The organism is Bradyrhizobium sp. LTSPM299 (assembly GCF_000938235.1).
Lineage (GTDB): Bacteria > Pseudomonadota > Alphaproteobacteria > Rhizobiales > Xanthobacteraceae > Bradyrhizobium.
The window spans coordinates 115344-172454 of the sequence record NZ_JYMU01000071.1 but is presented as its reverse complement, the minus strand read 5'-3'; the positions used below and the strand labels follow the sequence as shown (position 1 = coordinate 172454).

55 protein-coding genes and 1 pseudogene (1 of these 56 cut by a window edge) are annotated in these 57111 nt (G+C 62.8%); 22 read left to right on the top strand and 34 right to left on the bottom strand.

Annotated elements, in window-relative coordinates:
- Nucleotides 1-886, bottom strand: partial view of a histidine kinase gene (locus tag UP10_RS32905; RefSeq protein WP_044591327.1) — the 5' portion only. It extends 479 nt beyond the left edge of the window; 886 of the gene's 1365 nt are visible here — the first part of the coding sequence; the start codon lies at nt 884-886; its stop codon lies off the left edge, out of view.
- A 116-nt stretch (nt 887-1002) separates the two neighbouring features.
- On the opposite strand from UP10_RS32905, the gene UP10_RS32900 reads away from it, so the two are divergent.
- Entirely contained in the window at nt 1003-1623 is a 621-nt protein-coding gene (locus UP10_RS32900; RefSeq protein ID WP_044591326.1) for a response regulator, read from the top strand.
- A gap of 22 nt (nt 1624-1645) precedes the next feature.
- Nucleotides 1646-2491, top strand: a complete 846-nt coding sequence (fghA, locus tag UP10_RS32895; protein WP_044591325.1) for an S-formylglutathione hydrolase — start codon at nt 1646-1648, stop codon at nt 2489-2491.
- Nucleotides 2492-2500: 9 nt separating this feature from the next.
- Here fghA and UP10_RS32890 read toward each other — a convergent pair whose 3' ends face one another.
- On the bottom strand, nt 2501-3016 hold the full coding sequence (locus UP10_RS32890; protein WP_044591324.1) for a DUF3280 domain-containing protein: 516 nt from the start codon (nt 3014-3016) through the stop codon (nt 2501-2503).
- Nucleotides 3017-3127: 111 nt separating this feature from the next.
- Between UP10_RS32890 and UP10_RS32885 the strand changes: the two genes are divergently transcribed.
- From UP10_RS32885 to UP10_RS32860, 6 genes are all read left to right on the top strand, one after another.
- Entirely contained in the window at nt 3128-4309 is a 1182-nt protein-coding gene (locus UP10_RS32885) for a lanthanide ABC transporter ABC transporter substrate-binding protein PedA1 (RefSeq protein WP_044591323.1), read from the top strand.
- A gap of 14 nt (nt 4310-4323) precedes the next feature.
- A complete protein-coding gene (locus UP10_RS32880) occupies nt 4324-5295 on the top strand; it encodes a YVTN family beta-propeller repeat protein (RefSeq protein WP_044591322.1) in 972 nt (323 codons plus the stop codon).
- Nucleotides 5292-6113, top strand: coding sequence for a lanthanide ABC transporter ATP-binding protein PedB/LutE (locus UP10_RS32875; RefSeq protein ID WP_245322026.1), 822 nt, complete (start codon nt 5292-5294; stop codon nt 6111-6113). The genes UP10_RS32880 and UP10_RS32875 overlap by 4 nt, the downstream gene beginning before the upstream one ends.
- The gene (locus tag UP10_RS32870; protein ID WP_044591321.1) at nt 6110-6958 is read left to right on the top strand and encodes a lanthanide ABC transporter permease protein PedC; all 849 of its coding nucleotides are present in this window, start codon (nt 6110-6112) and stop codon (nt 6956-6958) included. The genes UP10_RS32875 and UP10_RS32870 overlap by 4 nt, the downstream gene beginning before the upstream one ends.
- Nucleotides 6959-7014: 56 nt before the next feature.
- On the top strand, nt 7015-7590 hold the full coding sequence (locus UP10_RS32865; protein ID WP_156180468.1) for a hypothetical protein: 576 nt from the start codon (nt 7015-7017) through the stop codon (nt 7588-7590).
- Between the two features lie 116 nt (nt 7591-7706).
- Nucleotides 7707-8000: a copper-binding protein gene (locus UP10_RS32860; protein WP_044591319.1), complete on the top strand. Its 294-nt coding sequence runs from the start codon at nt 7707-7709 to the stop codon at nt 7998-8000.
- A gap of 30 nt (nt 8001-8030) precedes the next feature.
- Here UP10_RS32860 and UP10_RS32855 read toward each other — a convergent pair whose 3' ends face one another.
- Nucleotides 8031-8594: a PQQ-dependent catabolism-associated CXXCW motif protein gene (locus UP10_RS32855; protein ID WP_044591318.1), complete on the bottom strand. Its 564-nt coding sequence runs from the start codon at nt 8592-8594 to the stop codon at nt 8031-8033.
- Nucleotides 8591-9472, bottom strand: a complete 882-nt coding sequence (locus tag UP10_RS32850; RefSeq protein ID WP_044591317.1) for a substrate-binding domain-containing protein — start codon at nt 9470-9472, stop codon at nt 8591-8593. The genes UP10_RS32855 and UP10_RS32850 overlap by 4 nt, the downstream gene beginning before the upstream one ends.
- A 167-nt stretch (nt 9473-9639) precedes the next feature.
- Between UP10_RS32850 and UP10_RS32845 the strand changes: the two genes are divergently transcribed.
- The gene (locus tag UP10_RS32845) at nt 9640-10566 is read left to right on the top strand and encodes a quinoprotein relay system zinc metallohydrolase 2 (protein WP_044591316.1); all 927 of its coding nucleotides are present in this window, start codon (nt 9640-9642) and stop codon (nt 10564-10566) included.
- Nucleotides 10567-10672: 106 nt separating this feature from the next.
- On the top strand, nt 10673-11437 hold the full coding sequence (locus tag UP10_RS32840; RefSeq protein WP_245322039.1) for a quinoprotein dehydrogenase-associated SoxYZ-like carrier: 765 nt from the start codon (nt 10673-10675) through the stop codon (nt 11435-11437).
- Nucleotides 11438-11453: 16 nt separating this feature from the next.
- On the opposite strand, the gene UP10_RS32835 is transcribed toward UP10_RS32840, so the two are convergent.
- On the bottom strand, nt 11454-11813 hold the full coding sequence (locus UP10_RS32835) for a hypothetical protein (protein WP_044540397.1): 360 nt from the start codon (nt 11811-11813) through the stop codon (nt 11454-11456).
- 86 nt (nt 11814-11899) lie between these two features.
- Here UP10_RS32835 and UP10_RS32830 point away from each other — a divergent pair, with 86 nt between their 5' ends.
- From UP10_RS32830 to UP10_RS32815, 4 genes are read left to right on the top strand one after another with little or no spacing between them, the layout of a single operon-like run.
- The gene (locus UP10_RS32830) at nt 11900-12880 is read left to right on the top strand and encodes an ABC transporter substrate-binding protein (RefSeq protein ID WP_044591314.1); all 981 of its coding nucleotides are present in this window, start codon (nt 11900-11902) and stop codon (nt 12878-12880) included.
- A gap of 1 nt (nt 12881) precedes the next feature.
- Complete coding sequence (locus UP10_RS32825; protein ID WP_044540399.1) at nt 12882-13619, top strand: ABC transporter permease; 738 nt, start codon at nt 12882-12884, stop codon at nt 13617-13619.
- Entirely contained in the window at nt 13609-14319 is a 711-nt protein-coding gene (locus UP10_RS32820) for an ABC transporter ATP-binding protein (protein ID WP_044591313.1), read from the top strand. The genes UP10_RS32825 and UP10_RS32820 overlap by 11 nt, the downstream gene beginning before the upstream one ends.
- 39 nt (nt 14320-14358) lie before the next feature.
- Nucleotides 14359-14712, top strand: a complete 354-nt coding sequence (locus UP10_RS32815; RefSeq protein ID WP_044591312.1) for a hypothetical protein — start codon at nt 14359-14361, stop codon at nt 14710-14712.
- Between the two features lie 3 nt (nt 14713-14715).
- Here UP10_RS32815 and UP10_RS32810 read toward each other — a convergent pair whose 3' ends face one another.
- The 4 genes from UP10_RS32810 to lanM all read right to left on the bottom strand — a co-directional run bounded on the left by UP10_RS32810 (nt 14716) and on the right by lanM (nt 16927).
- Complete coding sequence (locus UP10_RS32810) at nt 14716-14952, bottom strand: hypothetical protein (protein WP_044591311.1); 237 nt, start codon at nt 14950-14952, stop codon at nt 14716-14718.
- A gap of 95 nt (nt 14953-15047) precedes the next feature.
- Nucleotides 15048-15932 (bottom strand): DUF6662 family protein, encoded by an 885-nt coding sequence (locus UP10_RS32805; protein WP_502692309.1) that lies wholly within the window; start codon nt 15930-15932, stop codon nt 15048-15050.
- Nucleotides 15933-16107: 175 nt separating this feature from the next.
- Nucleotides 16108-16188 carry a pyrroloquinoline quinone precursor peptide PqqA gene (gene pqqA / locus UP10_RS32800; RefSeq protein ID WP_035721241.1) on the bottom strand — a complete coding sequence of 27 codons (81 nt, stop codon included), beginning with the start codon at nt 16186-16188 and terminating at the stop codon, nt 16108-16110.
- Nucleotides 16189-16528: 340 nt separating this feature from the next.
- Nucleotides 16529-16927 carry a lanmodulin LanM gene (lanM, locus tag UP10_RS32795; RefSeq protein ID WP_044591401.1) on the bottom strand — a complete coding sequence of 133 codons (399 nt, stop codon included), beginning with the start codon at nt 16925-16927 and terminating at the stop codon, nt 16529-16531.
- Between the two features lie 414 nt (nt 16928-17341).
- Here lanM and UP10_RS32790 point away from each other — a divergent pair, with 414 nt between their 5' ends.
- From UP10_RS32790 to UP10_RS32780, 3 genes are read left to right on the top strand one after another with little or no spacing between them, the layout of a single operon-like run.
- Nucleotides 17342-19006, top strand: coding sequence for a methanol/ethanol family PQQ-dependent dehydrogenase (locus tag UP10_RS32790; protein WP_044591310.1), 1665 nt, complete (start codon nt 17342-17344; stop codon nt 19004-19006).
- Nucleotides 19007-19019: 13 nt separating this feature from the next.
- Nucleotides 19020-19370, top strand: a complete 351-nt coding sequence (locus UP10_RS32785) for a c-type cytochrome (protein ID WP_044591309.1) — start codon at nt 19020-19022, stop codon at nt 19368-19370.
- Nucleotides 19367-20299 (top strand): substrate-binding periplasmic protein, encoded by a 933-nt coding sequence (locus UP10_RS32780; RefSeq protein WP_044591308.1) that lies wholly within the window; start codon nt 19367-19369, stop codon nt 20297-20299. Before UP10_RS32785 ends, UP10_RS32780 begins: the two co-directional genes overlap by 4 nt.
- 19 nt (nt 20300-20318) lie before the next feature.
- Here UP10_RS32780 and UP10_RS32775 read toward each other — a convergent pair whose 3' ends face one another.
- The 11 genes from UP10_RS32775 to UP10_RS32725 all read right to left on the bottom strand — a co-directional run bounded on the left by UP10_RS32775 (nt 20319) and on the right by UP10_RS32725 (nt 30417).
- Nucleotides 20319-21227, bottom strand: a complete 909-nt coding sequence (locus UP10_RS32775) for a flagellin (RefSeq protein WP_044591307.1) — start codon at nt 21225-21227, stop codon at nt 20319-20321.
- 16 nt (nt 21228-21243) lie between these two features.
- The gene (gene flgK / locus UP10_RS32770; RefSeq protein ID WP_044591306.1) at nt 21244-23013 is read right to left on the bottom strand and encodes a flagellar hook-associated protein FlgK; all 1770 of its coding nucleotides are present in this window, start codon (nt 23011-23013) and stop codon (nt 21244-21246) included.
- A gap of 27 nt (nt 23014-23040) precedes the next feature.
- Nucleotides 23041-23496: a hypothetical protein gene (locus tag UP10_RS32765; RefSeq protein ID WP_044591400.1), complete on the bottom strand. Its 456-nt coding sequence runs from the start codon at nt 23494-23496 to the stop codon at nt 23041-23043.
- Between the two features lie 19 nt (nt 23497-23515).
- Nucleotides 23516-23743, bottom strand: coding sequence for a hypothetical protein (locus UP10_RS32760; protein WP_349643997.1), 228 nt, complete (start codon nt 23741-23743; stop codon nt 23516-23518).
- Nucleotides 23744-23766: 23 nt separating this feature from the next.
- The gene (flgE, locus tag UP10_RS32755; protein WP_044591304.1) at nt 23767-25047 is read right to left on the bottom strand and encodes a flagellar hook protein FlgE; all 1281 of its coding nucleotides are present in this window, start codon (nt 25045-25047) and stop codon (nt 23767-23769) included.
- Between the two features lie 19 nt (nt 25048-25066).
- Nucleotides 25067-25729 (bottom strand): flagellar hook assembly protein FlgD, encoded by a 663-nt coding sequence (locus tag UP10_RS32750; protein ID WP_044591303.1) that lies wholly within the window; start codon nt 25727-25729, stop codon nt 25067-25069.
- A gap of 243 nt (nt 25730-25972) precedes the next feature.
- Nucleotides 25973-26467: a hypothetical protein gene (locus UP10_RS46540; protein ID WP_349643996.1), complete on the bottom strand. Its 495-nt coding sequence runs from the start codon at nt 26465-26467 to the stop codon at nt 25973-25975.
- Nucleotides 26468-26570: 103 nt separating this feature from the next.
- Nucleotides 26571-26993 carry a flagellar export chaperone FliS gene (locus tag UP10_RS32740; RefSeq protein ID WP_044591302.1) on the bottom strand — a complete coding sequence of 141 codons (423 nt, stop codon included), beginning with the start codon at nt 26991-26993 and terminating at the stop codon, nt 26571-26573.
- Nucleotides 26993-28684, bottom strand: coding sequence for a flagellar filament capping protein FliD (gene fliD, locus UP10_RS32735; RefSeq protein WP_044591301.1), 1692 nt, complete (start codon nt 28682-28684; stop codon nt 26993-26995). The genes UP10_RS32740 and fliD overlap by 1 nt, the downstream gene beginning before the upstream one ends.
- 61 nt (nt 28685-28745) lie before the next feature.
- Complete coding sequence (locus tag UP10_RS32730) at nt 28746-29570, bottom strand: flagellin (protein ID WP_044591300.1); 825 nt, start codon at nt 29568-29570, stop codon at nt 28746-28748.
- 145 nt (nt 29571-29715) lie between these two features.
- The gene (locus tag UP10_RS32725; RefSeq protein ID WP_044540414.1) at nt 29716-30417 is read right to left on the bottom strand and encodes an RNA polymerase sigma factor; all 702 of its coding nucleotides are present in this window, start codon (nt 30415-30417) and stop codon (nt 29716-29718) included.
- 508 nt (nt 30418-30925) lie between these two features.
- On the opposite strand from UP10_RS32725, the gene UP10_RS32720 reads away from it, so the two are divergent.
- Genes UP10_RS32720 through UP10_RS32710 form a run of 3 tightly spaced genes read left to right on the top strand, consistent with a single transcriptional unit; the run spans nt 30926 to nt 35582 of the window.
- Nucleotides 30926-33418 carry a hypothetical protein gene (locus UP10_RS32720; protein WP_044591299.1) on the top strand — a complete coding sequence of 831 codons (2493 nt, stop codon included), beginning with the start codon at nt 30926-30928 and terminating at the stop codon, nt 33416-33418.
- A gap of 57 nt (nt 33419-33475) precedes the next feature.
- Nucleotides 33476-34834, top strand: coding sequence for a hypothetical protein (locus UP10_RS32715; protein WP_050043906.1), 1359 nt, complete (start codon nt 33476-33478; stop codon nt 34832-34834).
- A 22-nt stretch (nt 34835-34856) separates the two neighbouring features.
- Nucleotides 34857-35582, top strand: coding sequence for a formyltransferase family protein (locus tag UP10_RS32710; RefSeq protein ID WP_044591397.1), 726 nt, complete (start codon nt 34857-34859; stop codon nt 35580-35582).
- 58 nt (nt 35583-35640) lie between these two features.
- Here UP10_RS32710 and bioB read toward each other — a convergent pair whose 3' ends face one another.
- From bioB to UP10_RS32695, 3 genes are all read right to left on the bottom strand, one after another.
- The gene (gene bioB / locus UP10_RS32705; RefSeq protein WP_044591396.1) at nt 35641-36690 is read right to left on the bottom strand and encodes a biotin synthase BioB; all 1050 of its coding nucleotides are present in this window, start codon (nt 36688-36690) and stop codon (nt 35641-35643) included.
- 213 nt (nt 36691-36903) lie between these two features.
- Entirely contained in the window at nt 36904-38298 is a 1395-nt protein-coding gene (locus UP10_RS32700) for a short-chain fatty acid transporter (protein WP_245322023.1), read from the bottom strand.
- A gap of 110 nt (nt 38299-38408) precedes the next feature.
- Nucleotides 38409-41846, bottom strand: coding sequence for a molybdopterin-dependent oxidoreductase (locus UP10_RS32695; protein WP_044591297.1), 3438 nt, complete (start codon nt 41844-41846; stop codon nt 38409-38411).
- 107 nt (nt 41847-41953) lie between these two features.
- Here UP10_RS32695 and UP10_RS32690 point away from each other — a divergent pair, with 107 nt between their 5' ends.
- A complete protein-coding gene (locus UP10_RS32690) occupies nt 41954-42634 on the top strand; it encodes a GntR family transcriptional regulator (protein ID WP_044591296.1) in 681 nt (226 codons plus the stop codon).
- Nucleotides 42635-42684: 50 nt separating this feature from the next.
- Here the strand turns inward: UP10_RS32690 and UP10_RS46410 are convergent, their stop codons facing one another.
- From UP10_RS46410 to UP10_RS32650, 9 genes and pseudogenes are all read right to left on the bottom strand, one after another.
- On the bottom strand, nt 42685-42807 hold the full coding sequence (locus tag UP10_RS46410; protein ID WP_283807694.1) for a hypothetical protein: 123 nt from the start codon (nt 42805-42807) through the stop codon (nt 42685-42687).
- Between the two features lie 75 nt (nt 42808-42882).
- A complete protein-coding gene (locus UP10_RS32685) occupies nt 42883-43608 on the bottom strand; it encodes an acyltransferase family protein (RefSeq protein WP_044591295.1) in 726 nt (241 codons plus the stop codon).
- A 379-nt stretch (nt 43609-43987) separates the two neighbouring features.
- Nucleotides 43988-44111: pseudogene (locus UP10_RS46770) on the bottom strand (lycopene cyclase family protein); the annotation flags it as partial.
- The gene (locus tag UP10_RS32675) at nt 44107-44649 is read right to left on the bottom strand and encodes an SCO family protein (protein ID WP_044591293.1); all 543 of its coding nucleotides are present in this window, start codon (nt 44647-44649) and stop codon (nt 44107-44109) included. The gene UP10_RS32675 and the pseudogene UP10_RS46770, both read right to left, overlap by 5 nt.
- Before the next feature lie 4 nt (nt 44650-44653).
- Nucleotides 44654-46303 carry a linalool dehydratase/isomerase domain-containing protein gene (locus tag UP10_RS32670; RefSeq protein ID WP_156180448.1) on the bottom strand — a complete coding sequence of 550 codons (1650 nt, stop codon included), beginning with the start codon at nt 46301-46303 and terminating at the stop codon, nt 44654-44656.
- A 645-nt stretch (nt 46304-46948) separates the two neighbouring features.
- Nucleotides 46949-47647: a hypothetical protein gene (locus UP10_RS32665; protein ID WP_050043896.1), complete on the bottom strand. Its 699-nt coding sequence runs from the start codon at nt 47645-47647 to the stop codon at nt 46949-46951.
- 87 nt (nt 47648-47734) lie between these two features.
- Complete coding sequence (locus UP10_RS32660) at nt 47735-49780, bottom strand: alkaline phosphatase family protein (RefSeq protein WP_044591292.1); 2046 nt, start codon at nt 49778-49780, stop codon at nt 47735-47737.
- Nucleotides 49781-49999: 219 nt separating this feature from the next.
- A complete protein-coding gene (locus UP10_RS32655; protein WP_044591291.1) occupies nt 50000-51379 on the bottom strand; it encodes a cytochrome c peroxidase in 1380 nt (459 codons plus the stop codon).
- Complete coding sequence (locus tag UP10_RS32650; protein ID WP_245322021.1) at nt 51376-52107, bottom strand: EfeM/EfeO family lipoprotein; 732 nt, start codon at nt 52105-52107, stop codon at nt 51376-51378. The genes UP10_RS32655 and UP10_RS32650 overlap by 4 nt, the downstream gene beginning before the upstream one ends.
- Nucleotides 52108-52440: 333 nt before the next feature.
- On the opposite strand from UP10_RS32650, the gene UP10_RS32645 reads away from it, so the two are divergent.
- A complete protein-coding gene (locus UP10_RS32645; protein ID WP_044591289.1) occupies nt 52441-52932 on the top strand; it encodes a prepilin peptidase in 492 nt (163 codons plus the stop codon).
- A 51-nt stretch (nt 52933-52983) separates the two neighbouring features.
- Here UP10_RS32645 and UP10_RS32640 read toward each other — a convergent pair whose 3' ends face one another.
- Together UP10_RS32640 and UP10_RS32635 are read right to left on the bottom strand one after the other, a co-directional pair.
- Nucleotides 52984-55161, bottom strand: coding sequence for an alkaline phosphatase family protein (locus UP10_RS32640; RefSeq protein ID WP_044591288.1), 2178 nt, complete (start codon nt 55159-55161; stop codon nt 52984-52986).
- Nucleotides 55161-56903 carry a multicopper oxidase family protein gene (locus UP10_RS32635; protein ID WP_044591287.1) on the bottom strand — a complete coding sequence of 581 codons (1743 nt, stop codon included), beginning with the start codon at nt 56901-56903 and terminating at the stop codon, nt 55161-55163. The genes UP10_RS32640 and UP10_RS32635 overlap by 1 nt, the downstream gene beginning before the upstream one ends.
- Nucleotides 56904-57111 lie beyond the last annotated feature (208 nt).

Genomic DNA, 57111 nt, shown 5'->3' with positions numbered 1-57111 from the left:
TGACCTGTTCGAGGATTGCGTTGCCGTGCTTGCGGAATGCGACCGGATCAGACTTGTCGGCCTCCGACAGCCGCGTCAAGGCACCGGCATGCGCGCGCAGCGCAAACAGATAGGGTCCGAACTCGTCATGCAGTTCGCGCGCGATTTCCTTGCGCTCCGAATCCTGCAGCGAGACCGCGCGCTCGGCGAGCAGACGTTTGCCCTCCACCGCCTCGCCCAGGGTTGCCGCGAGATGGTTCAGTTTGGCACAGATCGCGGCCAGTTCAGGCGATCCGCCGGGTTCGACGCGCACATCGTAAAACCCGGCCTCGATGTTGGTCATGGCCTCCGACAACGCCTGCAGCGGCGCAAGCGCGCGACCGACGACCAGCATGGTCACCAGCAACAGCGCAATCGCGATCGCCGAGCCGACTTCGAGCTGGGTGACGATGCCGTCCCAGATCTCGGCCATTTCATCGTCGGGATGCGAGGTGATGAGCAGCGATTGCGACTTGCCGTGAACGGAAATCGGCACCCGCACCGAGGTCTGCTCGGGATGCACCAGCGCGACGAACCATGCCGGCGGGGCGCGCAGGTCGCCCTCTTCCTCCGGACGCTCGCGCGTCTTGCCAGCCGCATCCCCCTCCCGTGTGATGCTGACATGACGCAGCCGGCTGAGATCGTCGACGATCTGATCGAGCTGCGCGTCGGGATCCGGCGCCACGTTGAGACCGGCAACGATCGTCTCGACGAATTCACGTGCCAGCCGGATCACGCTCTGGTCTTCGGCCTGGACGCGGGGGCCCGCTTCAAGCACAAGCCGCGCGATGTTGATGCCCAGCCCGAGCATCAATATCAGCGCCAGCAGCAGGTTGATCCGCCCGCGCAAGGATAGTTTTCGCCACATTGCCTTGCCCCCGACCGTGAGGTCCTCCTCCCAGAGGATCGTTGACAGCCAAACTTGCCCGGCTATCTAATCGCAGCCTACTGCAATCCTGCAAAGCAGGTCGATGGGACAACGCTATGCGCATTCTGATCGTTGATGACCACCCCATCGTGGCGTCGGGTTGCCGCACGATATTCGCCGACGATCCCGAGATCGCCTTGCTCGAGGCGCCGGATGCCGAGAGCGGCGAGCGGGCTTTCGTTGCCGAAAAGCCCGACATCTGCGTGATCGACATCAACCTGCCGACCGTTTCGGGCTTCGAGCTGGCACGTCGCATCCTGGTGCGCGATGCGGACGCACGCATCATCATGTTCAGCATGAACGACGATCCGGTGTTTGCCGCCCGCGCCATCGACATCGGCGCCAAGGGGTACGTCTCCAAGACCGGCGACCCCAATGATCTGGCGGAAGCGGTCCGCGAGGTCGGCAATGGCGGTGTCTACCTGCCGCCCGCGATCGCGCGCAGCGTCGCCTTCGCGCGGCCGACTTTCGCGCAAAATCCACTGTCGAAGCTGACGTCGCGCGAGATGGAAATCCTGCGACTGCTCAGTTCCGGCAAGAGCCTGTCGGAGATCGCCTGGCTGGTGCATTCTTCGTACAAGACGGTCGCCAACACGTCCTCGATCATGCGGCAAAAGCTCGGCGTGCGCTCGTCGGCAGAGCTCGTGCGATTGGCGATCGAGAGTGGCGTCGCCTGAAGCTGCGCTCCTACCAAGGAACATGACGATGCAGACGGTTTCCCAGAACAAATCTCATGGCGGCACGCAAGGCGTGTACCGGCATCCCAGCCGCGAGACCAAGACCGACATGACTTTCTCGGTCTTTGTCCCGGACCATTCGGCCGGCGCAAAGCTGCCGGTGGTCACCTATCTGTCGGGCCTGACCTGCACCCATGCCAATGTCACCGACAAAGGCGAGTTCCGAGCGGCATGTGCCGAGCTTGGCCTGATCTTTGTCGCCCCCGACACCAGCCCACGCGGCGAAGGCGTCCCCGGTGATCCCGCGAATGCGTATGATTTCGGGCTTGGGGCGGGCTTCTATGTCGATGCGACCGAGGATCCGTTTGCGCGCAACTACCGCATGTGGAGCTATGTCACCGAGGAGTTGCCGCAGCTGATCGCCGAGCAATTTCCCGTCGATGCCAAACGGCAATCGATCCTCGGCCATTCGATGGGCGGCCACGGCGCGCTGACGGTGGCGCTGCGCCATCCCGATCGCTATCGCGCGGCGAGCGCCTTTGCGCCGATCGTGGCGCCTTCGCAGGTGCCATGGGGCAACAAGGCGCTGGGCGGTTATCTCGGCGGCAACAAGACTACATGGCGAAAGCACGATGCGGTCGCGCTGATCGAGGATGGCGCGCGATTCTCTGAGCTGCTCGTCGATTATGGCGACGCCGACCAGTTCCTCACCGAGCAGCTTCGGCCCGAGCTGCTGAAGGCCGCTTGCGAGAAGGCCAATATCCCCCTCACCTTGCGGCGCCAACCGGGCTACGATCACAGCTACTACTTCATCTCGACCTTCATGGCCGATCATCTGCGCTGGCATGCCGCGCGTTTGAGGGGTTGATCGTTTCCCCTATTTCGCCTGCGGCGCGCCGTAGCCCGGCGCGAGCAGGCGATTGCGAACGAGATAGTCGATCGCACGCGACCAGGATTCATCGGTGTTGCCCCGCATGTCGACACTCATGGCGGCGAGCAATTGTCCCGTCGGCACGTCGCGCAGATAGAGATTGACGTTGAGGATAAGGTTGGAAACCTTCTGCACCACGCCGGTGATCGAGACATCGGCGCCGAGCTCACGAGCCAGCTTCACATCGCATCCGCCGCAGGCCTGAAGATTGCTGCCGTGCGCCGCAGCATTCACAGGCGCGATGTCGAGCAGGCGGAACTTGCCAGAGTCCGCCAGCTCCTTGCGCACCTGATCAGCGATGCGGTCGAGTCGTGCCTGCTCGTCGCTCCGCGGTCCGTTCACTTCTCCCTGCAGGCTGGTGTCGATCAACTCGAAATCGAACACCGCGATCTTCGGCGGTTCGGCATGCGCCGCCGCCGATATCACGAGCATGGGTATGACCAGGATGAACCACGATCTCATGATTGTGAACCAATCGAAATTTGTGACCTCGCAACGACCAAAGGCAGGGGTTGCAAGCTAGGACAATTCGGTCATGTTGCAAATCAAGAGAAAAACGTGACGGGAGGATTTATGTTCCGGTGGCTGATCGGCACGATCGCGCTCAGCATGATGGCAACTCAGGCGCTTGCGGCCGATCCGGTCGAGATCCATGTCGGCTATCTCGGCCATGCCGGCATCAAATCAACGCTCTCGCTGGTCGAACAGCCTGCCGACAATGACGGCATCGCCGGCGCGCGCCTTGCGATCGAGGACAACAATACGACCGGAAAATTTCTCAATCAGCGCTTTATTCTCGATGAAATCAGGGTCAAGGACAGCGACGACGTCGCCAAGGCCGCGACCGATCTCGCCGGTCACGACGACTATATCATCACTGATCTGCCGGCCGACGCCCTGCTCAAGGTCGCCGACGCGTTGCGTGATCGCGGCACCGTGCTCTTGAACGCGGGCGCGATCGACGACCGGCTGCGCGAGCAGGATTGTCGCGCCAATGTCATCCATGTCGCCCCGACCCGCACCATGCTGGCGGATGCGCTCGCCCAATATCTGGTGTGGAAGCAGTGGAAGCGCTGGCTGCTGGTCTCGGGCTCGCATGATCAGGACAAGCTTTACGCCGATGCGCTGCGCCGCGCCGCGACACGCTTCGGCGCCAAGATCGTCCAGGAGCGCACCTTCGAGGACACCGGCGGCGCGCGCCGCACCGACTCTGGCGTGACGCTGATCCAGCGTCAGATGCCGGTGTTCACGCAGCAGGCGCCGGCCTATGACGTCCTCGTCGCCGCCGACGAGAGCGAGGTGTTTGCGGACTATCTGCCCTACCGGACCTGGGATCCGCGGCCGGTAGCCGGCTCGGCGGGCCTGGTGCCGACGAGCTGGAGCGCGGCCCATGATCAATGGGGCGCAGTGCAGATCCAGAACCGCTTCATGAAGCTGAACATGCGGCACATGACCGCGCTCGACATGCAGGCCTGGACCGCGGCGCGCATGATCGGGGAGGCAACCGCGCGCACCAATTCCGGCGACCCGAAGAAGGTCACGGCCTTCCTCAAGGGGCCGGATTTCTCGGTTGCCGCGTTCAAAGGCACGCGGCTGACCTTAAGGGACTGGAATTGGCAGCTCCGCCAGCCGATCCTTCTGGCCGACGGGCGCATGGTCGTCTCGGTCTCGCCGCAGGAAGGCTTCCTGCACCAGGTCTCCGAGCTCGATACGCTCGGTGTTGACCGGCCCGAGACGAAGTGCAAGCTGCAGTGAGGGAGATATAACGCATGTGGCGCTGCTGTCTGTTGACCGGGATGTTCGCCTGGCTTGCCGCCGCCGCGCCGGCGTCCGCATTCGTTGCCTACGTCTCCAACGAGAAGGGCAACACTGTTACGGTGATCGACACCGACAGCTGGACGGTGACAAAAACCATCAAGGTCGGCCAGCGGCCGCGCGGCATCGAATTCTCGCGCGACGGCAAGTTCGTGATGGTCGCGGTCGGCGACGACGACACGATCCAGATGATCGATACCAAGACTCAGGAGATCGTCGACACCCTGCCCTCCGGCCCCGACCCTGAACTGTTCACCCAGGATGCCGCCGGTAAGACCATGTATGTCGCCAACGAGAACGACAACACGGTCACGGTGATCGACCTCGAGAAGCGCGCCCGGCTCGGCGACATCCAGGTCGGTGTCGAACCGGAAGGCATGGCCGTCAGCCCCGACGGCAGGATCCTGATCAACACGTCCGAGACCACCAGCATGGCGCACTTCATCGACACCGCGACGCGCCAGATCGTGGCCAATGTGCTGGTCGACTCGCGGCCGCGCTTCGCCGCTTTCAAGCGTGACGGCTCCGAATTGTGGGTCTCCTCCGAGATCGGCGGCACGGTGTCGATCGTCGATCCCGTCAAACACGAGGTGACGGGCAAGGTCACTTTCGAGATTCCCGGCTTGCGCAGCGAGGCGATCCAGCCCGTCGGCATCGGCATGACCAAGGACGGCAAGACCGCGTTCGTCGCGCTCGGCCCGGCCAACCGCGTCGCGGTCGTCGATGGCGCCACCCACAAGGTCACCAAATATCTGCTGGTGGGCCAGCGGGTCTGGCACATGGACTTCACCCCGGACGAGAAATATCTGCTGGTCACCAATGGCGTCTCCAACGACGTCTCGGTGATCGACGTCGCCGCCCAGAAGGTGATCAAGACCATTCAGGTCGGCGAGTTGCCCTGGGGAATCACGATCGCGCAGCCATGACAGCAACCGACGCGCACATCGCGAGCCAGCCTCTGCCGGACGCCGCCTCCGAACCAGGCGCAGCCGTGCAGCCCGCGCTGTCGATCGACCATGTCAGCCACAGCTATGGTCCGCGCCGTGCCCTGATCGACATCAATTTCACCGTCGCGCCGGCCAGTTTCACCGCGCTGCTTGGCCTCAACGGCGCCGGAAAGAGCACGCTGTTCTCGCTGGTGACGCGGCTGTTCGGCATCCAGACCGGCCGGATCGGCATCTTCGGCCACGACATCAGCCGCACGCCGGGCGATGCGCTGCGACTCCTGGGCGTGGTGTTCCAGCCGCGAACGATCGACCTCGATCTCTCGCTGACGCAGAACCTGCTCTATCACGCCGCGCTGCACGGGATCTCGCGGCGCGAGGCGCGATTGCGCAGTGCCGAGGTGCTTGATCGTATCGGCCTCACTGAACGCGCCGGCAACAAGGTGCGCGACCTCTCGGGCGGCCAGATGCGACGGCTCGAGATCGCCCGCGCGTTGCTGCACCGGCCGCGCCTGCTGCTGCTCGACGAGGCAACCGTCGGACTCGACGTCAAGGCGCGCGCCGACATCCTCGATCATGTCCGCCAACTCGTCACCGAGCAAGGCATCGGCGTACTCTGGGCGACGCATCTGTTCGACGAGATCATGCCTGATGACGATCTCGTCGTGCTGCATCAGGGCAAGATGCTGGCGCATGGCCAGGTGTCGCGTGTGATTGCCGATGCCGGCGCACAGGACGTCAACACCGCGTTCATGCGCCTGACCGGGACAACGACGCTGTCAGGGAGACCGCCGTCATGAGCGACTCGACCGTGTCCTCTGCGCGAACCGGCTTCTCGCTGTCGGAATACATCGTTTGCCTGAACGGCATCGTGTGGCGCGAGGCGCTGCGTTTCCTGCATCAGCGCGAACGCTTCATCTCGGCGCTGGTCAGGCCGCTGGTGTGGCTGTTTATTTTCGCCGCCGGCTTCCGTCAGGTGCTCGGCATCTCCATCATCCCGCCCTACGAGACCTACATCCCCTACGAGGTCTATATCGCGCCCGGCCTGATGGCGATGATCCAGCTCTTCAACGGCATGCAATCCTCGTTGTCGATGGTCTATGACCGCGAGATGGGCAACATGCGCACGCTGCTGGTGAGCCCACTGCCGCGCGGCTATTTGCTGTTCTGCAAGCTGCTCGCCGGCACCGCGGTCTCGCTGCTCCAGGTCTACGCGTTCCTGGTGATCGCATGGTTCTGGGACATCGCGCCGCCGACGATCGGCTATCTCACGGTGTTGCCCGCGCTGGTGCTGTCCGGCTTGATGCTCGGCGCGTTGGGCATGCTGATCTCGTCCGGAATCAAGCAACTCGAAAATTTCGCCGGCGTGATGAACTTTGTCATCTTCCCGATGTTCTTTGCATCGTCAGCGCTCTACCCGCTCTGGCGCGTGCAGGAAGGCAGCCCGATGCTGTATTATGTCTGCCTGTGCAATCCGTTCACCCATGCGGTGGAGCTGATCCGGTTCGCCTTGTATGGCAAGATGAACTGGGTTTCGCTCGCGGTGGTCGGCGGCTGCACGGTGGTCTTCATGATCGGCGCGATCATCGCTTACGATCCATCGCGCGGCCTGGTGCGCCGCGGGCCCGGCGGAGGCGAGGCATGAGCACAGCTTGGCGGATCAAAGATTGGCGGATCGGACTCGGCGCGCTGCTCGCCGTCATGTTGTCGGGCCAGACGGCGCTGGCTGCGGACCCGCGCTACCCGGACTGGCCATGCGCGCAGGCCAAGGTACCTGAGATCTCGCTCGCCGCGGTCTGGGCCGGGCCGCCACTGGACGACGCTGCGACCAAATGGAAGGGCGATCCGAAGATAAGCGCGCTCGCGGCAAGGCTTTCAGCGCGCCGCGTTCCGCTCGAAGAGGCGCAGAAGGAGATCACCGAATTCCTGTCGGGTTCGGCGGCCGACAAGGCCAATGCGGGAAAGCTGCTGTTTGCCGGCCTGTTCGATACGCTCAACGCGCAACGTGCATCGGTCATGAACGGGCTCGAGCGCGTGATGCGCAAGCAACGCGAGGCCGCGGACAAGGTCCGCTCCGATACGCTTGCGCTTCAGGCGCTGCAGGACGCCTCGCCGCCAGACCAGGCCAAAGTCGATGCGCTCGGCAATCAACTGGTCTGGGAGACGCGGATCTTCGAAGACCGCCGGCGCGTGGTCAAATTTGTCTGCGAGGTTCCAACGGCCATCGACCAGCGCCTGTTCGCACTCGGGCGCACGATCCAGCAAGAGATGGACTAACGCCTGCGGCAATGGAACCCGGACATCGGGAAGGTGTGGCTCGGACGGCGCTTCCTCGGAACCAACTGCGCCACCTGCTCGTTGTCTCCTACTATCTCTGAAATTGGGAGGCCTCGATGAGAGCAGCTAAGATCGCACTGACCAGCCTTGCGGCCGCAAGCCTGGTCATATCAGCGGCTTTTGCCCAGCAATCCATGTCAGGAATGGTCACCAAGATTGACCGATTGAATGGAACCGTCGCCATCCAGCAGATCCAAACCGGCACCGTCGGCGCGGCCGGCGGCGCAGTTCAGGAGTACAAGGTCCCGAAGGGGCAGTCGCTCGAAGAGTTGCACGCCGGCGACAAGGTGACGTTCACCACCACAGACAGCAGCGGCGGCAAGACGATCGACAAGCTTGAGCGACAGTAGCGGTTCGCAATTCGGGCGCGGACGCGGGGATCATTTCGCCTCGTCCGCGTGCGGCTCGGGCTCCGCGTTCGCAAGCGGCAGGTTGGCACGCTCCCAGCCGTCGGTTCCGTCGGGATACCACGCGACATTGCGATAGCCATAGGACAGAACGCGCTTGGCAGCGTTCCACGACATCCAGCAATTCTCCTGACAGTAGATCACGAGCAGCATCGCCTCGTTGCCGTTTGACGCGTGCGCCAACCCTTGCCGCAGATAGTCCTCTGTCGAAGCCGCCAGCTTGCCGTAGCCGGTATCGGGCAGCCAGGTACTGCCGGGGATATCAAGGCGCGGCTTGTCTCGCCACACCGTGCCAGTCGGCAGGTTTGCGGGCTTCGGCGCACGCGGCAGCACGTCGATGAACACGCCGGACTTGTCTCGCCAGATCGTCTCGGCCTCTGCGGTCGTGAGCACGCGCGCACCGGCCAATGTCGCGGGCACCGGCGAACGGTAATCCCCGCTGCGGTAATCCTCGGGCTCAGCGGGCCGGTCCTGTGCGCGGCCGGGCGCTGCAGCGACCAGCATCGCAGCAAGTACGGCTGCGAACAGCCTGATCATGGCGATTTGGTTGCGGTCTCCGCACCGAGCGGCCGGTCATTCTCGTCGAGCAGCGGAACACCGAAGTCGAGCAGGATCTTGTTGATCGCAGGCTGGTTCTCCTGGATCAGGCGATTGAGTTGCCGCTTCCAGTTCTGGTCGGCCCCGCGCACCCCCATGCCGATGCGATAGACGAGCTTCGGGCCCGTCGTCTCCTTGACCAGCGGCGTGACATGCAGCGGCGGATTGAATTTCTTGGCGTAAAAGCCCGCCATCGGCCCCCACAGGATGGCGACATCGATCTCGCCCTTGGTCAAGTCGGTGATCATCGCCTCCGCCGAGGAATCATAGCGCGTGTCGATCATCAGCGGATACGGCTTCGCATTCGCCATGAGACCTGCGATAGCCATGTTGGTCGCCGGCGGCGTTCCTGCGACGATGCCGATATGCTTGCCCTTCAGCCGCTCATCCTCCAGCGTCGCGACGTCGTCGAGCCCACTGCCCGGCTTGGTGACCATGGCATAGGCCGTGCGGTAATAGGGATTGGTGCCTTGCACGAGGTCATCGCCTTGCGGGAATCCCATGATCACGTCGCAGCGATGCGATCCGAGCGTCATCCGCACGAAGCCGGTCGCTTGCGGGAAATACATGTAGTCGAGCTTCTTCTGCAGCTTCTCGGCGAACAGTTCGCCGAGCTTGTTCTCGAAGCCCTCGCCCTTGTCGTTCGAAAACGGCAGGTTGCGCGGATCGGCGCAGACGCGCAGCACCTTGGGGTCGACGAGTTCGATCGACAATTCGCCGCTGTCGTTGACCTGCGCGCGCGCGACATCCCGCCCGGCGAGACAGGCAACGACACCGACCAGCGCCAACAGCATGGCGCGGCGTCCGACACTTTTCATCACGTGGTCTCCTCCAGATCCGATCGGTCGCCGCCAGCCATGGATTGCCCGGCGCACCATGACGTGCAACAGGAACAACCCTCGCGACAGCGTCGCGTTGCTTGCTGCAATGCAAACAGGAACGCGAGGCGATCAATCACGCAGGCCGGTGAAACTGGGGCGGAAACATGGCTCATGGCGTTTCGGTGATTGCACTGTTCCTGATGCTCGGGGCGTCGACCATAGCGCGGGCGCAAGAGCCGGAATTGCCTGTAAGCGAAGTCGCTCCCGGAATATTCGTGCACATCGGGGCGACCTCGCTGATGACGCGCGACAATGACGGCGCCATCGCCAATGTCGGATTCATCGTCGGCGACGCTGCGGTTGCGGTTATTGACACCGGCGGCAGCGTCCGCGAGGGGCGGCAATTGATGGCTTCCGTCCGCAGCCATACCGATAAGCCGATCCGCTACGTGATCAACACCCACGCCCATCCGGACCACAGCTTTGGCAATGCAGCTTTCGTCGGCGACGGAACCAGCTTCGTCGGCCACAAGAACCTGCCCCGCGCACTGGCCATGCGCGGGCAATTCTACCTCGACGGCTTTCGCCGCACGATGGGCGATACGCTGATCGATGAGGTGCGCATCATTCCGCCAACCGTGCTGGTCGCGGATACGCTGAAGCTCGACCTTGGCGGACGGATCCTCATGCTCAAGGCGTGGCCGCCGGCCCACAGCGACAATGATCTGACCGTGCTCGATGAGCGGACCAGTACCCTGTTCGCCGGCGACATGGTGTTTCTCAGCCATATTCCCGTGGTCGACGGCAGCCTCAAGGGCTGGCTGCGTGCGCTTGACGACCTCGCTGCGATTCCCGCGCAGCGTGTTGTTCCCGGTCACGGAGCCGTGAGCGAATGGCCCGCGGCGCTCGCCGGCGAACGACGTTATCTCGACACGCTGGCGGCGGATGTTCGCGCCCTGATCGCGAGCGGCAAGCCGATCACAGCGGCGGCCGAGCACGCGGCCGAGTCCGAACGGCCCCGCTGGGAGCTGTTCGACGACTACAACGCACGCAACGCAACTGCAGCATTTTCGGAAATGGAATGGGAATAACCGTTGCGGTGTCCTATAGTGAAGCTGCTGCATAGGATTTGCGACCATGCCTCGACATCGCATCAAGCTATTTTACGCCGCTGGTCTTCTTGCGATCGCGCTGGGCATGCATGCCGCGCGCGCCACGGAGGCCTATGACCCCTGGCCCGGCCTCGTCCAGGACATCTTCAACAACCGTCCGATGAACGATGGCAGCGACGTCATCGGCATCGAGATGCCGATGCGTGCGGAGGACGCCGCAATCGTCCCGGTGACGCTGCGCACAAAATTGTCACCCGGCGACGGCCGCCGCGTCGTGGCGATCACGCTGGTGATCGACCAGAACCCCGCGCCGATGGCCGCGAAGTTCGAACTAGGGCCGGACGCCAATGTCACGGAGATCTCGAGCCGCGTCCGCGTCAACAACTACACCGACGTGCACGCCGTCGCCGAACTCAGCGACGGCAAGCTCTATGTGACCAAGACCTATGTGAAGGCGTCCGGCGGCTGCTCGGCGCCGGCAGCCAAGAATGCCGAAGAAGCGAAAAACCGGATTGGCCAGATGCGCTACCGGCAATTCGCAAGGCCGGGCGAGGGTCCGGCGACCAGCATGCGCGAGGCCCAGATCATGGTCGGTCATCCGAACAATTCCGGCCTTCAGATGGACCAGCTCACCCAGCTCTACATTCCGGCCTTCTTCGTCGACAAATTGCAGATCTGGCAGGACGACAGCCTGGTGCTCGCGATCGAAGGCGGGATCTCCATCTCGGAAGATCCCAATATCCGCTTCACCTATGTTTCGAACGGTGCAAAACACGTCCGTGCCGAAGCCAGGGATACCGACGGGCACGTCTTCGCGCACGAATGGAAAGCCGATGATTCTGGGACCTGACGGCGGGGTGTAGCCGCTAGAAGCACCTGACTTCGGCTTCCGCCTGCGCCCGGCGCAAGTCATTGAGGGCGTTTGAAGCCTGCTCGGACGAGCGGAACTGACCGCCCAGATTTCCCTGCACCTGCGACATGCTCAAGACGGTTTCGGCCGTGACATAGCGCTCATAGGGGACCAGCGACGCCACGACATCGATCGAACAGGAGCATTGCTCGATCGCCTGCCGGCTCTCGCCATTGGCCTTCATGCAACCGAACACATATTCCGCCCGTGCCGACGTCGGATAATCGTTGATGTCGTCAGCCCGTACGCCCGACCCCATCGCGGCAAACGCGACCAGGGCGGCGACAATCGGTCGTAGCATACCAGCTCGTGCCATGGTCCTGCTTCCTCTTCTCTTGCCGGAAGCTATGCTATGAGTCGAAAACAGAAAAGAAAACATTTGGGGAAGTGGCTCACGAGACGATGATTGGTTCAATTCGCACGCTGCTGGCTGCGGCCATCCTGACGCTCACGCAGGTCGCCGCCCCCTGCAGCGCGGAGACCATCCGCGTTGCATCGCAGAAAACCGGAACACTGGCCTGGGAGCTGGCCGTCATCCGTTCGCATGGCCTCGACAAGAAGGCCGACCTCGCCATCGACATTGTCGAACTCGCCAGCCCCGAGGCCGGCAAGATCGCGCTGCGTGCGGGCAGTGCCGATGTGATGGTGTCCGACTGGCCGTGGGTGTCGCGCGAGCGCACGCTCGGCGCCAAGCTGCAGTTCTATCCCTATTCGAGCGCGCTCGGCGCCGTGATGGTGCCGGCGGCATCCCCGATCAGGACGCTTGCCGATCTCAAAGGGCGCAAGCTCGCGATTGCCGGCGGGGCGATCGACAAGAACTGGCTGCTGCTGCAGGCCGCTTTGAAGCAGGACGGCATCGATCTGAAGTCACAGTCGACCATCGTCTATGGTGCACCGCCGCTGCTCGCAGCCAAGACGCTCGACGGCGAGATGGACGCGGCGCTCAACTACTGGAATTTCTGCGCCGCGCTCGAAGCCAAGGGCTTTCGTCGCCTTGCCGGCATGGAGGACATCCTGCAAAAGCTCGGCACTAAGGGACGCATCGCGATGATCGGCTACGTCTTCGACGAAGCCTGGGCCAATGCCAACAAGGACACGGTGGCCCGCTTCATCGCGGTGACGCGCGCGGCCAAGGAGATCCTCGCCACGTCGGACGCCGAATGGGATGCGATCGCCCCACTGACCGGCGCCCCCGATGCCACCACCCTGCATGCCTATCGTGACCGCTATCGCGAAGGCATTCCGCGCCGCTCGATCGCCGACGAGGAAGCCGATGCGCGCGTGCTCTATCGCGTGCTGGCGCAGGTCGGCGGCCGCGACCTGGTCGGCCCGGCGACCGAACTCGATCCCGGCACCTTCTATCAAGCAATCCCCGGAGACTGATGTGCTGCGTCTGTTGTCATTCGCGCTGTTCGTCGCGACCTGGTGGATTGCCTCGTTCCTGGTCGGAGAGACGAAGCTGCCGGCGCCGCCAGCGGTCATGACGGCGATGATGTCAGAGGCCCGATCCGGCGCGCTGTTTCTCAATCTCGGTGTGACGCTCGCCCGTGTCGCACTGGCTTTCACGCTTGCGATGGCCCTCGGCTCGGCCATCGGCTACCTGATGGGCCGTGTCAGGCTGGCCAACCGGCTCGGCGATCCCTGGCTGATCCTGCTGCTCAACCTGCCCGCGCTCGTCGTCATTGTGCTGGCCTATATCTGGGCCGGGCTGACCGAAGTCGCCGCCATCGTGGCCATCGCCATCAACAAGCTGCCGACCGCCGTCGTCACCTTGCGCGAAGGCGCGCGTGCGCTCGATCCCGCGCTGGACGAGATGGCGACGGCATTTGCCTTGCCGCGTGGCCGCGCGTTCCGGCATGTGATCCTGCCGCAGCTCGCGCCTTATATCGCCGCTGCGGCGCGGTCCGGGCTCTCGCTGGTCTGGAAGATCGTGCTGGTCGCCGAGCTATTGGGCCGGCCGAACGGCGTCGGTTTCGAGATCGGCGTCGCCTTTCAGCTGTTCGACATCCCGCTGCTGCTGGCCTATTCGCTGAGCTTCGCAGCCGTCGTGCTCGTCATCGAAATCCTGCTGGTGCAGCCGTTTGAAACCAGGCTATCGCGGTGGCGGCTCCGTGCAGCTTGACGTCGATATCAGGAGCAAGAGCTTCGAGAACGTCGCCGGGAAAAGGCACGACGTGCTTGATGGCGTCAGCTTCACGCTGAACGAAGGCGAAGTCGGCGTGGTGTTCGGTCCCTCCGGCTGCGGCAAGAGCACCCTGCTGAAGATCCTCGCCGGGCTCGACCACGATTATCAGGGCCAGGTGGCGCGCCCGCCCGCCGCGCGACTCGGCATTGTGTTTCAGGAGCCGCGGCTGCTGCCCTGGCGCTCGGTCGAAGAGAATGTGCGGCTCGTCGCCCCGCATATTGAAGACATCAGGCTGTCGACCCTGTTTGATGTGCTGGAACTGAGTGCCCACCGCAGCCATTTTCCCGGCGAGCTGTCGCTTGGCCTCGCACGCCGTGTCGCGCTGGCGCGTGCGTTTGCCGTCGAGCCCGATTTCCTGATCCTCGATGAGCCGCTCGCGTCACTCGACAATGCGCTTGCGGGGCGGCTGCGGGACCAGATCGCAACGCTTGTCGCGAGCCGACAGATGATGACGCTGCTGGTCACGCATGATCTCGACGACGCGATCCGTCTCGGCGACCGCCTGTTCTTCCTGTCGGCGCGGCCGGGACGGATCCTTCACGTCGAGACGATCGCGACGCCGCGCGCGAAGCGAAGCGAGCAGGAGATCGACGAAATCAAGATGCGCCTCTCGCAGTTGGACCTTGCAAATATGTGAGACGTGTTCATCCTTGTGCAAAATACAGGGAGGTTTCCGATGTCGCGTGTGTCGATCATTGTTGCTGTTTCATTGCTCGTCCTGCCGGGCGCGTTGCTCGCGCAGACCAAGAGCAAGGGCATTCGCCTGTGGAATCTGACCAGCGCGACCATCTCGGGCTTCGAGTTGTCACCGGCAGGCAAGACTGAGTGGGGACCCAACCAGACGCTCAACGACAAGGACAAGGAGGTCGACCACGACGAGCGCCTGCGCATCACTGGCGTTGAGCCCGGCCGCTATGACGCGAAGGTTAGCTACAGCGGCTCAAAGCAATGCTTCGTCCGCGATATCGAGATCAAGGCCGACGCCGTGTTCTCGGTCTCCGACAAGGATTTAAAGGACTGCAACAAGTAGCACTTAACCCGCCGGCGTGTCGCCGCCGGCGCGGGCGTGGTCGTTAGGATGCGGATATTCGCAACGCCATTTCACTGCGGTCCATTTCGGATGCTCGCCGATCCATTGCGCGATGTAGGGCTGCGCGGCCATCGCGCATTGCTGCAGCGAACCGTTCCAGTCGTAGACCAGATGCTGCTCCTCGCAGGTCGCGGGCGACAGCACGGCACATACGGTGATGATCAGATCGATCGGATTCATGCGTAATCCTCAAGCCTGCCTCCCTGTCCATAACACGGTGAAATACGTAATCGGGCAATCGAGAGTTTCACAGCCTCGTGAGAGGACGCGGGAACCTAGAAATTGACGCCGAACACCAGACGTGCCTGGTGGCGTTCGAAATTGACGAGATCGAGCGCGGCGTTCGACCCGGCAAGGCGGCCCCAGGCCTGGACGCTCCAGGTCGCGGTCAGGCGTGAGCGGTCGGAAATCTGGAAATACGCCGTCGGACCGACGAACAGCGCCTGCCCCGCGAGATCATCGAGGCCGATCCCGCCATACTTTCGAAAGTAGCGCACTTCGCCGCCGAGCAGAATGTCCGGCCGCACCTTCGCCATCAGCCCGAACGCCGCGCCGATAGTAGAGTCCTGCTCCGCGGCACCCGTCAGGGCCACGCGCGTCCACTCCGGTTGATAGCTCAGGTTGATGGCCGCCACCGCAACATTCGGGATCACCTCACGATCGAACGCCAGCGTGAACTCGGTGCCGTAGCTGCGGACCACGGCGGCCGTCGTCTCATCGACGCGGTCGGCATGCGTTTCCACCGCCAGCGTCATGCCGAACGGCGCGCTCTCGCGACCGAGAAACCGGTAGCGAAGATCGACCGAGACGTTCTGCCACGACAATTGGCGGCGATCTTCAAAACCGGGGACGCCGTTGATGTCATGCGCCATGAACGCGGTTCCGAGCTCGACGCGAAAATTCTGCACGGGGACGAATTCCAGCTCCAGTTGCTGGTTGAACGCACGATAAGTGCCGCCGTCCTTGGCGAAGCTTCCGGTGGTCTGGCTCTGGAATTCGCGCTCACCGACAGTGCCGACGTCGGAGCCGATCATGAAGCCGAAGATGTGCTCGGTATCGATGTCCTCGGCTTGCGCAGCGAGCGGCAGCAGTGCGGCAACAGCGATCGCCGCTGCGCGGTGCGCGCGTGTTCGACAGAGAATTTTGATTCCGGGAAACACCCGACGTGAACTCGCACCGTTGCCTGGAAGTGGACCCTAGGACAAACTGCGGCCGGTCGGCAAATCGAGCGCTTGGCTCAGCCAAGGCTAGCGGCAATCGATGGTTCAGGACGAAGGGTGACGCCTGCCGCGGCTCGATGCAGCACGCTGCATGAGCCGGGCAGATCGCCTCAAGTCACTTGCGCGCTGCGCAGGCGTACATGTTGATTTCCATGCCCACCGGCACTTCGACGATCTTCGGAGTTTTCCAGGTCATTCAGGTGCTCCCAAGCAAATTTGGCGTGAAATTGGCGCCGCGGCGGAAGCTAGGACCGCCTCCGGCACGGTGCAAGCCGCGATGGCGGCGGCCGACTTCTCTGCTGGACATGCCACCTTGTCCGGTAGCCTCATGACGTCAGCCTGGATTCGAACCAGTCAGGAAAGTCAGACATTGTTCTGTCAGGCTTTTTCCGACCGCGGCTGCGCCACGGGCGAGCTAGCAGACCGGCTCATTCCGCGCGAGTCTTGCCCAAGAGTGAAATCGCAACTTTTTTTCTTGTGTGCCGGACGTTCTCTACGCCCGGCTACCAACACCCCGCCGCAACCGGCGCCTGAGCTTATCTGAGCAGGCGCAGCAGCGCCCGGCCGGCGTGCGATTTCAGCTCCTTCGCATCCAGCGTTCCGTCCTTGTCGGGATCGGCAGCGTTGAAGCGTTGCTCGACGATCGCAAGATATTCATCGAGCGTAAGGGTGCCATCGTGATCGGGATCTGCGGCCGCCAGCTCCTTTGCGGTCAGCCGTCCCCTCAATTCGCGGACGTCGAGCGTGCCGTCATGATCAGGATCCAGCTTTGCAAACAGGTCGGCAGCGGCCTTCTTGGCTTCGGCAAGATCGACGGTGCCGTCATTGTCCGGGTCGAGTTGCTTGAGCGCGCTGCCACGGCCGGATGCCGCCAATACGGGACCGGACAGGACTGCCACAGCCAATGTCAAAGCAAACGATCGGCGCGATATCATCATTATTCTCTCCTGGGGGAGGCCCGACAAGGATGCGGAGCGTTGCCTGTAAGTCGTGACCGACCATAACAGTTTCGGCGAGTGTGCGCACGAACCGTAGGATTCCCGTGACGTCGTCAGGTTTCGCGTGGACGCACAAGATACTTGTGATCATCTCCCTCGCTCGCGATTGCATCGCAGCATGAGAGCCCGTGAGGTCAGTGCGGAGCGAATGGCGCCGCAGCTGGCGTTGAGTATTCCACGCCGCGGTAAGCCGTGGATGCATTTGCGAAAATCCGCATGCGCGAAGGCTGCCCATTCTGGCAGCAACACCTTGCTCGCGATTTCGTGTTGACGCGTTTTGGTTTCCGGCCGATGGTTGCACCTGCAACGTCAGGAATAGGCGTGCATAAAAAGGTCCATTGGGAGGAAGTGATGAAACGCATTGCGCTGGCCGCAAGCCTCGTAATTCTTGCATCCTATGGTGCAAGCGCCCAGACCAACGAGCAGTTGGTCAAGGGGGCGACTGATACATCGAATGTTCTCAATTACGGCATGGGTTACAATCTTCAGCGCTTCTCGACGCTGAATCAGGTCAACAAGGACACCGTCAAGAATCTGGTTCCGGTCTGGAACTACAGCCTCAACGACGACCGCAGCGAGGAATCGCAACCGATCGTCTATCAGGGCGTCCTCTACGTCACCACGCATAACGCCACGATCGCGATCGACGCCAAGACCGGCAAGCAGGTCTGGAAGACCAAGGTCGAATATCCCGCCGAGACTCCGCGAATCGTCTGCTGCGGCATCATCAATCGCGGCGCGGCGTTGTATGACGGCAAGCTGTTCCGCACCACGCTCGACGCCAACGTGATCGCGCTCGACGCCAAGACCGGCAAGGAGTTGTGGCGGCAAAAGGCAGCCGACATCAAGGAAGGGTATTCGATGACCGTGGCGCCTCTGGTCGCCGACGGCGTCGTGATCACCGGCATCTCCGGCGCCGAATTCGGCACCCGCGGCTTCATCGACGGCTGGGATCCAGCAACCGGAAAGAAACTCTGGCGTACCTACACGATCCCGACTCCGGACGAGCCGGGTGGCGACACCTGGAAGGGCGACACCTGGAAACTGGGCGGTGGATCGACCTGGATTACCGGCTCCTACGACGCGGAGCTGAACACGGTCTATTGGGGCATCGGCAATCCCGGACCGTTCAATGCGGCTGTGCGTCCCGGCGACAACCTCTACACCTGCTCGGTGCTCGCGCTCGATCCGAAGACCGGCAAGATCAAGTGGCACTACCAGTTCTCACCGAACAATCCGTTCGACTACGACTCGGTCGCCGAAATGGTGCTCGCTGACATAAACGTCGAGGGCAAGCCGACCAAGGTGCTGATGGATGCCAACCGCAACGGCTTCTTCTACGTGCTCGACCGCACCAATGGAAAGCTGATCACGGCCAATCCCTATGTGAAAGTCAATTGGGCCTCGGGCGTCGACCTGAAGACCGGCCGGCCGATCGACACCGATATCGTCAAGGATGCGCGTGACGGCAAGAAGGTTACCGTCTATCCATCGATCCTCGGCGGCAAGAACTGGGAGCCGATGTCGTACAATCCGCAGACCGGGCTGGCCTATGCCAATACGCTCGCCTTCGGCGGCAAGTACAAGTCCGAGCCCGCGACCTACAAACAAGGCGAGTGGTATGTCGGCATGGACCTGACCGATCCCTGGGAATGGGGTGATGGCCCGCGCGGTCACCTCAAGGCGATCGATCCCATGACCGGCAAGGCGAAGTGGGAAGCGGCAAGCGACATTCCGCGCTTCTCCGGCGTGCTGTCGACCGCAGGCGGCGTCGTGTTCACGGGCGCATTGACCGGCGAATTCGAAGCCTTCGACGCCGACAGCGGCAAGAAGCTCTGGCAGTTCCAGACCGGCTCCGGCATCGAAGGACAACCAGTGACCTGGCAGCAGGACGGCGTGCAGTATATCGCCGTCGCCAGCGGCTATGGCGGCGTCTATTCGCTGTTCTCCGGTGACGAGCGGCTCGCCAAGGTCCCCCCCGGCGGCTCGCTGTGGGTCTTCGCGGTCAAGAACTGAGCGCAGGACGCACGTGACTGAAAGAGTAACTCTGTTGACGGCGGCGATCTTCGCCGCCGTCGCGACAGCCTCGGTCGTGCTGATCCCGGCTGCCGCACAGCAACCAAGCGCCAGCGAGCTGCAAGGCCAAGCCGATCAAGGCAGAGTGACCTACGCGAAGAACTGCTCGCACTGCCATGGGCCCAACATGGTCAACTCCGGCACCATCACGCCGGACTTGCGCGCATTTCCCGACGACAAGCCGCGCTTCCTGACCACCGTGAAGAACGGCAAGAACGGCAAGATGCCGCCATGGACCGATATCCTCAGCGAACAGGAGATCGCCGATGTCTGGGCGTTCATAGCGAGCCGGAGGAACCCATGAGAGCTTTCCTTGCCGGGGCGGTGACGGTGCTGCTTCTTGCAATTGCGACGGCGGCGACGGTGCATGCCGCCGACGAGCCGCTGAAGGTATGCCTCGACGAGGATCTGCCGCCGCTGTCCGCGCATCATCGCGGCAAGCCCGATTCCGGTTTCGACGTCGCGCTCGCGCAAGCGATCGCGGAGCGTCTCGGACGGCCGCTCAAGATCCAGTGGTTCGAGAGCAAGCTGGATGAGGATTCGAGCCCTTCGCTCGAGGCCAACGCGCTATTGTCGGACGGCCGCTGCTCGCTGGTCGGTGGCTATGCCCTCACCGAGGACTCCCTCGCCGTGCCCGGCGTCAAGACGGCAAAGCTGCCGGACTTCGACGGCGCCACGCGCGACGATCGCCGCCGGCGTATTCCGGTCGGCGCGCTGATACCGAGTAAGCCTTATATCTATTCGCCGATGACCATCGTCCTTGGCCCGAAGGCCAAGGACCGCAAGATCACCGGCATCGGCGATCTGTCCGGCCTGCGCATCGCGATCGAAAGCGGCACGCTGGGCGATGCCATTCTCATGACCTTCGACAAGGGGAAGCTGGTCGACGACATCACGCACCTTGTCCCGGGCCGCAGCGATCTGCTGGGCGAGCTCGAGCACGGCGAGCTTGATGCGACGCTGCTCGACCTGCGCCGGTTCGATGCCTACCGCGCAAGTCATCCCGACACCAGGATCACGGCGTCGGGTTACGACTATCCGATCGGCGCCAACCGCGGCTATGTCGCCCTCGACAGCGATCGGGTGTTGCTGGAGGCCGTCAACAAGGCGCTCTCCGACCTGCAGGCTACGGGCACGATCGCCCAGTTCGGCCAGGCCGCCGGCCTGACCTACCTCGCTCCGCGCGAGCCCTTCGTCCTCGGTAATGTCTGGCTGAAGATCTTGAACCGATGACGCCGGCGGGTCCGGCCGCTTACTTCAAATAGCTCGCGAGGCTGAGGCTCTGGATCTTGGCGATCGCCGAATAGGACGCCGTGAGCTGGGTCTGATAGGTCGCAAGTTGCGCCGTGACGGCGGCGACGTCGACATTGGTGAGGTCGCCGGACAGGGTTTGGGTGAAGTTCTGGTAATCGGTCTGGCTCGCACTCGCCGTTTCGATTTGGGACGCCGAGGTTGAGAGCTTCGCCTGGACCGTGGATACCGAATCCAGCGCGGTGCTGGCGAGATCGAGCGCCTGCGTGATATTGCTCGACGTCAGCGTCGTGCTGTTGCCGACGAACTTCAATAGCCGCATCACCTGCTCGAAGGCCGGGTTGTCGGCGGTGACGCCATAGGAAACCGTCTGGCTGTCCGAGACACGCACCGATGCGATTTCGCTGTCGCCCTTGTAATAGCTGGTGTCGGCTGTGGTCAGCGAACCGGTGCCGGTCGCAAAGCTGGTCAGGTCGGCCGGCGCCGCGTCAGTGTCGGCGCCGCCGAAGATGTATTCACCGTTGTATTGCGTGTTGAGCGTCGCCCCCATCTGCGACAACGCCTGCTGGGCATAGTTGATCACCGACGCGGTGGCGGTGCTGCTGCCGGTGGTGGCGGCGCTCAGCTGGGTGCGAAGCTGCGTGATGATGTCGGTCATCGAGCCGACCGCCGAATACATCACCTGCACCTTGTTGTCGGCGAGCTGCGCGGCGTCGATATAGGACTGCGAACGCGTCACCGAGACCTGCAGGTTGACGACTTGCCCGGCGCTCGAGCCGTAACCGCCGAAGTCCTGCGACTTCAGCCCGGAGGATTCCTGCTCCTGCTCGTTGGCCATCACCGCCTGCACGCGTAGCGCGTTGGTGATCATCAGGTCCGACTGCGCGAAGGTGGCAACACGCATCACCATGACAGTAACCCCAATCTCAGCCTGAAGCCTGCACTGCGGTGATCAACGACGTGAACATGGCGTTGATCACCTGCAGCAATTCGGAAGCGGCCGAGTATTTGTTTTGCAGCGAACTCAGATTCGCGGTCTCTTCGTCAATATTGACGCCGGACTGCGACGACAGCGAATTTGCGTAGGTCGATTGCGTCGTCTGCTTGGTGGCGTAAGTTGCCGATGCCTGCGTCGCCTTGCTGGCGGCGCTGGCCACTATCGAGGCGGCGTAGTCGGTGAACGAGCCGGTGGTGGCCCCCAACCCGCCGGCCATCGCAAAATTCGTCGATCCCGTCAGCGCGCTCTCCAGCGCGTTGACGATCGTCGCCGAGCCGGACGACAGGACTTGATTTCCGACAGTCAGCGTAGCGGAGCTGTCGAGCGTCGCGGTCGGCAGCGCCGCTGCTCCGCTGAGAAGGCTGCTGCGAACCGCGATGTCGGATGCACCGGTCCCCGTCACCAGATCGTTGAGGCCGAAATAGTCCGACAAGCCTTCGCCGGAACTGCCGACCGAGCTGGTCATCTCGTTGATCGAGACGCCGTTGCCCGAGCCGCTAGCCGTGAGCGTCAGCTGTCCGCTCGAATTAATCGATGCCGCAACCCCCGAGGTACCGCTGTTGATCGCGGAGACGAGAGCACCGACGGTCGTATAGGACGCCAAATTAAAATCCTGATACGACACGAGATTACCGCTCTGGCTGGCAACCGCGATACGCACCGTGCCGGTCGCCGACAGCGCCGCGGTGCTGCTCGTCGTTGCCGTCCCGGTCAGGCTGGTCGGCGGTGGCACCGACGTGCCCTGGTTCGACACGGCGTTAAGGCTCGATTTGAGCTGCTGGGCAAGCTCGTCGAGCTGCGACTGCGCCGCCGGCAGCGTCTGGTCACGCAGCGTGATCAGCGCGCCGACCTTGCCGGAAGATATCTGCGAGGTGATGTCGACGCCATTCACGGTGATGCCGCTGAAGCCGCCCCCGCTGTAGGTCGTCGATGCCGTAACGTTCGACGCCGGCGTATAGCTCAACGGGTGCGCCGTACTGTCGACCAGCGCCTGTCCCGAACCGGTATAGACCTGCAGATCGCCGTTCGATGCCGTGAAATAGCTCACATTCATCATGGTCGAGAGGTCTTGCAGCGCGCTGGTGCGCTCGTCTTCGAGGTCGGCGGTCGACTGACCCGACGCAGCCACCTGCTTGATCTGCGCGTTCAGGTCGTTGATCTGCTGCAGGTCTGAGTTGATGCCCGTAACCGAGGATGCAATATCCTGGTCGGCGTTGCCGCGCAGTGTCTGGATGCCGCTCGAGGTCTGCTGCAACTGTGTCGTCACGGCATCGAGTGCGCTGATTGCATTGGACTGCAGCGATGGGCTGCTCGGCGTGCTCGCCAGCGACGACAGGGCCGACTCGAGTGACGCCAGGGTATTGGCGAGCGAGGTGCCGGTCGAGGAGCTGGCGGCGCTCGTGCTGCTGCCGAAGAGCTGTTCGAGTTGGGTGAGGTAGCTGTTGTTGGTGTCGGCGGAGCCGAGATCGGACGTGGCCCCGACCAGCGCCTTCAGGAGCAGCTTGTCGACGGTGCTGGTAATTCCCGTGACGACGACGCCGGTACCGACGCCGGCGGTCACGCTGCTGGCCTGGTTGGCGGTCTTCTGGGTGTAGCCCTTGGTATCGGCGTTGGAAATGTTTGCCGAGGCCACGCCGATTTGCACCTGCGTGGCCGCGATTCCGCTAAACGCAATACTTGCAGCGCTACTGAGCGACACGGCTAACTCCCCCTCACGCCGGCCCGATCAGGCCCGGACGTTGGTGCCAAAGGACATCGACGGGGTGACGTGGCGACCCGCGGCACCGTAGGGCGACACATTGGCGATCTGCTCGCGGATCGCGTGCATGATCGCCTCGATCCGGCGGTTGCTGGCATCGATCGCCGCGCGCAGCCGCATCACGTTCTCGTCCATGGCCGCCCGAAGCCGCAGGATGCGTTCCATGAGCTGCTCGCGCAGCACCCGATCCTGGACGTTGAGGCTCGCCGCCTTGCCGACCGCCTCGGCCACGGACTGCTCGAACAGCGTGGCAAGACGGTTCTTCTCGTCGACGTGCTTCAATCGCGAGGCCGGCAAGCCCTTGGCGAGCTCGACGTTCTCCTCGTTGACGATCTCGATCAGGCCGTCGATCAGTGCGATCAGCGATCTAGCGCGCTCGTCGTTACCCGCGGGACTGATCTTGGTATTGCGTGCCGGTGTCATGTTGTCGCTCCCGTTCATGCTAGTGTCCGCGACGCAGGGCACGGACGGATCGTGCATTGCGCCCATAGGCGGTGATCGCTGTAGCCCGGACCGTGGCCCGGTTGATTTCCCCGTCGATCCGCGCGCATTCGCGCATCAGCAGGTCTCGCAATGTTCCGATGTCGTCGAGCAGCGCACGGAGTTGCGCCCGGTCGTCGGGCCGTACCGAAGCGGCCTTCGCCTTCAGCCGCTCAAGCTTGACCAGCAAGCGGTCGTTCTTCTTCGCTGATATCATCGCGATACCGCCGAAATCAGCGTATCGAACATCTTGTCGACGGTGGTGATCACCTGCGAGGCAGCCGAATAGGCCTGCTGCGCCGAGATCATGTTGGAGAACTGGCCGCTGGTATCGGTGGTGCTCGATTCCAGTTCGCTGCCGTAGATCGTGCCGGCGCCGTTGGAGCCTGAGGTCTGCAGCGTGGCGTTGCCCGAGGTCGCCGTTGCGGAGTAGATGCCGTCGCTGGCGGCGTTCAAACCATTCGGATCGCTGAAGGTCGCCACCGCAATCTTGTAAATCGCGATCGTCTGACCGTTGGAATAGGTGGCATCGACGACGCCGCCCTTTCCGATCGAGATGCTGCTCAGCTTGCCGAAGGCGAGGCCGTCCGAATTGATCCCCGTAACGTCGACCGAGGGGGTCGATTCGCCAGAGGCGTATTGTGTCAGCCCGTCGGTCTTGTTGGCCGTGCCAAGGTTGAGCGCAATCGTGCTGGCGGTGGCACCGTCGTTCCAGGTTACCGCGACCGTCGGTGAGGCCGGGGTCGTCGAGGCAAGCGAGCCATCACTGTTGAACTTGATCGTGATAGGGCTACTGGTGACCGCGCCGGTCGTCGTGCCCGAGTTGGAAGCGAGCGTCGGGTTGGCGAAGGTCCCGGTCCAGGTATTGGCGGCGGTCTTGGTCCAGGTGACCTCGATCGAATTTGCGGTTCCGAGCGAATCGTAGGCCGTCATTGAACTGGTGAAGGAGGAGCCACTGGCTGGCGAGATTGTCGCATCCGACGGCAGATTCGCCGCGAATGTCGTCTCGGTGGTAGCGCTGGCGCTCGTCGCAACCGCCTGCGTGTTGATCGGCGTGAGGCTCGAGGCCGAAGCGTTGCCGACGATATTGCCCTGCGCGTCGGTGCGCCAGCCCTCGAGGTAATTGCCGTTGTCGACGAGATAGCCGGCATTGTCGGTGGTGAACGCACCGTTGCGGGTATAGCCGGTGGTGCCGCCTGACGTCGCACTGGTGGTGACGAAGAATCCAGAGCCCTGGATCGCGACGTCGGTCGCGTTGGTGGTCGCGGCCAGCAATCCCTGCTGGGTGATGTTGGCGCGGCCGGACACCGTGACGCCGCCGGACGTGTATGATGTCGCGCTGCTCGATGCCGTCACCAGATCGTCGAACATTGCCGACGTGGTCTTGTAGCCCGTGGTATCGGCGTTGGAGATGTTGTCGGAAATCATTGCCAGCGACTGGCTCTGCGAGTTGAGCGCCGAGATCGCCGAGGAAAGTGCACCAGTCAAACTCATGATAAAACTCCGGATACGATCAGGACGTGACGCCGATAATGTTGGAGGCGCTGACGGGAACGCCGTTCACGAGCAGCGAAGGCGACGAGCCAGAGGCGTCGATCCCCGTTACCGTTCCAGTCATCGTCGTGTAGTTGAGCACCGAATTGCCGGCGGAGTCGGTCGCGGTGACCGCGATCGTGTACTGGCCGCCGTTGCTGAGCTGGGTGCCGCTGGTGGTCTTGCCGTCCCAGGTGAAGGTGTTCGAGCCGGCAGTTCCGGTGCCGGTGCCGCTGTACACGACGTTGCCGGATGAATCCGAGACCGTGATCGCAACGTTGGACGCAGCCGATGACAGCGAGTAACCGAACGTCGCCGAGCCGTTGGTCAGCTCCGCGGTATTGGTCTTCGCCTCAACCGTGTGGCCGATATAGTTGACTGAGTTGAGCGTCACGAGGCTCGAGAACGAACTCGCCAGCGACGTCATGCTGGCGTTGGTCGACTGCTGCTCGGTGAAATTGGCGTAGGAGGTGAGCTGATTGATGAAGTCGGTCGTGCTGGTCGCGTTCAGCGGATCCTGGTTCTGCAACTCGCTGACGAGCAGATTGAGGAAATCGCCCGAGGTCATCCCCATCGACGCTGAGGTCGAGGATGTCGAGGATGATGAGCTGCTCGCAGCAGAGGCGGCCGAAGATACGGTCATGACAAAGCTCTCTTCGTCGCGGATTGCGCGACGGAACGCGTTTGGAGGATCGAGGTCGTGATGGTCGTTCGCAGATAAAACGGATGGCGCGCCGATTTCAGGCGCGGATTCATGCGAGCGGAATCACTTGATTAATCGGCAGAATTTGCCGCGTTGGCGGTGTCGCCGGGCAACGCAAGCAGCGTCGCCGCGCTCGACTGACAAGCGCTTCAAAGATCAGCTAAAGGCTGAAACCGGAGACGTTCAGAGCGACAGGCTGATGGTCAGGACGGGCTCGTCCAGCATCAATGCAAGCGGCGCCAGCGCGGGCAACAGGCTGAACGCCAGCAACAGCGCGGGCAGCACCATCCCGGGATGCACGGATTCGTCGGCGGGTTCCGCAACCTTCGCCTCGCCTTCGGGGGCGGCCGGTTCCCTGGGCAGTTTCGCCGCAGCGATGACGATGCGGTCGACAAGACCCGCAGGCGCGCGAACCGGAGGCGCGGTGAGCGCCCGGCGTACCGCGCTCGCCTCTTCGTAGAGCGCCCTCGCCTCGGCCGAGGAAGCGAGAAGTTGCACCGCAACAAGACGCTGATCATCGGGCCAGCGGGACAGGTCATCCCCCAGCCGGTCGATCAGATCCTCGAATGTCGCAACATCCATCGCTCGCGCAGATCCAGCCTCGTCGCCAAGGCTGTCATAATCCATTCGCGGGACGGCGGAAATCAATTTCCGCCGGTGCGACATCACGCCCACCATCGTGTCCCCCCAGACGGTCGTTTTCCCCACCAAAACGACGCGGCCGGGTGCCCCGCCGCTCCAGCAAGCGGGCTTCCCCGACCGATTCGCGCTCGTTTGCTGCTTAACGCCTGGCGGCCGATTCGGCCGCCTTGGCCTTGCCGGCGGTCGCCTCGACATACATCCAGGCGTCGCGGAGTTCCGTCAGGCTGGCGATGATGCGCCGGAAGTTTTCCTTCGCCTGCGGCTGGCCGTAGGAGCGCAGGCACGCCATGATCAAGGCGTTGTAGGTCTTGTAGAGACGGTCGGCCATCGCGCCGCCGCGGGTGAAGTCAAGATTATGACTGAGGCCGCGCAGGATCGCGGTCGCGCGCGTCAGATGGGCATGGCCCTCCTCGAAGCGCTTTCCGTCGTGCGCCTCCTGGGCCTTCTGCAAAAACGTGATCGCGCCATCGCACAGCATCACAACTGCCTTCAGCGGCGGAACCGCCACCGCGGCAGATCGATAGGCATTGTTGGCAAGATAGGCGGCAGAACTATTTGTCATCAGTTACTCGAGTTCGCGTTCAAGAGTGCTTTCAGATAGCCAAGCGTGTTGTTGGCCGTTTCGATAGCTGCCTGATAGTTGGCGTACTGCGTTTGCAGCTGCGTCTGATAGGTCGAGGCATCGCTCTGGATGGTGCTGACCTGGGTCTGCATGTCGTCATCAGAGGACTGCAGATTGGTGATCAGCGTCTGCAGCGATCCGCTGCTCGCAGAGCTGGTCTGGGCGATCTGGTAGATCTGCGACGCCAGACCGGAGGTCGACGTCACGTTGATCGATTGCGAGGTTGAGCCGCTATAGGTGAACGCCATGCCGGCGTAGATCGTGCCCGAATTGCCGATGATGGTGTCGCCGACTACCGAAAATTGCGAACTGTCGCCGCCGACCGAGGCGCCGGTCAGCGTTCCGGTCGAGTCCACCGACAGGTCGAGCGTGAACGATTGCGGCGACGTCCCGGTGTTGACGACGCTCAGTTGGCTCGACGATGTCGTCGTTTGCGCGGAGAGAAGCTGGGTTACGCCAGCGAGATTCGTCGTTAGCACGGTGGCCAGGGTGCCGGTATTGAGTTGCAGCTCGTTGTTCTCGTTGAAGGACAGGCCGAGGTCGGCCATAGTCATCCCGCCCACCGAGCCGCCCAGCACCTGCTGGAGCTGCGTCTGGATATCGCGCATCGTGCTGTCGCCGAACAGCACCGCGCTCGACGAGGCCGTGCCGTCCGAATTCTGCGCGGACTGCGCGACCACCTGATCGCGAAACGCGTTGTAGTTGGTGACGAAGGTCTGCAATGCCGACGTTATCTGGCTGGTGTCGGCGCCAATACTGATGTTCAGCGAGGTACCGCTTGGTGTGGGCTGCAACAGGTCGAAGGTGACTCCGGTAAGAACGTCGGAGATATCGTTGGTGTTGCGGGTCAGCGAGATTTTGTCGAGGGAGAACACCGCGGACTGGGCCGTCTGCAGCACGTCGGTGAACGCGCCGGACGAATCGGTAACGCCAAGCTTGTTGAGAATGTCGTCGCCGGACGTCGATGAATAAGAGATGTTGGCCGCATCCTGCGTCCCGGTCAGCACCATCTCATACGAACCGGATGAAACCTGGACAAGCGACGCCTGGACATTCGTCGTCGAGCTTTGGGCGTTGATGGTGTCGACGACGTCCTGCATCGACATGCCGCTGGTGACCGTGATGGCCGTGCTGGTTCCGCCTGCCAGCCCCAGCGAGAACGTTCCGGAATAGCCCAGCGCCGTCGTGGAGCTCGACTGTGGCGAGCCGATCACCTTCTGCGCGGTCGCAAGCTGGGTGATCTGAAGGGTGTGGTCGCCGGTTGCCGAGCCGCTGGTGACGCTCATCGACAGCGCGGATGAGGCACTGAGATCGCCGGTCGAAGAGATCGTCGCCGCACGCGTGGAGAACGCGTTCGTAGCGAGCGGGTTGACGATCGAGGTGCTGAGCGACGACAGCCCGCTTGCCAACGTCGAAAGCTCGGTCTGCAAGCTCGTATAGGCCGTAACCTTGGCCTGGTTCGCGGTGATCTTGGTGGAGATCGAGGTCGCCTGCGCCAGCTTGGCGTCGACCTCGGACTGGATCAGGGTGGTCCAGTCGATACTGGTCGAGTTGGTCGTGCCGGTCGTCGTCACCGTATCCGACGAGCTCGGAGAAGTGGTCGTGCTCGAGGTGGCGCTGCTTACCGTCATGTCAACACGTCCGCCGCAATAGGGATCGGGCCGGCGTTAGGCCGGCCCGATATCTCTTCAATTAGCCGAGAAGCTTGAGCAGATACTGCGGCATCTGGTTCGCTGCAGTTTCGGCCGACACCGCGGCCTGGGTCTTGACTTCGGCCGACGACAGGGTCGCCTGCTCGGCGGCGATATCGACGTCCTTGATCACCGAGTTAGCCGACTGCAGGTTCTGGGTCTGGGTCGAGATCGAACTTGCGCTGAAGTTGAAGCGGGACTCCTGAGCACCGATCGTGGCACGCGCGGCCGACACGCTGTCGATCGCGGTATCGAGCGCCGACAGGGCGCTGGTGGCGCCGGACAGGGTCGAGACGTCGAGCGAGGTCACGCCGAGGGAGGACGAGGTCAGGCTCGTGAGCGTAATCGTGATGGTGTCGGCCGCGGTCGAACCGACCAGCACCGCGACGCCCGACGAGAACACGCTCGAACCATCCAGCAGGCTCTGGCTGCTATAGCGGGTACCGGAGGCAATGGAATCGACTTCGCCCGTGAGCTGCGAGAATTCCGAGTTGATGTAGGCGCGGCTGGAGTCGGTCACGGTGCCCGAGGCGGACTCGGAGGCCAGCGACTTCATGCGCGCGAGGATGTCCGAGATGTTGGAAGCGCCGCCGTCGGCGGTCTGCAGGATCGAGGTCGCCTGCGAGGCGTTGGTCGCGGCCTGCTGCAGGGTCGTGATGTCGGAGGAGATGCGGGTCGAGATGGCAAGGCCGGCCGCGTCGTCGGAAGCCGAGGTGATGCGCGAACCGCTCGACAGCTTCGAGAGCGCGCTGCTTTCCTGCGCCGAGTTGATGTTGAGGTACATCACCGCAGAGTTGGCGGCGGTGTTGGTGGAAATTACGGGCATGTGGAGAGCTCCTGTGGTGATGGGCATGACATGCCGCATCGTGAAAGAAGAGAGGTGACGACGCGGATCCAGCCCCCGTCCGTTCGATCAAACGGAAAGGCTGCCGGTGGTCAGGCGCGAAATCTTCAGAAGCCGGATTTTATGGTTAGCAATCGGTAAACGCGGTGCGGAGGTCGCGCTCGTGCCGTCGCAGCATCTCGCGCAACTGTTGCCGCCCGCGCTTCAACAGCGACTCCACCGCGGCCACGGTCGTGTCCATGACCTCGGCGATCTCGCCGTTACTCATGCTCTCGTGATAGGAGAGGATCACCGCGACACGCTGCTGCTCGGGCAGCCGCTGCATCGCGACCTCCAGAAGATGACTGATCTCGTTGCGTTCGATGACTGAGCTGGCATCGAGCTGGGTGTCGGCGACCTCGGGCACGGCATCGACATTCTCGGTGCGCGGCTTGCGGCGCAGGTCGATGCAGCGGTTGCTGACCACCCGGTAGAGCCAGGTCGAGAACTTGGCGCGGCCGTGCTGCCAGCGGCCGCGATGCGTCCAAACCTTCAGCATCGTGTCCTGCACGACATCCTCGGCATCGGCGGCATTCCCGACGATGCGCAGCGCGATGGCGTAGGCGCGATCGACGTGACGCTCGACGAGAAGACGAAACGCCACCTCGTCGCCGGCGGCGAGGCGGTCCAGCAGATCCTTGTCTTCATCCTGAATCTCGACGGTGTCGAGCGGGACTGCGTCGACAACGGTCGGAACGTCGCTCCAGGGGGAGGTCGCATCGATCGGCGCGACCGCGGCCTTCGCGACCTCGATCTCGGCCGGTGCCCTCATATCAAGCGCGTAGGTCATTCCCCTACTCTCCAACCCATCGCCGCTGGCACACATCCCATGCGGCTTCTAATCGTTGAACGGAGAGGCCAGGCAATCCAGGCGAACTTTTTTCGTTATTTTTCAAATACTTAGGTGGAAGTTTTTGCCGACCGCCCGGCAAAAGATGCCGCCTCGCCGCCGCGCAGGCAGACGATCGGCATGATCTGGAGCTGTCGTTCAGCATCGTGTTGAATTCCGTGGCAGGAATGGTCGCGCCTGAAAACGCTGTTTCACACGTATAAACACTACGCGAACACGTGCATGCGTCAGGCATGCGGGTGGTTCGTCAGCACGTGGTCGGGATCTTGCTTTCGACGATCGCGACTAGGCAAATTTTTCCGAATCACCAATTTGACGTTATCGAATTTTTTGAATCTGTCAGTCGCGAAGCGTGCGTTTTGGAATCTGGCGTCGACTTTTTTGAATCAGCGCGCCTGATTTGTCGCACGATTGCGTTCTACGCACGGGACTGGCGGGGGTTTTGCGCATGACGATCGTGACAGTCGACGCTCAGCGTCGCGCGCGAAATGTTTCTGCATGTTCGTTCGATGTTTTCGATACATTTCTGTTGCGCGCGTGCACGACGCCAGATGGCGTATTTGAAAGGGTTTTTCAGCTTTCGAATATTTCTGAAAAATTTCCAAATATGTCTGTCAGTTTCGTCCAACATCGAATCCAGGCCGAAGCGCGAGCGCGCAAATTGGCGTCAGAGCAGCGCGGCTCGACGGAAGTCCACATCTCCGACATCTATAAGTACTTTCCCTTCAAGCTGTTCGGTCTGACCCGCGACGAATTGCCGGCTCTCGCCGAAGCCGAATTCGAGGCTGAGCTAGAGCTGTGCCGCGCTAATCCAGAAATGATTCAGCAATATTTAGACATGAAGCGTGGCAGTTTTCGCGTCGGCTTCATCTCAGATACCTACTGGAACACGGAGCAGCTCGCACGCCTCCTGCAGGCCTGCAGTCCAGGACTGACCTGGGACTTCCTCTACGCCTCCTGCGATCACGGCGGCAGCAAGAGCGAAACGCTGTTCAAGACCTACCTCGCAGAGCAAGGCATCGACGCGGCCAGTTCGTTCCACATCGGCGACAACGATAGCGCCGACGTCAAGGGCGCCCGCCGCCACGGCATCCGCCCGCGCTATTATCCGCAGGCGAGCGCGACATTTGCGTCGAAGCTGCAGCGCGAGACGTCGATCTTCGAGTTGTTTTCTCCCGACCAGCCGTCGCGACTCGATCACGGCGCCCGCACGCTGCGGCGCGCGGTGACGGCACAGAGCGCGGAACGTACTCCGGGATTCCATCTCGGCGTTGCGGTCCTCGGCCCGGTGATGGCGGCGTTCGACGCGTTCATCGAAACGCGGCGTGCCGCTCTGGTCCAGCAAGGGGCGCGCGTCTCAGTCGGCTTTCTCGGCCGGGACGGCTTTCTGCCGCATCGGATCTGGCAGGACGCGCACGACGGCACCGGCGCCTATCTCGAGATCAACCGCCGCATCAGCCTGGTCGGGTCCGCGGATACACTCGAACCTCTCTGTGAATTGCTGAGCCGGGTCGTCAAGATTGACGCCGCGACCTTCGCCGATATCGTCAAGGTGCAGCCGCCAGCGGTCATGGCTTTCTTCGCGAGATACCCCGACGGTATCGCGAGCGGCCGCGAACTCACCGACGCCCTGCCCGATTTGATGGACCCGTGCGAAATCACCGATATCGCCGCCGGCGTCCGCACACGGCTGCTTGCCTATCTGCGCGCGAAGATCCCGGATTTCGGCAGCTGTACCGACCTGATCCTTGCCGATCTCGGCTACTCCGCGAGCGTACAAAAGTCGCTGCGGCGCATCTTCGATCGCGAAGACATCAACATCCGCCTGCATGGCGCCTATCTGCTGACGCTCGATGATGCGTTCGACGACATCGCCGATGACGACAGCGCGGAAGGACTGATCTCCGACCGCGTCGTCACGCCTCACATCAAGCGGATGCTGATCCGCAACGTTGCGCTGCTGGAGCAGCTCTGCTGCTCCGCCGAGGGGTCGGCGCGGGACTATCGCGACGGCGAAGTCTTGCGCGAAGGCGACCAGCGCCCGGCCGCGCAACTGGCGCTTGCCGCCGAAATCCAGTCCGGAGCGCTGAGCTACGCATCGCGCGCCCGCGAGCTCGCGCCGCGCTACGGCTTGCAGCCCTACGCCGACCCGGCCATCACCGCGCGCTGGGCGGCCGCCGTGCTGGGCCGCTTCCTGCTGCTGCCCGACGATGACGAGCTCGTGCTTCTGAGCGGCTTCAAGCATGACGTGAATCTCGGCACCCAGGCGCTGGCATCGCTGCTCGACGCCAATTTTGTCAATGATCTCGTGATTGCGCGCGGCATCGCCGCCGCCTGCACGGCGCCGGCGCCACCGATGTGGCTTGCCGGCAGCTTTGCCGCCCTGTCGCCGTCGCACGCTTACCTTTACGTGCTGTTTGGCACCAATCGCCTGCCGCCGAATGTGTTCGGCGAAGCGCAGTGCGGCACGCTGCAGGTCGGCCTGTTCAAGAGCGACGGCCAAGCCTCGCTGGAGGCCGTCACCGTCTATCATACCGGGCTTGGTGATCTTCGCCTGCGCATCCCGCTGTCCCGTCGCATGGCGGTCACCACGATCGCGCTGCCGCTTGCGAAGCTCGCGCGAGAGGGGATGCTTCACGGCGTGATGGTTCAGTCCGGCGAGGACGCCGCGGAAGCCGCGAGGAATCCGGCGCCAAAAGCAATCGCTGACGCGCGGTTGGTCTATGCGGGCCTCGAGCGGAACGGTCGTCACTTCCGTGCCGGCAGCGACGATGGCACGCTTCTGATCCCGGTGGATGCCTTCGAAGACGACGTCGCGATCTACACCGTCGCGCTGACATCGCTCAGCCACGACCGCATCCTTGCGGTCGGAGACCACAACGGCAGCGGCGCGCCCTCGGCAACGCTGAACTGGCGCAATTCGGACATCAATGGCCTTTGATTTCTCCGCCTGATCCGGCCGCCCCGCACGTAAAAGTTAACGAGGGGTGGCGTGGGCATGATATCGGCTGACACGATGCAAGCGGACGTCTTGCAGACAGATCTTGACCAGTTGCTGTTGTCGAACGGCATCAGGCTGAACGTCGTCCAGCGCCGGCGGCTCGACTGGCTGGTGCAACGGCTCGGGACTGCGGTCCTCAGCCAGGGCGGCTCCGTCCCGGTCCGCAATAGCGGCGTGGTCATCGTTGTCGAGCCGCCAAGCGGCCCCGCCGCCGAGACGCTTTATCGGTCGCTGCGTGCCGATTGCGCGGTCGTGATCCCCTTCGGCGAGAATCCGGCCTTCGATTTCTTCAAATCCAAGCTGACCGACTTCGGCACGATCGGCCCGAGCCTCGACGGCCCGCACGAGATGTGGTGGGGCGGGATCAATTGGCGCGCGATCGCTCCCGAGGGTGACACTCGGACCGTCGCTCCCCTTCGCGTCGTGTCCTGCTATCCCCGCGCATTCGGGGACGATCATGCGAACCAGCTTCGCGACAAACTGGCCGAGTTCCAGATCGCCTCCGACATCGCGCCGATCGACACCGTGGTCGACGGATGCATGAGCGCATCCGAGAAGGCCGCCTTCATCCTTCGGATGTGGCAACAACACCGCGAACCGCTGCTCTTCATCAAGGCCGACGCAACGCTCAGCGAGCCGCCGCTGCTGCCTTCGAACCTCGATTGCGATATCGCGTTTCACAAGTGGAACCGGTGGGAGATGTCGGCGCGTACGCTCTACATCGGCCGCTCGGCCGCCGCCGAAGCGCTGCTGCGCAACTGGCACCACATCGCGACCGCATATCCGTCAGTCTGGGAAGGTTACCTGCTCGATCAGGCCTGGAGCCTGACGTCGTCGCAGATGTCGCTCGACACCGTCTGGCTGCCGCGCTCATATCATGCACCAACCGAAGACGCCGGCACGCCGCGCCACACCACGGTGGTTCACAATCTGCCCGCCGACAACGCCGATCTCGGGCCTGACGCCGAATTCGCCGTTGCCATGCGCGGCGTGCGGCGCGCCAGCCGCAGCGGCGGCCGCGACTCCATGATCGTGGTGACGTCGCAGGCGACGGCGACCGATGCGATCACGGTGATCATGCGCGATATCGCCACAAGCGATGCGCGCGAAGTGGCAGCCAGCATCGAGGCGGTGACGGGCGCGTTTGCCGCCGACTGCGGCGGTTTCGGCCGGCTCGAGCTCTCGCTGTGCCCCTGGCAGGACGATATCCGCGCGGCAAAGTCAGCGGCAAAGAGCGCCAACAACCGGATCATCGAAATTGCGCCGTGGCAGACGCTGCCTGCCGATCTGTTCCGCGCGGTGGCGCAAACCCGGGATTCCGGAAGTGTCGTCGTCATGGCAGGCCAGCGCAGCTGATACGGGACGAGAAGGACATCGCATCATGAAGACCATCATCCTTCTCACCGGCGTCGCCGACCAGCAGATGGCGCTGAGCACCCTACTGCGGGCGCATAATCCCGCGCTATCGTTCCGCGGCGCCACGACGGCCGACGAACTCGCAGCGATCGAGCCCGAGGTGCTGCGCGAGGCCAGGCTGCTGTCGTTCACCACCAGCGTGATCGTCCCTGAAGGCACGCTGGCGGCGCTCGGCTACGGCGCCTACAACTTCCATCCCGGCCCGCCGCAATATCCCGGCTGGGCGCCGGCGCATTTCGCGCTCTATGACGGCGCGCGTATGTTCGGTGCGACCGCGCATGCGATGGCCGAACGGGTCGATTCTGGTCCGATCATCGGTGTCGAGTCCTTCATCATCCCCGACAAGATCAGCGTGCGCGGGCTCGAGCAGATCGCCTATGTGCGGCTGGCCCATCTGTTCTGGCGGATGTCGCACGATCTCGCCTGCGATCCCGCGCCGCTCGCCGAACTGCCGATTGCCTGGTGCGGACACAAGAGCACGAAGCAGATGTACCGGGAGATGTGCGATCTCCCGCCCGGCATCAGCGCCACCGAGCTGGCGCGCCGGATCCGCGCCTTCCACGACGACTTCCGTGGCATTCCGCTGACCTTCGCCCTGCACGGCATCCGCTTCCAACTCGCGACGGAAGCCGCGCAGGTGGCCGCGGCGCCGGAGGTGGTCTCGCCGCCGCTTGCGGTCGCGTCTTGAGGAACGGGCTCAACGCCACGTCGCGCAGAACAGCTGTCGTGCTGCGCGACAGCCAGACCTAGCCGGCGCGAGCCGCGATCTCGGAATCATGCGTCGGCGAGCGCTGCTTCGCACGCTCGAGACCGGACTCGATGCCAAGCCGGTCGAGCAAATCCGCGTCGCGGTCGCGCTGCGGATTGCGTGTGGTCAGAAGCACGTCGCCGATGAAGATCGAATTGGCACCGGCCAGGAAGCAGAGTGCCTGCAATTCATCGGTCATGTATTGCCGACCAGCGGAAAGCCGCACCACGCTTTGCGGCATCATGATGCGGGCGACCGCGACGAGGCGCACGACGTCGATCGGATCCGGCCGCTCGGCGGTGGCGTTGACCGGCACGCCCTTGACCTCGTTCCAGAGATTGATCGGCACGCTCTCGGGATGAACAGGCATGTTGGCGAGCAGCACGAGCATGCCGAGCCGGTCGGTGATCTGTTCGCCCATGCCAATGATGCCGCCGCAGCAGACCTTGATGCCGGCTTCGCGCACATGGCCGAGCGTATCGATGCGATCCTGCAGCGTGCGCGTGGTGATGATCTGGTCGTAGTGCTCAGGCGACGTGTCGACATTGTGATTGTAGAAGTCGAGCCCCGCGTCGTGCAGCCGGCTCGCCTGAGCCGGCGTTAGCATGCCGAGCGTAACGCAGGTCTCCATGCCGAGACCCTTGACGGCGCTGACCATCTCGCAGACCTGGTCAAGATCGCGATCCTTCGGATTGCGCCACGCCGCTGCCATGCAGAAGCGCTCCGCGCCGGCATCCTTGGCGCGCTGTGCGGTCGCGACCACATCCACCTTGTCCATCAGCTTTGTCGCCTTCAGGCCGGTATCGTAGTGAGCGCTCTGCGAGCAATAGCCACAATCTTCCGGACAGCCGCCGGTCTTGATGCTGAGCAGGCTCGCGGTCTCGACATGGTTGGGATTGAAATGGGCGCGATGAACCATTTGCGCGCGAAACATCAGGTCGGAAAACGGCAGCCCGTACAGCACTTCGGCCTCGGTGCGGGACCAGTCGCTGCGGACCGAGTCGGAATTGCTGTCGCCGCGCCGTTTTGCGCCTTCACTGTCGATCATCACGCTCATTCTCCAATTTCGGGCATTCACGGTCTTGCCGAACGATCCGGCCGTTCAAGCGGATGTATCTGATCGTGAGATATGCGTCCATTCCATGGCGGAGGATTCCGATGAGCGTTCTGCGTGCCGAACTGAGGTAATATCTGACGGCTTGCCGCGCCCCGGACACCAAGGAGTATTGGCGTCCGGTCTTAGCGTCCGGTCTTGGGTGGCTCAGGGCACGATCGGCGGATGATAGGTGAAGGTGGCCATCAGAATGGCTGCCAGCAGCATCACGATCGGGAAGTGGATAAAGAACTGCACCGACGTGTAGCCGATCAGGTCCTTCGATTTCAACCCGAGGATACCGAGCAGCGGCAGCATCCAGAACGGGTTGATGAAGTTCGGCAAGGTCTCGGCGATGTTGTAGACCATGACCGTCCAACCCAGATGCGCACCGACATCGTTGGCGGCCTTCATGATGTAGGGCGCCTCGATCACCCATTTTCCACCGGCGGAGGGTACGAAGAATCCGAGCAGCGCCGAATAGATCCCGACCAGGAACGAAAAGACGGTCGAATTGCTCGAGGCGCCGACGAACCAATGGGCGATCGTATCTGATAGCGTCGTGCCGTTGCTGTTCGGGACCTTGGTCAGGATCTGGGCAATACCTGCATAAAACGGAAATTGCAGCAGCACGCCGGAGACACTTGGCATCGCCTTGGAGAAGGACTCGACCAGGCTGCGCGGGCGCCAGTGCAGGATGATGCCGAGAATGAGGAAGACGAAATTATACGTGTTGAGGCCCGACAGGGTGATCAGCGGATTGCCGGACTGAAACGTCTGCCACAGCCAGCCGCAGGCCAGCAGTGCGATCAGGATCGTCAGGAGTGGACTGAATTCCAGCCAGTCGCCCGGGCGCGATGGCTTTTTGGGCTCGATGCGATCATCCCCGAGAGCGACGCCGAGATCCTCCGCCGTCTTTGCCTGCTCAGGTGCCGGCGTCGTGAAATAGCAGATGACGGCCGAAACCACAGTCACCATCGCGACGGTGACCATGTTCTGCCAGGTCAATATCGTCTCCGAGAAACCGATGACGCCGGTGATCGGCAGAAGCGACGCTGGAATGCTGCCGGCATTGGCCTGGAGCTGTGCTGCCGAAGAGGTGATGCCGAGCGTGAAGCCACAGCCTAATCCGAGATAACCGGCAGCGCCGGCGGCCCGATAGTCGAGCCGGATGTCCGAGCGTCGCGCGATCTCGCGCACCAGCAGACCCGAAAAGATCAGGCTCAGGCCCCAGTTCAACAGCGACAGGGCGATGCTGAGCATACCGACGAAGACCACCGCGCCGCGCCCGGTCTTCGGCACACTCGCCAACCGCGACAGCAATGCGGCCACCGGCGGCGACAGCGCAACGACATAGCCGCCGATCGCAACCAGCGCCATCTGCATGGTGAACGGAATCAGGTTCCAGAACCCGTCGCCGAACGCACGGCTGACGGCGAGCGGCGAACCGCCATGCAGGATCGCACCAACGGCGACGGCGATGACCGCGATCAGCACGAAGACATAAGCATCCGGAAACCAACGCTCCGCAAAAGCCACCAGGGCTTGCGAAAATCGCGCCATGATGTTGTCTGGCCCCCGTTTTCGCAGGCCCACAGTCTGATCGTGCGTTGCATTCGTCATAATTTCCCCTTCCGGTGATGCGGTTACAGCCCTAAGTCCCGAGTTGGTGGTCACAGCGCCAGCGTGAGGTCGGTCAGCGGCACGGCCTGGCAGGCGAGGCATTGCCCCTCGCTGCCGTCGACAGGACTGAGATGGGTGAACTCCCCAGCGACGACCTGCACGGCGCAGCTCTCGCACTGGCCGACGCGGCAGCCGCTTGGCAGAGCGACGCCGGCCGCATTAGCCGCATCGAGCAGCGTCCCCTGCTCCGGTCCCCACGAAAAGCTTTGCTCACTGTTGGCAAGCCGGATGGTGCGCGGCGCAAGGTCGCTCGGCACCGACGGCGGCGACACAAAGCTCTCGGCGAAGATATCGAAGCGCGGTATGCCGAGCGCCGTCACGCACGCGATCTGGGCCGCGACGAAGTCCGGCGAGCCGCAGATGTAGACCAGCGGTCGGCGCGTCGACAGCGGCCGCATCAGTTCGGGATCGAGACGGCCTTTGCGCAACAAACCCGGACTGATCGCGTCGTGCGGGAGCGGTGCTGAGTAGAACGTCACGCGCTTCAGCTCCGGTGTGCTGGCTTCCAGCTCCGCCAACCGTTGCGCAAAGGGATGCTCCCGGCTGCTGCGGCAGCCATGCAGCAGCAGAATCTCGGAAACGCGATTCTGCGGCTCGACATGCTGCAGCGTCTCGAGATGGCTCATGAACGGCGTAATGCCGATGCCGGCCGCGATGAAGATCAAGGGCCGCGCGCCCTTCAATGGCGGCGTGAAGATGCCGCCCGGGGGCTCCAGCACGACCTCGTCCCCGACGGCGAGACCATGCAGACGATCCGGCATGAAGAACGGCGCGTCGCCGCCCCGCGATTCACCGGAGAATCGTCCCTTCACCGCGATCGAAAGGACATTTGGCGTATCGCCTGATCCCGTCAGCGAATAGGCCCGCCCTTCCGGAGCGCCAGGCTGCAACGTCATGACATGCTGCCCCGGCAGGAAGTCGGGCAGCGGACCGCCATCATGCGGCAGCAGGTCGAAGGCTATGACATTGTCGGCCTCGGCGCGTCGCTCGCTGATCACGAACCGCCGCTGGCCGCTCCAGACACCGCGGCTTGCCACCGCATCGCGCCTGATGTCGCAGACGATTGCGCGCAGCGGAACCGAGCCGCTGACGGGGTCACGCGTGTCGTCGTGTAGCACCGCGTTGATGTTGCGGCTGCGATGACCGGAGGCCGCGGAGCCATCCCGGCCAAGCGGCGGACAGTCTTCCCACCAGCCGAATTCGGCAACGACGACCCGCGCGTCGAGCGCCGTATTGAGCCGTACCTTCAAACGGACGGCGCCGCCGCGCGTCTCCACCACGGCCCAATCACCTTCGACAAGTCCACGTTGCTCAGCGAGCAGCGGACTGATTTCGACTGCGGGATCGGGAGACTTCCGCCGCAGCGAGGCGACATGCCGATAGGAGGAATGAACGAACCATCCGCTCTTGGCGGTGCTCAGCACGAGCGGGAAGCGCTCGTCTGTGCCTCCTGCCAGCGGGCTCTCCGCGGTCTCGGCGTGATCGGGCAAAGGATCATAGCCGTGGCTCAGCATCAGTTCTGAATAGAGTTCGACACGCCGCGTCGGTGTTACGAAACCGGCAACGGTTTCGTCGTCGCGCAGGACAGCGTATTTCTCGTTGCGGAAGGACTGCGGGAAGCGGCGTCCTTCGGGATGGTCGCGCAAATCGTCGACACTGACACCCAGCGGAGCTAACTGGTAATTCCACCCGGCCTCGATATCGCCGCCGAAGAACAAATCGTCCATCCCGAGCTTCAGCCCAAGTGACGCCGCGATCTCGTAGTCAGCCTTCACCGCGCCGATCGGCTCGACCACGCGCGGGCGAAACTGCACGGTTTCAACCGCTGCCTGCGTGATCTCGAAGCCAATCTTGAGGGCATCGCGTTCCCACGGCATGCTGGCCGGCAGCACGAAGTCAGCGCTTTCCGCGGTCGGGTTCATGAACATGTCGATATGAACCTGGAACTCGAGCGCGTTCAGCGCCTCGCGGTTGCGTTCGGAATGGCCCTGCGAGACGACGAAATTGGTGCCGAAGGCGACCAGCGCGCGCACCCGATAGGGTTCACCCTCGAGCACCGCTTTGCTGAAGTCCCGCGCCGTGATCCATCCCTTTGCCGGCGGGCCAAGCGGTAGTTCGGCAATGCCGAGCGCCTTGGCCTGCTGTTCCCGCGGTAAGATGTTGTAGTCGTTGAGCGTCCGGGTCGGCGGCGGGACCGGCCAGCGATTTCCGCCGGGTCGATCGCAGGCGCCCGTCAGCGCATAAAGCGAAGCGATCGCGCGCTCGATCGCGGTCGCGTTGGTATGCTGACCGACGCCGGTCCAGGAATGGTAGGCGAGCCGCGGCCGATCGGCGAACAGGGCATTGAAAGCTTCGATGTCGTCGACGCGAAGCCAGGTCAGATCAGCCACACGCGCAGGCGTGTAATCGGCGACCCGCTCGGCCAGCAGTTCGAACGCAGTGACTGCTGAGATCAGCCGGCCGGCGCGCGCGCGGATCGACAACGCTCCGCGAAGTTGGCCGCCGGATTCCGGCGCGTAACGGGTGTCGCATGGCACAGTCGAGCCCGACGCATCGAGGCGGACGAAAACGCCGGCCTCGCCGTCCGGCCACACTTCGTCGGCGCGCAGGAAACGTCCGGTCGCGCGGTCGACCAGCAGAGGGCCGTTGGTCCATGCGTTGACGAAATCCGCATCATAGTTGTCTGTTGCGATGAGGTGACGGATCGCGCCCAGCGCAAGCGCACCGTCGGCGCCGGGGCGGATGCGCAGCCAAAGATCCGCCTGCTGGCCCGACCCGTTCGGTTTGGGATCGACGACCACGACCTTTGCGCCGCGCCGGCGCGCGTCGGCTATCCGCGTGGCCTGCGCCAGCCAGGTCCGTGCCGGATTGTGGCCCCACAGCACGATCGCGTCCGCATTGTCGTAGTCGGGAAAGCCGATGCCGCGACCGAACGTCAATGCGTGCGCATAGTCCTTGTGCCAACCGCAGATCTCGACCGCATAGATGAGATTGGGACTGCCGAAGCCGCGGATGAACCGCTCGACCCACTCAAAACTATCCACCATCGGCGTGCCGCTTGGGGTGGTGACGCCGAAGGCAACCGCCTCGGCGCCGCTCTCGGTCCGGATCGCGGCGAGCTTTTGGGCGATTTCAGTCAGCGCCTCGTCCCAGGACACTTCGACCCAGCCCGGGTCGGCCGCGTCCCTCGGGCGGGTGCGCTTCAACGGCACGGTCAGGCGACGCGGGCTGGCCACGATTTCCGGCGCCGCACGTCCCTTCGCACAGAGTGCACCGCCGGTCGGATGGTTATTCAATACCTCCACACCAACGAGACGCCCGTCCTCAACGACGCTGACTGCCCCGCAGCGCGAGCGACAAAGCGTGCAATAGCCGGGCAGCCGTTGTTTCACCTCAGCAGCCTCACAATCTCGCGAATAGTGACGCATTTTAGTAATGCGTTACACATTTACGTCACACGCTACTGATTTCGTCAAGGCCAAGTAATAGGCTAGGACGAATCGGAGTTCCCAACGAGAGGCGGTCGCGGCCACCCATGGACCAGAATTTACGAGAGCAGGTGCTGCAGCGCGTGCGCGCCGAGATCATTTCCGGGCAGAGTCTTCCTGGCACGATGTATTCAGTCCCGAGTCTGGCGGCGAGCCTGGGCGTCTCGAGCACGCCGGTACGGGAGGCGCTGCTGGAATTGAGCCGCGGCGGCCTGGTCGAGCCGATGCGCAACCGCGGCTTCAAGGTCGTCGAACCATCGCTGACCGAGCTGCACAACCTGTTCGATATGCGCGAGGTGCTGGAGCTGCATGCGGCAAGGCTTGTCGCCGCAAATCCCCCGCAGGATCTTCCAGATGTGCGCGGCTGGGCCGACGAGATCGCGAGGGCGGTCGGGACCGACGACGTGCAGCTCTATCTGGAAGCCGACCGCAACTATCATCGCGCGTTCATCGCGGCCGCCGGCAATGAACTGCTCACCGATATGGTGATGAACCTGCGCGACAAGATGCGGCTCTACGGCATCAGCTCGCGCGCCGGGCGGGAGCGGCAACAGGCGTCGGTCCCCGAGCACTACAGGCTCATCGACCTCGCGCTTGCCGGCGAGGCCGAGGCACTGGCCACCCTGCTCAGGAGTCACATCCGCTCCTGGGAGCCGATCTTCGCCGACGCATTGCTGCGCTCGAAGGAAAATGCCCGCGAGCCGTTGCTGCGGCAGGCGCGCAGTTGATGAAGCAGCAGATGGACCCTGCGGGGAATCGCAACCAGCGCGGATTCGCTTCAGGGACGCGTCCGTAGTCCACGCCAAAGCACGATCGTACGGCCGAGCATGATCATCGGGCGTTCGACCATCCGATAGACCAGCAAGGACACGATCAAGGTCAGCGCGATGCAGACCAGCATCGTGGCAACGTCGCTGATCTGCCCGGTGAAGGGCAGGAAGCGGTAGACGGTGACGTTGACGCACCAGTGGAACAGTTACATCGAGTAGCTGATCATCCCGATCCGCGCGAGCATCAGGGAACGTGGACGGCCGAACCTGACGGCCGCAAGGAAGACCACAAAGGCGAGCACGTAAGCGGCCAGGATCGGCAAGCGTCCTTCCATGATGAAGTTGTCACCGCGCGCCAGGGAGAAGTCCGAGATCGATAGCACCGCAGCAAACTGCGCGATGGCAAGGACCAACACGGATATGCGCGCGCTCTGGACCCACTCGACAAGCCACAGGCGCAGCAGCAGACCCAGGAACAACGACGACAGATGCATCCCCAGATACTGGACCGGCAGGTTCGCCACGCCATGCATTCGAAGCTGAACTGGGAGCACCGTCGCGGCAATCAGGGCCAGGCTAAGCGCGGACAGCACGCCGACATGTCGCAACTTGTCGACCGAGAACAGCAGTGCGACGAGAACGTAGAAGACCAGCTCGATGAACAACGTCCAGTGGATCGGCGAGAGCCAGGGTTGGCCGAACAGCGTCGGCGCCATCGTCATGTTGGCGAGCACGGTCGCCATACCCGGCGGCTCTGCGGCAAGCCACGCCATCGTCGCGAGGACTGCCGGCCCCGCCGGCTTGTCGGTCTCCCTGAAGATCTGGAGGAATAGCCGAGCGACCGCGGGCACATCCGCGGCGGTCATTGGCCTGACGGCGCCCTTCCGCTTGGCGCGCACATCAACCGGCGTTTGTGCCTCGAGTTGCGACATCTGTTGAATTCAGCATGCTCGGCTAGTTAATCTCTCGTCCAATCGTAACGGCATCGTCAAACGTCAGTATCGATGGTGTTCAAATCCCGATGACCTTGTCCCAGATCGCGCCAGTCTCATGGTGCGCTCGGACGGTCTTCGTACTGGCGCGACAAACCGGATGTCTCTGCCCGATTGCGCCTATGGGCGCTCTTCGTTGTCGCGTCTGCGCCGCCCTCCAACTTCAAGCTTGTGTCGTCAAGAACATCAACTTGTGGAGGTTAATGCGCCTCGGCTCGAAGCCGACGGCGGCGCGCCGGGAGCTTCGGCCAGCGGAACTCGTCATCGCCGATCGCGCCCATCAGGTTCGGGATGCGGATGTGGTCCGGCGTGGTCGCGGTGCGCAGATCTTGCCCGGCCTCGAGCAGCAGAACGCGATCCGCCGGGTCTTCGCTCAGGCGCGCGGCCAGCGGAACTCCAGCGAAACCTCCGCCGATGATGATCGTGTCGTATTCGTGTTCAATCGCGTCGGGTCACTTCCACTGGCGTATAATTCTTGAGATGGCTGCCGACACGCTCGATCAAGTCGCTCACCTCGATCCCGTCGTTGAAATGCGCGACGACGAGGCCTTCGGGATCCAGAAGATAGGTAATCGCGGTGTGCGGCACGTCGTAGCCGCCGTCATCAGGAGACGGGGCGCCGCGCCTGGCGAAGACGCGGAAATTGCGCTTGGCATCGTCGATCTGTGCCCGCGACCCCGTCAATCCGAGAATTGACGGATAGGCCCGCAGGTAGTCACGCATCACCTGCGGATTGTCGCGATCCGGATCGACCGTGATGTACAATGCCGCGAGCCGGACAGGGATTTCGCCGAGCGCGTCCAGCGCGGCTGAGAGCTTCGTCAGTGCCCGCGGGCATACGACTCGGCAATGTGTGAAGCCGAAGAAAACCAGCACAAAGCTGCCGCGGAAGCTCCCGGCGTCGACATCGCGGCCGTTATGGTCCGTCAACTGGAATGTACCGCGAACCGTCGGCGGTTCAGAGGAAGGCGGGGCTTGCATGCAATCACTCTTCAAACGTCATGACATAGGCCCCGGGACCCGAACCGGGATGCCTGAGCAAGAGACCGTCTTTGCACTGTTGCAAATCGACGTCGCCGTTCGCCTTACCGGGCAAGTCCGACTCTCCGCGCGCAATCTCCATGCCGTCCCGATGCAGGCTCCAGCGGCCGCGCGATCGCAAATTGCCGAGCACCACCTCACCGTCGGACGCAACGCCTCGTCCGTCCAGGGAAAATTCCAGCCGGTTGGAAACCGCGTCGAACCATGCCTTCGACACATCGAGATCGTCAGACACGCGCGTTAGCGCTGGCTCGGCGAAGCGCGACGCGTCCCACGGTTCGTTATAGAATCGCCACAAGCCATCGGGAATGTTCAGCCTTGCGTATCCCACCAGCACGTTGCCGGACATCGGTTCGATCATGGTGGCGTTTCCGTCCGCGTCGGTCGCGGCGTCGTTGCGCGGATAGTGCAAACCGCCATCGCTCCAGCGCGGCGACATGTGCCGATCGGCGTGTTTGAGCAGGCCGCGCAGCGTCGTGTCGTCGCCCATCTCGGACGCCCATGCCGCCATCCAGCCGAAATCGCAACTGTCGCTGACGATGGTCTGTCCCATGACGAGGGGGCGCTCGCCGGTGATGACAGAGAATTCTCCGTCCGACCCGGGCTTGAGGAAATCCTTCGCCTGGCCGGCGTAGTGCGCGTGCACGAAATCGCGGTTCCACATATTCATCAGCGCTCCGCACCATGCGTCGACCCACACGGCCTTGCCGTTATTCGGCCGCACCACCTTGGTGTCCTGGGCGAGCATGATGTTGTAGTGGCCGTTGTCTCCGATCCTCCCGAAATCCTTCCATGCCTGTTCGTACCCGCTGACAACATCGGTGGCGATCGATCCGCCGTAGACGAGGTCGTGGAGCCGGAAGCCGAGGATCGCCGGCTGATTGCAGATCTGGAACGTGCAGTTCGGTTCGCAGGCGACGCCCAGATATCCGCTCTCAACCATCTGCCAGTAGAGATGCGCGTTGAGTGACTTCTCATCATAGACGAAACGCTTCTCCTCGCCGCCCCAGAAATAGGACCAGAACCGGAGTGTGAGCGCGCCAGGCTGCGCATAGCGGTCGTCGTCGAACAGATAGTGGTACATCAGCGCCATCGACTGCAGGTACGCACTGTACATGATGTTGTCCCGGATGACGGGGTCCCACTGCTCGACATACAAGGAGCTGAGATGCGCGTTGAAGATGCTGCCGCCCCGGCTGACGTCGCGCCAATACATCCACACTTCGGGAAGCAGCATCTTGCCGATCAACCGCTCGAAGATCGGCTTGAACACACCCGGTGCGGCAGGCAGTCTGTGCCGGTGCGTGAGAGCGAGCGCATAAGCCATGTAAGCCAGCTGGAATCGGTAACCGCCAAAGTCTTCCTGCCCGTACCCCTTGCCCTTCATCAGGTCCCATTGGTTCGGCGGTTGACGGGACAGATTCGCGAAATGCCTGAGATGGCCGATCTGAAGGCGGTCAAGGCCTGCCGCGGGATGGGGCGAGCCGCCGGTTCGGCGTGGTTCGCCGGGATTGTTCATCGATTCGTCCTTCCTGACCGTCGCTTGCGACGTTTTCGCTTGGCCGTCATCGCGGCGCGGCGCGTCGGTCCTCATTTCTAGCGGTATCCCCGATGGCCCGTACAGCGTCAAATTCCACATTGTGTTCCGTCGGGGCCGCGGACGGCCATGAAGCCGGAACGCGACTTGACTGGCGGCCCCCACGCGACGGTGCGACACAACGACCCCGACGGGCAACTCGGCAAAAACCTGTCAAGCGCGCGCATCAGAACCATTTCGGTTTATCGACATTGAAAATCAGTGTATAGATGTCCTCGTCTTACCCGCTTGAGGGGCGCTTCGCGATCGTCGCGAGTGTTGCGGTGGGATGCGGTGGACGCCGATGTCGCGACTGACGAGCGTGGCTAAGGCTGACGGTGAAGTCGTGCAGGCCTGACGCCCTCGTGGCAGGTGTCCTGTCCGCAAGAGGCTAACGCTTCTGGCGGACGGCGGTGACAAGCAAGTCTGGTCTCGCCGGGGAGCACGTATAAGCCGTAACCCATCGCGCAGGGAAAGCCGGGTTGTTCCCGGTTACACCTGTGGTCCTACCCCGGTGCTTTTTGTTGCACCGGGCCCATGGGTGCGATCGGCACCCGGCTTTCCCTGCGCCCTACTCAAGAAGAGGGCAAACGAAATGCAAGACTCGGACAATCGATGTCGCGAGAACGCGGAAGTATGGCTACCGACCGCGCACCAGTCGAGTTAGCGTTGCGGCTTGTCCTTCTGGTCGGCAACCCAGACGTCGCTCTGCTTGATCTGTTCGATCAGCGCCTCCGGGCTGAATTTCCGGAAACCCGCCGGCAGTTCGAACGACGATGCGGACTGCGGTCCGTCCTTGATATTCTCGACCGCAATGACCGTCCCGTCCTCACGCTTGATCCGCAGCGGGATCCTTCGTTCTCGATCGATCCAGCCGAAAAACGCCGATCCAGTTCCGGAGACGGCGCGAAAGACGGCCGCACGGCGGCCCAGGATCATCTCCTCGCCTGCCCGCTCGCAGCGCCAATCACCGTTATCTGCCAGTCCGGCGAGATGCGCCATCGCCTGCCAGCGCCGGCACGGCTCGTCCGGATCGACAGGAACCAACAACCGGGTAAGTTGGCTCGACTGCCGGGCATCCATATAGACCCGTGCGCCGGGCCGCACGAAATAGGCCGACGGTTTTGCCGCGTCGACCAGAAAGAAGCCATCGGCAAATTCCGGCGTTTCTATCCTGATCTTGCCGTCGAGAACGCGCAGCCGTCCCGCCGGCGTTGTCGCGGCATCACGCTGCACGACGATGTCGGCGGAGAATTGCTGCGCACCTGCCGCACCCGGGCCGCCCAGAATGGCCACGCCGAACGCCACAACACCGAACCGCACCACCTGATACAGGCGAGCCAAGACCACGCTCTCGATCATTTCCAGTATCTCAACCAAGGAAAGTCGACGCCGACCGGACCGCAGGGTCCGATCGGCGCCATTTTGCGGGATCACGCGAGGTCCCGATTACTCGAGGTAGGAGATATCCGAACGCTTTTCGAAGTCGAACGCGTCGAACATGTCAGCGAGCGCCGGGCTGTTGGTCGGCACATACTGGTTGCCCCTTGCGTATGTCGGGTTCGGCAGGTTGTCGCGGCTGCGGTTCGTGAGCGGCTTGAGGTCCCAGTTGCGCTCGATGAACTTCAGCAGCGAGGCGTGGTCACCGTAGTTATGGTAGATCTTGCCGCCGGTCGAATAGGGCGACAGGATCAGGATCGGCAAGCGCGGTCCGTCACCGAAGAAATCGATCGACTGGATGTAGCCCGAATCCCAGTAACCGCCGGCCTCGTCCCAGGTGATGAACACAGCCGTCTCCGCCTTCAGCTTCGGATTGGCTTCAAGGGCGCTGAGGACGTTGGTGACATAGGCTTCGAACAGATCGACCTTCGAGCTCTGCGGATGACCGTCAAGCAAGCCATCCGGCTTGCCGAACGCCACCGAAGGCAGCTCGTTTTTCTCGATCGCCGTGATCAGATCGGCGGTGTCCTTGACATGCGCCGTCCGTACCGTCGGGTCGGCCATGATCGAGGTCGCGTATTGGAACGGGTTGCAGATCTGGCAGTAGGCCACGCCGAGCGCGTGAGCCGGATCAGCAAGAGCCGCGGCGCTCAGGTTCGGGTTGGCCGCATTTGCGGCCACCGCCTCGTTCGAGAGCGCAACGGCGTCGTTATACGCGCCACCGTAGTAGGTCCACGAAACCTTCTTCTCGATCAAGGCGTCGCCGATCGTCCTGACCGACGATGGCGGGAGGTTGCTGCCACCCGAGAGCGCGCCGTTGGGCAGGAAGCCCGGGTTGGTGTTGTTGAGCATGTAGTAGTGGTTCGGCTTGCAGTTCGGTTCCGCCGCGTAGGGCAGCGCCTCGAGGTAGCTGACGATCGGCTTGACGCCCGGCTGGCTGAAGTCGCCGCAATTGCTGAAATTTCCGTCAACCGTATATCTGTTGACGCTGCCGGCGACCGGGTTCGGATTGGCGATCAGGCTCGCCGGTGGCGTGACCGGGTTGCCCTTGCCGTCGCTCCAGAAGCCCGCATCGCCAGTACCGAGCAGGAAGTGGTTGGCGCCGGTGCCGCCATGGAACGACTGATGGAAATTGTCGCCCAGGGTAAAGCGGTCAGCCAACGTCTTCAGGACCGGAGCCTGACCCTGCTCGACGTTGTAGAAGCCCATCTCATTGCCCTGGCTCTTGTTGCTCGCCGAGTAGGTCGCCATGACGTGGGGGAACAGATCGTTCAGGCAGCCCGAGTTGTTGCTCTTCGAGGCGGTCGCCGCGCTGCAATCCTCCTGTTGCCAGTCCTGGTAGAAGCGGTGGGTCGTGTCACCGGTGTAGTCGTCATCGCTGATGTTGGCCCCCTGCAGCAGGAACGGTCCGGCGAGGCTGCCGGCGCCCGGAACACGGCTATCGAGAACTCCCTGCGGCAGACCGGAGGCGCCGGTCGTCAGGATGTCGAGGTCGCCCTTGTCCATGTCCTTCTCGACGCCAGCTTCCGCGATCGTCTTGAACGGGGCGCCGGTGTCGCTCTGTGCCTGCGGAGTGCCGTTGGTGTTGGGCTGCGGCATCAGGTTGGCCGGGTTGTAAGGTGTCTTCGCGATCGCCGGAGCACCGACATAGTAGGACGGCTGGCCCGCAGCCGAGAACTGCTGCGCCTTGGCGAAGTTCGGACCGGGCGAGCCGTCCTCGTTGACGATGCCCTTCGACAGCAGGTTCGAGATGGTCTCACCCCGGCCCTTCGGCTTGTAGACACCGAACGTATGATCGAGGCCGCGATTCTCACCGATCAGGACGATGACGTGCTTGATCGGCGACGCCGTCTTCACGTTGCTGGCCGGATCGTGGTCCTTGTTGTGTTCACCGCGCTCGGCGTTATCAGCGTCGTGATGGTGCGCATGCGAGCGCTTGTCCCAATCGCTGTGGCCGCCAAAATTCGCGGCGTAAGCAGCTGTGGTCACGACGATCGTGGAAGCAATGCAGATCGCGGTGGTGGTTCGCCAGCGATCTCTCGAATTGAAGGGCATATCGACTCCAAACGGTTGTTGTTGTTAGCGCCGCCGGTAACTAGTGCATCAACATGACGCAGGCATATCGCTGCGATGAAACGACGCACGACGCGCACGATGATTTCCGGTTTTTTCTCGATGCTCTCGTCTGCCGAAACAGTCGACGATCACGCGCGCGCCTTCGGTCGCCGGCGATGTGCCGGCACGACGGAAAGCGGCGCGCCTGTTCGATGCGCGTTAGCGAGCCACGCGCCTTGATTGCAGGACTTGACGAAGGGCCATGTAGTGCTGGTCATGCACGGCGGGATTGAAGAGCGACCATTGCTCGGCGCCAGCCAGCAGCGAAGGCACGGCGGCAGCCATGAGATAGCGATAGTTCCTGTAGTCGGCGGCGGCTTCCGCGGTTCGCCCATCGCCGACCGCGATCTCGATCCGCCGCAGCAGCAAGACAACCTCCTTGAGCGCCCCGCGTGCGTTCACCCGCTCCTCGCCGCCACCCGAGACGCTGGTGTTCTTTCGATCGGGATATTGCTCCGTCAGCTCACGCAACTCGCCACCGATGGTCTCGACGGCCAATCCAACAACATCCTTGTCGCCGGCGGGAATGGCGGTCCCCAGCACGGTTGCAAAGTCGTTGATCTCCTTCAGCGAAGCGGCAGCGCCTTCATGTTCATAAGGCTGCGTGCCATCTCCAACGGCGGTGAGGTAAGCCACCAGATCCTTCCGGTCCTGCGCCGTCAGACCAAGTGCGAACACCGAATCAAAATGCGCCACTACCTGATCGTAGCTATCGAAGCGACCGTCATGAAAGTATGGCGCATTGAAATCGGCGTTGCGCAGCGTCGGCGTCTTGAATAGACCGCCCGATCCCACGTCATGCTGCCTGTGATCGACGAAGGCGCCCGACGGAACATGGCATCCGGCGCAGCTCATGCCGGGATCGTGCGGGAACGGCTTTGCGAACAGCGCTTCGCCGCGCCGCTCCGCATCGCTGATCTTGCCGATCAGCCTCCCGCCCGGACCAAGGCTCGGATTGGGCAGGAAATCGACATCCTGGAGATAGGCCACAATGGCGTCGACAATCACCGGCGACGGCTCGGGTCCAGCAAACTCGTTGACGATAACGTTGCGAACGAAGTCGTGCAGCGAGGCCATGCGGCCGTCGGCGCCGTAAGGCGCCAGATAGCGTGCGCCGCGCAGGCTCGGGATTCGCACGGGGTCCAAAACGCCATTGTCCGCCTTCGGATTGAACAGCGGCCCGGTCGTGTCGAAATTGCCCGGGCGCGTCGACATCCTGGGCATGAAGAATTTGGCGTTGCCGGCACCGTTGACGTGGCAGGTGCCGCAACTCATGTTCGCTTGCTGCGCGACGCCACCAAGGATCGAAGGCGAGCTGAACGCCAGATTGCCAAGATTGACCAGATACGATTTGCTACCCGAGATATCAGAGCGAAACACCTCGCGTGGCCGATCAATCGCGTCCTCGTTCAGCTCGGTGCTGACAGGCAAGGCCGTCTGGTCGCCGTCGACCGGAAAGGCCTTGGCGACCCGTCCATGCGAGGAAACAACCACGAGGCCGAATGCGGCTGCGGCGATGCAAAAACGATAGAAGCTCATCGCGATTGAGCCTCCAGTGTCGGCCGCTCCAACCCCAGCTTGACCGACGCGGCCTGCAGCGCGACCACCAGCTCTTCGCTGGCGCGTCGCAGCGCGCGAACATCGACGTGCGGCAGATCAGGAGCCGCGACGATGGTCTTGAGCTGCTCGATGCGCTCCGTCACCTGCTTCGCAAGCCTCGCATCTGTTACCTTGAGGGCATCGGCAAAGATGGTCCGATAGGCAAAGTCGATGCCCACGACATTGTTGCGCATGTCGCCAAGCGAGGTCCCGCTGATTCGGGATTCACCGCCATCCGCCTTGCTCTCACCCACCTCGTAGGCAAGTCGTGCGATCCCGTCGAGCAGACCTTGCGGCGTCAACGGTATGGTGGGCAGTTTGCGGTGGAGCTCGCCGAGATGCTTGATCAGCATGTCGGTATCGCCCTCGACATCGGTCCGGCCGGCGCCGAACAATTTTGCCTCGATGGCGTGAAATCCGCTGTCGGCATTGGGCCAGGCATCAATCAGCCTATCGAGTTCAGGAACAAAGCCGGCGGTGAAGACCTCCGAACGCTCCCAGCCGGCGCGGGCCGCGAGCCAGGCCTTCTTTGCTCCTGTCAGATCCTTTGCGGAGACATGCTCTCGCAAGTCCTTGATGCCAGCCAGCGCCGACCCGATTCCCGCGATCATGTACGGGCGATAGCGCTCGGCCGCATCATCAAGCGGAGTGGCGCTTGCCCGACCCATCCCACTCGCAATGGCCACCGCTACAAGGCACCGCACCACTCTCTTCTTCATCGATACCCCCAGGACGCGGAGTGCAGCGTCGTTCGCGACGCTGCGTCCAACGGTCGCAGCAATATTGTCGGCGTGTTATGCCGTTTTGTGACGGTATCGCTTTGCTTCGGGACTTCTCCGGAAATAACAACATTTTTCTGCCGAGCAATCTTCTCAAGCGCCATCAGGAGAAACCCGCACGCGCATTGACGACAAAATAATTTCTTCAAGAAAAGTTCATACTCTCGGGTGACGCCAGATATGGTTGATCGGCGCCGGGCTCCACCTTCTTCAGAGAACGATATGACGGCCGACGCCGCACCGCTTCTGTTCGCAGCATTCTTCGCAGCGCTGTCCCTGCTGTGCGGCAGCCTTGCGCTGATCGATCTTCGCCGTGGCATTATTCCGGATGCACTCAACCTGGCGGTCGGCGCCCTTGGTCTGGCCAAGACCGTCATCGCAGGCGGCGCCATGGCTGGCGTCGAGACCGCCGCAGAGGCGATCGTTGTCGGAGCTATTTTTTGGCTATTTCGTCAGCTCTATTTCGCTGTAAGGAAGATTCAAGGACTCGGGCTCGGCGACGTCAAATTTCTCGCGGCAGCCACGCCGTGGGTCGGCCTCACAGGCATTCCCGTGCTGATCCTGATCGCCGCGCTCTCGGCGCTGATCGCGATCGGCGGCGCGCAACTGGCCGGACAAAACCTGACGCGGCAGACCTCGCTGCCGTTCGGTCCATTCCTCGCCCTTGGCCTGCTGTCGGCCGTAGCCGCACAGCAATGGTTTGGCTTCAACTAAAAGTCCGCCGACTCTTGGCCGGCGGACTCGTCATGTCACCAATGAAGGTTGTCAGTGATCCCAGCCACCGCCGTCGCCGTCATGACCGTGATGGCCACCATGGCCACCGTCATCGAAGTCGAAGAAGTCGAACAGGTCGCTGAGCGCCGGGCTATTTACCGGAACGTATGGATTGTTCGGCGCGGCAAATGGGTTCGGGTAATTGTCACGGCTGCGGTTGGTGATCGGCTGCAGACGCCAGTTCCGCTCGATGAATTTGATGATCGAGACGTGATCAGCATATTCATGCGAGATATGGCCCTGCCTGGCATAAGGAGAGACCACGATCAGCGGGATACGGGTGCCGTCGCCGAAATAGTCGAGTGGCTGCACATAGCCCGAGTCGAAGTAGCCCCCACCTTCATCGAAGGTGACGAAGATCGCGGTATCCTTGGCATAATCAGAGGCCTCGACCTGGTCGACGATCTTCTTTGCGAAGCCCTCAAACAGATTGAGCTTGGAGGACGACGGGTGACCGTCGGTGAAGCCGCTCGGCTTGACGATCGAGACGGCCGGCAGGCTGTGCTTGGAGATGTCCGTGTACAGGTCGACCGAGTCCTTGATATGGGCAGCGACCTGCTCCGGATGCGACATGATTGACGTGTCGTACTGGAACGGATTGCAGATGTTGCAGTATTCGTCAGCGGTGGGACCAGCTACGCCCCAGTTGAGCTGGTACGGATCGTTGACGTAGTTGTTCCACTGGTCACCGTAGTACTTCCACGAGATGCTCTTCTCGTTCAGGCTGTCGCCGATGCTCTTGCGGGTCGACGGCGGGATCGTGAACGGCGTGTTGGACGGGTTGGTATCGGTGTAGGCATTCTTCCCGTTGCCGAAATACCCCGGGTTGTAGTTGTTCAACAGATAGTAGTGGCCCGGTTCGCAGTTGGGATTGATCCGCAGCGTCTTCAGATAATTGACGATCGGCTTGACGCCGGGCTGGTTCGTATCCGAGCAGTCGCTGTAGGAGCCGCCGCCGGAGACCGGGTTCGTGGAAAAGGGCGGCGGAAAGCCGCCATTGCCGCCGGCGCCGTAACCGTCCTCGGTGTACCAGTTGTTGGTGCCCATCGCCGGATTCGGGTTCTCAATCGTATGGACGATGCCGGCATCGGGTGTGCCGCCGAACACCTGCACACCATTCGGCGGCGCAATCGCGTTGCCGTAGTGGTCGCTGAAATAGATCATGTCTGCATGGCCGAACATGATGTGGTTGGCTCCCGTGCCGCCGTTGACGGACTGGTGGAAATTGTCGCTCATCGCATATTGCTTCACCAGGCTCGTGAAGTAAGGCACGTCGCCCTTCTGCACATTGTAGAAGCCAAGTGCGGTCGACCCCTCGCCCGTGGTCGTCGCGGTCGGCGAATATTCGGTCGAGAAATTGGAAGGCTGCGCCGCGCCGTTGGTACCGGCGCCGACGGTCACTTCGACCCACGCGAACAAATTGCCGTTGCAGCCCGACGGATTGTCGCGGCTCGCGGCCGAGGTGTTGCAGTTCAGCTGCTGCCACATCTGATAGAAGCGATGCACCGGGCTTGCCGCATAGGCGTCATAGGGCATGACGTCGCCGTTGGTGAGCTGGAACGGGCCGGCCGGCAGCGCACTGACATTGCTGATGCGCTGGTCGGGGGTCTTCGACGACTGACCGGTGCCGCCGCTCAAAAGATACTGGTAGTAATCGGCGGGCAGCCCGGATTCGGACTGCTGCGCCAGCGCGAGAGACGCCTCACAGGTCGTGATCGGCGAACTGCCGCATTGGTTCGGGATGTAGGAGACCTTGGGGCCGCCGACCAGCGGCGCCGGCAACTGATCCTTGGGGAAGCTTTGCTTCGGCGGGCTCAGCAGGAACGCATCGTTTGAACCGGTATCGGTGGCCGAGAGCTGATGAGCCTTCTCGAAATTCGGACCTGGGACGGCGTTCTTTTCGTGATCGAGCTTGACGATGCCCTGCGAGAGCAGATTCATCACGCTCTCGCCCGGCCGCTCAGGCACGTAGGTGGCAAACACGTGATCGAAGCTGCGGTTCTCGCCGATGATGACGATCACGTGCTTGATCGGCGTTCTGGTCTCCTCCCCGCCGTGATGTCCCCACTCCTGCGCGAGGGCGGGACCGGTGATGAATTGACCCAGCGCCAGCGCGCTGAGGGTAAGGCGGCAACCGTGCAGCCAACGTGATTTGTGCCTGTTGTGCATCAAAGCTCTCCTTTGGTCTTCTGGTTAGGCGGCGTAGTCGAAGTCGCAGTATTCCCTGGCACTACCGTGATCCGCCCCATCATGCCGCCGTCCTCATGTTCGAGGACGTGACAGTGGTAGACGAAGGTGCCGACGATGCCGGGATCGCGAAAATCCATGCGCAGACGCACGCTGGGATATTTCAGCATTCGGCCGTTGTAGTAGGGAACGTTGACGGTATCGCGCAGGAACGGCTCGTTGACCGCGATGCCGGACCAGTCGAGCAACTCGAAGTGAAGCTGATGGATGTGAAAATCATGCAGCTCCATCGAGCGGTTCTCGATGATCCAATCCTCGACATCGCCCTGCTTCACCACAATGTCCGGCACATCCGATTGCGGATCGAACGGCTTTGGCGAGTTTCCGTCGATGGTCATGAAGAATTTGGTCGGACTGTTCGGGTCGTCGGGATTTTCCGGTTGCTCGGAAAAGAACAGTTTCCTGACGCGCACCGGTGCAACGTCGCCAACCCACGGCCTCTCCGGAGGCGGCAACGGCTCGGCACGCGTGGACAGCGCAGCCTGGGGCTCGCCGGCATCGGCTGCGCTCGTGATCGCCATCAGCGCACGGTTCGGATCGTTCTCGCCGGCAGGCCCGGTGTCGACGGCACGCGTCACCAGCAGTGCCGGCACTCCGGCCGGCGGGCCCTCGACGATGAATTCGGCGCGAGAGCCGGGCGGCAGGCCGATATGCTTGACCCATTGCACCGGCGGAGACGGGCTGCCCTGGAACCGTAACGGCACGCCATCGATGCCGACGACGCCGATCGGTTGCGGCGCGCGGCCGACCAGCAAGGCCAAATCGAGATACGTGATCGCGGAGGCGTTCAGCACCCGCCAGAGCTGCCGCTCGCCCGGCTTCATCGACAGCGTCGCCGGCGGATAGTTCGGATACGGCACCGGCACGAAATTGATCGACAGGTCTTTCGACGGCTTGCCGAAGCCGGTGCCGGAATTGGCGACGTCACCGTCATTGTCGAGCTGGCTCTTCGTCATCACGGGCTCGAATTTCGATGGCGACGCGTCGGGATTGACGAGATCCTGGTCGCGAATCACAAGCACGCGCTCGGGCAAGCCGGCGAGCGACGGATCGGCGCGCTCGATGCCCTCGATGATCAGCGCGCCGGAGGCACCGCCGAGCACTTGGGTCTTGCTGAAGCCATGAAGGTGCGGGTGATACCAATAGAGGCCGGGCGGCGCATCGTCGGGAACACGCAGGCGATATTCGAACGGCTTGTCGTCGGGCTGGATCGAGGTCTTCAGCACGTCATCCTGGTGGCAGACTGGCGGCACGTTCAGTCCGTGGAAGTGCAGATTGGTTGAAACCGGCGTCATCGCGCCGCTGTCGCAGGGATCATCCTTCACTTTTGTCGTGCAGATCGGCGCGCCGGCGAGCGCGCGGTCGATCGCAGGCGTCGCGGTATCGAGGTCAACGAGGTCGTTCTTGAAATGGATGACCAATTGCTCGCCTGGCTTCAGGCGCAGGGTCGGCGATGGTTTGCCGTCCGACGTCAAGTAGCAGTAGCGGACCGTCCCATCCGGCAACTTCTCGTCGTGGACACTGAGATCGGTTTCGAGCACGCCGTCATGGCTGCGCAATTCCGCCGGTTCCACGACAGCGCTTCCAGGCTGGGGTCGGGTGCAAACGTCCTGCGGCGTGCGTTGCAGCTCCGGCAAGCCGGTTGCGCCAAGCCAAGCGGTCATGGCACTCGCTGCAAGCCCAAGGCATGCGGCGACGATGACACAAGAGATGGTCGAATAACGTCGAAGCACGCCGTCCCGCCAATGCGCTGCCGTCAGCCGTGCGAGACCGCGCTGACGCCAACCACGGCTCCAACCCGAATTCTTGCGACTGCGGCCGTTGACAAGTGTTTTTGTCTGACGAGGCCAACGCTACATGCGCGTTGTTGCG

Bases quoted from the DNA above. Each gene is read 5' to 3' on its own strand.
- UP10_RS32900 (WP_044591326.1), top strand. From the start codon at position 1,003: ATGCGCATTCTGATCGTTGATGACCACCCCATCGTGGCGTCGGGTTGC.
- fghA (WP_044591325.1), top strand. From the start codon at position 1,646: ATGACGATGCAGACGGTTTCCCAGAACAAATCTCATGGCGGCACGCAA.
- UP10_RS32890 (WP_044591324.1), bottom strand. From the start codon at position 3,016: ATGAGATCGTGGTTCATCCTGGTCATACCCATGCTCGTGATATCGGCG.
- UP10_RS32885 (WP_044591323.1), top strand. From the start codon at position 3,128: ATGTTCCGGTGGCTGATCGGCACGATCGCGCTCAGCATGATGGCAACT.
- UP10_RS32880 (WP_044591322.1), top strand. From the start codon at position 4,324: ATGTGGCGCTGCTGTCTGTTGACCGGGATGTTCGCCTGGCTTGCCGCC.
- UP10_RS32875 (WP_245322026.1), top strand. From the start codon at position 5,292: ATGACAGCAACCGACGCGCACATCGCGAGCCAGCCTCTGCCGGACGCC.
- UP10_RS32870 (WP_044591321.1), top strand. From the start codon at position 6,110: ATGAGCGACTCGACCGTGTCCTCTGCGCGAACCGGCTTCTCGCTGTCG.
- UP10_RS32865 (WP_156180468.1), top strand. From the start codon at position 7,015: ATGTTGTCGGGCCAGACGGCGCTGGCTGCGGACCCGCGCTACCCGGAC.
- UP10_RS32860 (WP_044591319.1), top strand. From the start codon at position 7,707: ATGAGAGCAGCTAAGATCGCACTGACCAGCCTTGCGGCCGCAAGCCTG.
- UP10_RS32855 (WP_044591318.1), bottom strand. From the start codon at position 8,594: ATGATCAGGCTGTTCGCAGCCGTACTTGCTGCGATGCTGGTCGCTGCA.
- UP10_RS32850 (WP_044591317.1), bottom strand. From the start codon at position 9,472: ATGAAAAGTGTCGGACGCCGCGCCATGCTGTTGGCGCTGGTCGGTGTC.
- UP10_RS32845 (WP_044591316.1), top strand. From the start codon at position 9,640: ATGGCTCATGGCGTTTCGGTGATTGCACTGTTCCTGATGCTCGGGGCG.
- UP10_RS32840 (WP_245322039.1), top strand. From the start codon at position 10,673: ATGCATGCCGCGCGCGCCACGGAGGCCTATGACCCCTGGCCCGGCCTC.
- UP10_RS32835 (WP_044540397.1), bottom strand. From the start codon at position 11,813: ATGGCACGAGCTGGTATGCTACGACCGATTGTCGCCGCCCTGGTCGCG.
- UP10_RS32830 (WP_044591314.1), top strand. From the start codon at position 11,900: ATGATTGGTTCAATTCGCACGCTGCTGGCTGCGGCCATCCTGACGCTC.
- UP10_RS32815 (WP_044591312.1), top strand. From the start codon at position 14,359: ATGTCGCGTGTGTCGATCATTGTTGCTGTTTCATTGCTCGTCCTGCCG.
- UP10_RS32810 (WP_044591311.1), bottom strand. From the start codon at position 14,952: ATGAATCCGATCGATCTGATCATCACCGTATGTGCCGTGCTGTCGCCC.
- pqqA (WP_035721241.1), bottom strand. From the start codon at position 16,188: ATGACCTGGAAAACTCCGAAGATCGTCGAAGTGCCGGTGGGCATGGAA.
- lanM (WP_044591401.1), bottom strand. From the start codon at position 16,927: ATGATATCGCGCCGATCGTTTGCTTTGACATTGGCTGTGGCAGTCCTG.
- UP10_RS32790 (WP_044591310.1), top strand. From the start codon at position 17,342: ATGAAACGCATTGCGCTGGCCGCAAGCCTCGTAATTCTTGCATCCTAT.
- UP10_RS32780 (WP_044591308.1), top strand. From the start codon at position 19,367: ATGAGAGCTTTCCTTGCCGGGGCGGTGACGGTGCTGCTTCTTGCAATT.
- UP10_RS32775 (WP_044591307.1), bottom strand. From the start codon at position 21,227: ATGGTGATGCGTGTTGCCACCTTCGCGCAGTCGGACCTGATGATCACC.
- UP10_RS32765 (WP_044591400.1), bottom strand. From the start codon at position 23,496: ATGACACCGGCACGCAATACCAAGATCAGTCCCGCGGGTAACGACGAG.
- flgE (WP_044591304.1), bottom strand. From the start codon at position 25,047: ATGAGTTTGACTGGTGCACTTTCCTCGGCGATCTCGGCGCTCAACTCG.
- UP10_RS32750 (WP_044591303.1), bottom strand. From the start codon at position 25,729: ATGACCGTATCTTCGGCCGCCTCTGCTGCGAGCAGCTCATCATCCTCG.
- UP10_RS46540 (WP_349643996.1), bottom strand. From the start codon at position 26,467: ATGGTGGGCGTGATGTCGCACCGGCGGAAATTGATTTCCGCCGTCCCG.
- UP10_RS32740 (WP_044591302.1), bottom strand. From the start codon at position 26,993: ATGACAAATAGTTCTGCCGCCTATCTTGCCAACAATGCCTATCGATCT.
- fliD (WP_044591301.1), bottom strand. From the start codon at position 28,684: ATGACGGTAAGCAGCGCCACCTCGAGCACGACCACTTCTCCGAGCTCG.
- UP10_RS32730 (WP_044591300.1), bottom strand. From the start codon at position 29,570: ATGCCCGTAATTTCCACCAACACCGCCGCCAACTCTGCGGTGATGTAC.
- UP10_RS32725 (WP_044540414.1), bottom strand. From the start codon at position 30,417: ATGACCTACGCGCTTGATATGAGGGCACCGGCCGAGATCGAGGTCGCG.
- UP10_RS32720 (WP_044591299.1), top strand. From the start codon at position 30,926: ATGACGATCGTGACAGTCGACGCTCAGCGTCGCGCGCGAAATGTTTCT.
- UP10_RS32715 (WP_050043906.1), top strand. From the start codon at position 33,476: ATGATATCGGCTGACACGATGCAAGCGGACGTCTTGCAGACAGATCTT.
- bioB (WP_044591396.1), bottom strand. From the start codon at position 36,690: ATGATCGACAGTGAAGGCGCAAAACGGCGCGGCGACAGCAATTCCGAC.
- UP10_RS32700 (WP_245322023.1), bottom strand. From the start codon at position 38,298: ATGGCGCGATTTTCGCAAGCCCTGGTGGCTTTTGCGGAGCGTTGGTTT.
- UP10_RS32695 (WP_044591297.1), bottom strand. From the start codon at position 41,846: ATGCGTCACTATTCGCGAGATTGTGAGGCTGCTGAGGTGAAACAACGG.
- UP10_RS32690 (WP_044591296.1), top strand. From the start codon at position 41,954: ATGGACCAGAATTTACGAGAGCAGGTGCTGCAGCGCGTGCGCGCCGAG.
- UP10_RS46410 (WP_283807694.1), bottom strand. From the start codon at position 42,807: ATGCTGGTCTGCATCGCGCTGACCTTGATCGTGTCCTTGCTGGTCTAT.
- UP10_RS32685 (WP_044591295.1), bottom strand. From the start codon at position 43,608: ATGTCGCAACTCGAGGCACAAACGCCGGTTGATGTGCGCGCCAAGCGG.
- UP10_RS32675 (WP_044591293.1), bottom strand. From the start codon at position 44,649: ATGCAAGCCCCGCCTTCCTCTGAACCGCCGACGGTTCGCGGTACATTC.
- UP10_RS32670 (WP_156180448.1), bottom strand. From the start codon at position 46,303: ATGAGGACCGACGCGCCGCGCCGCGATGACGGCCAAGCGAAAACGTCG.
- UP10_RS32665 (WP_050043896.1), bottom strand. From the start codon at position 47,647: ATGATCGAGAGCGTGGTCTTGGCTCGCCTGTATCAGGTGGTGCGGTTC.
- UP10_RS32660 (WP_044591292.1), bottom strand. From the start codon at position 49,780: ATGCCCTTCAATTCGAGAGATCGCTGGCGAACCACCACCGCGATCTGC.
- UP10_RS32655 (WP_044591291.1), bottom strand. From the start codon at position 51,379: ATGAGCTTCTATCGTTTTTGCATCGCCGCAGCCGCATTCGGCCTCGTG.
- UP10_RS32650 (WP_245322021.1), bottom strand. From the start codon at position 52,107: ATGGGTCGGGCAAGCGCCACTCCGCTTGATGATGCGGCCGAGCGCTAT.
- UP10_RS32645 (WP_044591289.1), top strand. From the start codon at position 52,441: ATGACGGCCGACGCCGCACCGCTTCTGTTCGCAGCATTCTTCGCAGCG.
- UP10_RS32640 (WP_044591288.1), bottom strand. From the start codon at position 55,161: ATGCACAACAGGCACAAATCACGTTGGCTGCACGGTTGCCGCCTTACC.
- UP10_RS32635 (WP_044591287.1), bottom strand. From the start codon at position 56,903: ATGACCGCTTGGCTTGGCGCAACCGGCTTGCCGGAGCTGCAACGCACG.